This is a genomic window from Streptomyces sp. A012304 (assembly GCF_026008495.1).
Classification (GTDB): domain Bacteria; phylum Actinomycetota; class Actinomycetes; order Streptomycetales; family Streptomycetaceae; genus Streptomyces.
The window spans coordinates 40227-96750 of sequence record NZ_BQUN01000063.1 but is presented as its reverse complement, the minus strand read 5'-3'; the positions used below and the strand labels follow the sequence as shown (position 1 = coordinate 96750).

At 72.9% G+C, this 56524-nt stretch carries 50 protein-coding genes and 1 pseudogene (1 of these 51 running past the window's edge); 27 read left to right on the top strand and 24 right to left on the bottom strand.

All coding sequences use genetic code 11. The features are described from left to right. The 7 genes from ALMP_RS44380 to ALMP_RS14530 all read right to left on the bottom strand — a co-directional run. A protein-coding gene (locus ALMP_RS44380) for a class F sortase (RefSeq protein ID WP_375803483.1) crosses the window boundary here: on the bottom strand, nucleotides 1-1200 show its 5' portion. It extends 24 nt beyond the left edge of the window; only the first 1200 of its 1224 coding nucleotides appear in the window; its start codon is at nucleotides 1198-1200; its stop codon lies beyond the left edge, outside the window. After that, a complete protein-coding gene (locus ALMP_RS14555) occupies nucleotides 1187-1759 on the bottom strand; it encodes a hypothetical protein (RefSeq protein WP_264927732.1) in 573 nt (190 codons plus the stop codon). Before ALMP_RS14555 ends, ALMP_RS44380 begins: the two co-directional genes overlap by 14 nt. Nucleotides 1760-1860: 101 nt before the next feature. Further along, entirely contained in the window at nucleotides 1861-3150 is a 1290-nt protein-coding gene (locus tag ALMP_RS14550) for an MFS transporter (protein WP_264927730.1), read from the bottom strand. 30 nt (nucleotides 3151-3180) lie between these two features. Next, a complete protein-coding gene (locus ALMP_RS14545; RefSeq protein WP_264927728.1) occupies nucleotides 3181-4638 on the bottom strand; it encodes a CitMHS family transporter in 1458 nt (485 codons plus the stop codon). 124 nt (nucleotides 4639-4762) lie between these two features. Beyond that, nucleotides 4763-7027, bottom strand: a complete 2265-nt coding sequence (locus ALMP_RS14540; RefSeq protein ID WP_264927727.1) for a molybdopterin oxidoreductase family protein — start codon at nucleotides 7025-7027, stop codon at nucleotides 4763-4765. Nucleotides 7028-7210: 183 nt separating this feature from the next. After that, nucleotides 7211-7825 (bottom strand): TetR/AcrR family transcriptional regulator, encoded by a 615-nt coding sequence (locus ALMP_RS14535; protein ID WP_264927726.1) that lies wholly within the window; start codon nucleotides 7823-7825, stop codon nucleotides 7211-7213. After that, nucleotides 7822-8478 (bottom strand): hypothetical protein, encoded by a 657-nt coding sequence (locus ALMP_RS14530; RefSeq protein ID WP_264927725.1) that lies wholly within the window; start codon nucleotides 8476-8478, stop codon nucleotides 7822-7824. Before ALMP_RS14530 ends, ALMP_RS14535 begins: the two co-directional genes overlap by 4 nt. Nucleotides 8479-8713: 235 nt before the next feature. Here ALMP_RS14530 and hmgA point away from each other — a divergent pair, with 235 nt between their 5' ends. Genes hmgA through ALMP_RS14515 form a run of 3 tightly spaced genes read left to right on the top strand, consistent with a single transcriptional unit; the run spans nucleotide 8714 to nucleotide 11985 of the window. Then, nucleotides 8714-10042: a homogentisate 1,2-dioxygenase gene (gene hmgA, locus ALMP_RS14525; RefSeq protein WP_264927723.1), complete on the top strand. Its 1329-nt coding sequence runs from the start codon at nucleotides 8714-8716 to the stop codon at nucleotides 10040-10042. A gap of 27 nt (nucleotides 10043-10069) precedes the next feature. Further along, nucleotides 10070-10819, top strand: coding sequence for a GntR family transcriptional regulator (locus ALMP_RS14520; RefSeq protein ID WP_264927722.1), 750 nt, complete (start codon nucleotides 10070-10072; stop codon nucleotides 10817-10819). 26 nt (nucleotides 10820-10845) lie between these two features. Then, a complete protein-coding gene (locus tag ALMP_RS14515) occupies nucleotides 10846-11985 on the top strand; it encodes a type ISP restriction/modification enzyme (protein WP_264927720.1) in 1140 nt (379 codons plus the stop codon). On the opposite strand, the gene ALMP_RS14510 is transcribed toward ALMP_RS14515, so the two are convergent. Then, entirely contained in the window at nucleotides 11982-12695 is a 714-nt protein-coding gene (locus ALMP_RS14510) for a TetR/AcrR family transcriptional regulator (RefSeq protein ID WP_264927718.1), read from the bottom strand. The genes ALMP_RS14515 and ALMP_RS14510 overlap by 4 nt on opposite strands. 62 nt (nucleotides 12696-12757) lie before the next feature. On the opposite strand from ALMP_RS14510, the gene ALMP_RS14505 reads away from it, so the two are divergent. Genes ALMP_RS14505 through ALMP_RS14495 form a run of 3 tightly spaced genes read left to right on the top strand, consistent with a single transcriptional unit; the run spans nucleotide 12758 to nucleotide 15717 of the window. Beyond that, on the top strand, nucleotides 12758-13702 hold the full coding sequence (locus tag ALMP_RS14505) for an ATP-binding cassette domain-containing protein (RefSeq protein ID WP_264927717.1): 945 nt from the start codon (nucleotides 12758-12760) through the stop codon (nucleotides 13700-13702). Further along, complete coding sequence (locus ALMP_RS14500; protein ID WP_264927716.1) at nucleotides 13699-14481, top strand: ABC transporter permease; 783 nt, start codon at nucleotides 13699-13701, stop codon at nucleotides 14479-14481. The genes ALMP_RS14505 and ALMP_RS14500 overlap by 4 nt, the downstream gene beginning before the upstream one ends. A 33-nt stretch (nucleotides 14482-14514) precedes the next feature. Continuing rightward, entirely contained in the window at nucleotides 14515-15717 is a 1203-nt protein-coding gene (locus tag ALMP_RS14495; RefSeq protein ID WP_264927715.1) for a CaiB/BaiF CoA-transferase family protein, read from the top strand. 9 nt (nucleotides 15718-15726) lie between these two features. Here ALMP_RS14495 and ALMP_RS14490 read toward each other — a convergent pair whose 3' ends face one another. The 3 genes from ALMP_RS14490 to ALMP_RS14480 form a co-directional block, all read right to left on the bottom strand. Beyond that, nucleotides 15727-16005: a hypothetical protein gene (locus tag ALMP_RS14490; RefSeq protein WP_264927713.1), complete on the bottom strand. Its 279-nt coding sequence runs from the start codon at nucleotides 16003-16005 to the stop codon at nucleotides 15727-15729. Nucleotides 16006-16131: 126 nt separating this feature from the next. Then, nucleotides 16132-16941 (bottom strand): anti-sigma factor, encoded by an 810-nt coding sequence (locus ALMP_RS14485; protein ID WP_264927711.1) that lies wholly within the window; start codon nucleotides 16939-16941, stop codon nucleotides 16132-16134. Continuing rightward, complete coding sequence (locus ALMP_RS14480; protein ID WP_264927709.1) at nucleotides 16938-17480, bottom strand: sigma-70 family RNA polymerase sigma factor; 543 nt, start codon at nucleotides 17478-17480, stop codon at nucleotides 16938-16940. Before ALMP_RS14480 ends, ALMP_RS14485 begins: the two co-directional genes overlap by 4 nt. 208 nt (nucleotides 17481-17688) lie before the next feature. On the opposite strand from ALMP_RS14480, the gene ALMP_RS14475 reads away from it, so the two are divergent. The 4 genes from ALMP_RS14475 (at nucleotide 17689) to ALMP_RS14460 (ending at nucleotide 24379) form a co-directional block, all read left to right on the top strand. Continuing rightward, complete coding sequence (locus ALMP_RS14475; protein ID WP_264927707.1) at nucleotides 17689-19218, top strand: DUF4331 domain-containing protein; 1530 nt, start codon at nucleotides 17689-17691, stop codon at nucleotides 19216-19218. 145 nt (nucleotides 19219-19363) lie between these two features. Beyond that, nucleotides 19364-21022, top strand: coding sequence for a lipopolysaccharide assembly protein LapB (locus ALMP_RS14470; RefSeq protein WP_264927706.1), 1659 nt, complete (start codon nucleotides 19364-19366; stop codon nucleotides 21020-21022). Then, nucleotides 21019-22707, top strand: coding sequence for a nickel transporter (locus tag ALMP_RS14465; protein WP_264927704.1), 1689 nt, complete (start codon nucleotides 21019-21021; stop codon nucleotides 22705-22707). The genes ALMP_RS14470 and ALMP_RS14465 overlap by 4 nt, the downstream gene beginning before the upstream one ends. Nucleotides 22708-22750: 43 nt before the next feature. Then, the gene (locus ALMP_RS14460) at nucleotides 22751-24379 is read left to right on the top strand and encodes a serine/threonine-protein kinase (RefSeq protein ID WP_264927703.1); all 1629 of its coding nucleotides are present in this window, start codon (nucleotides 22751-22753) and stop codon (nucleotides 24377-24379) included. A gap of 7 nt (nucleotides 24380-24386) precedes the next feature. On the opposite strand, the gene ALMP_RS14455 is transcribed toward ALMP_RS14460, so the two are convergent. Further along, nucleotides 24387-25193 (bottom strand): SGNH/GDSL hydrolase family protein, encoded by an 807-nt coding sequence (locus ALMP_RS14455; RefSeq protein WP_264927701.1) that lies wholly within the window; start codon nucleotides 25191-25193, stop codon nucleotides 24387-24389. Between the two features lie 317 nt (nucleotides 25194-25510). Between ALMP_RS14455 and ALMP_RS14450 the strand changes: the two genes are divergently transcribed. From ALMP_RS14450 to ALMP_RS14425, 6 genes are all read left to right on the top strand, one after another. Beyond that, entirely contained in the window at nucleotides 25511-26719 is a 1209-nt protein-coding gene (locus ALMP_RS14450) for a S8 family peptidase (protein ID WP_264927699.1), read from the top strand. 549 nt (nucleotides 26720-27268) lie between these two features. Then, nucleotides 27269-28108, top strand: coding sequence for a glycosyltransferase family 2 protein (locus ALMP_RS14445; RefSeq protein WP_264927697.1), 840 nt, complete (start codon nucleotides 27269-27271; stop codon nucleotides 28106-28108). Continuing rightward, on the top strand, nucleotides 28105-29148 hold the full coding sequence (locus ALMP_RS14440) for a glycosyltransferase family 2 protein (RefSeq protein ID WP_264927695.1): 1044 nt from the start codon (nucleotides 28105-28107) through the stop codon (nucleotides 29146-29148). The genes ALMP_RS14445 and ALMP_RS14440 overlap by 4 nt, the downstream gene beginning before the upstream one ends. Then, entirely contained in the window at nucleotides 29145-29945 is an 801-nt protein-coding gene (locus ALMP_RS14435) for a polysaccharide deacetylase family protein (RefSeq protein ID WP_264927693.1), read from the top strand. The genes ALMP_RS14440 and ALMP_RS14435 overlap by 4 nt, the downstream gene beginning before the upstream one ends. Before the next feature lie 134 nt (nucleotides 29946-30079). Beyond that, nucleotides 30080-31174 carry a DUF5925 domain-containing protein gene (locus ALMP_RS14430; protein ID WP_264927691.1) on the top strand — a complete coding sequence of 365 codons (1095 nt, stop codon included), beginning with the start codon at nucleotides 30080-30082 and terminating at the stop codon, nucleotides 31172-31174. Nucleotides 31175-31189: 15 nt separating this feature from the next. Then, nucleotides 31190-31951 (top strand): DUF72 domain-containing protein, encoded by a 762-nt coding sequence (locus ALMP_RS14425; RefSeq protein WP_264927690.1) that lies wholly within the window; start codon nucleotides 31190-31192, stop codon nucleotides 31949-31951. A gap of 20 nt (nucleotides 31952-31971) precedes the next feature. Here ALMP_RS14425 and ALMP_RS14420 read toward each other — a convergent pair whose 3' ends face one another. After that, nucleotides 31972-32340 carry a GntR family transcriptional regulator gene (locus ALMP_RS14420; RefSeq protein WP_264927689.1) on the bottom strand — a complete coding sequence of 123 codons (369 nt, stop codon included), beginning with the start codon at nucleotides 32338-32340 and terminating at the stop codon, nucleotides 31972-31974. Between the two features lie 70 nt (nucleotides 32341-32410). Here ALMP_RS14420 and ALMP_RS14415 point away from each other — a divergent pair, with 70 nt between their 5' ends. From ALMP_RS14415 to ALMP_RS14400, 4 genes and pseudogenes are all read left to right on the top strand, one after another. After that, nucleotides 32411-33340 carry a GNAT family N-acetyltransferase gene (locus ALMP_RS14415; RefSeq protein WP_264927687.1) on the top strand — a complete coding sequence of 310 codons (930 nt, stop codon included), beginning with the start codon at nucleotides 32411-32413 and terminating at the stop codon, nucleotides 33338-33340. After that, nucleotides 33321-33821: a DUF402 domain-containing protein gene (locus tag ALMP_RS14410; protein WP_264927686.1), complete on the top strand. Its 501-nt coding sequence runs from the start codon at nucleotides 33321-33323 to the stop codon at nucleotides 33819-33821. Before ALMP_RS14415 ends, ALMP_RS14410 begins: the two co-directional genes overlap by 20 nt. 254 nt (nucleotides 33822-34075) lie before the next feature. Beyond that, nucleotides 34076-34210: a hypothetical protein gene (locus ALMP_RS14405; protein ID WP_264927684.1), complete on the top strand. Its 135-nt coding sequence runs from the start codon at nucleotides 34076-34078 to the stop codon at nucleotides 34208-34210. Between the two features lie 166 nt (nucleotides 34211-34376). Continuing rightward, a pseudogene (locus ALMP_RS14400) lies at nucleotides 34377-34990 on the top strand (lytic polysaccharide monooxygenase); the annotation flags it as partial. A 74-nt stretch (nucleotides 34991-35064) separates the two neighbouring features. On the opposite strand, the gene ALMP_RS14395 reads toward ALMP_RS14400, so the two are convergent. After that, nucleotides 35065-35922, bottom strand: coding sequence for a triacylglycerol lipase (locus tag ALMP_RS14395; RefSeq protein WP_264927682.1), 858 nt, complete (start codon nucleotides 35920-35922; stop codon nucleotides 35065-35067). Nucleotides 35923-36093: 171 nt separating this feature from the next. After that, complete coding sequence (locus ALMP_RS14390; RefSeq protein ID WP_264927681.1) at nucleotides 36094-36537, bottom strand: MarR family winged helix-turn-helix transcriptional regulator; 444 nt, start codon at nucleotides 36535-36537, stop codon at nucleotides 36094-36096. 97 nt (nucleotides 36538-36634) lie between these two features. On the opposite strand from ALMP_RS14390, the gene ALMP_RS14385 reads away from it, so the two are divergent. Beyond that, complete coding sequence (locus tag ALMP_RS14385; protein WP_264927680.1) at nucleotides 36635-37009, top strand: cupin domain-containing protein; 375 nt, start codon at nucleotides 36635-36637, stop codon at nucleotides 37007-37009. Between the two features lie 58 nt (nucleotides 37010-37067). Here ALMP_RS14385 and ALMP_RS14380 read toward each other — a convergent pair whose 3' ends face one another. From ALMP_RS14380 to ALMP_RS14355, 6 genes are all read right to left on the bottom strand, one after another. Beyond that, nucleotides 37068-38036 (bottom strand): hypothetical protein, encoded by a 969-nt coding sequence (locus tag ALMP_RS14380; RefSeq protein WP_264927678.1) that lies wholly within the window; start codon nucleotides 38034-38036, stop codon nucleotides 37068-37070. After that, nucleotides 38033-41518 (bottom strand): DNA polymerase III subunit alpha, encoded by a 3486-nt coding sequence (locus tag ALMP_RS14375; protein ID WP_264927676.1) that lies wholly within the window; start codon nucleotides 41516-41518, stop codon nucleotides 38033-38035. The genes ALMP_RS14380 and ALMP_RS14375 overlap by 4 nt, the downstream gene beginning before the upstream one ends. Nucleotides 41519-41714: 196 nt before the next feature. Further along, nucleotides 41715-42797, bottom strand: a complete 1083-nt coding sequence (locus ALMP_RS14370; RefSeq protein ID WP_264927675.1) for a S1 family peptidase — start codon at nucleotides 42795-42797, stop codon at nucleotides 41715-41717. Between the two features lie 286 nt (nucleotides 42798-43083). Beyond that, nucleotides 43084-43989 (bottom strand): S1 family peptidase, encoded by a 906-nt coding sequence (locus ALMP_RS14365; protein WP_264927673.1) that lies wholly within the window; start codon nucleotides 43987-43989, stop codon nucleotides 43084-43086. A gap of 639 nt (nucleotides 43990-44628) precedes the next feature. Then, the gene (locus tag ALMP_RS14360; RefSeq protein ID WP_264927671.1) at nucleotides 44629-45228 is read right to left on the bottom strand and encodes an ATP/GTP-binding protein; all 600 of its coding nucleotides are present in this window, start codon (nucleotides 45226-45228) and stop codon (nucleotides 44629-44631) included. Between the two features lie 93 nt (nucleotides 45229-45321). Then, nucleotides 45322-46515, bottom strand: coding sequence for a DUF5685 family protein (locus ALMP_RS14355; RefSeq protein ID WP_264927670.1), 1194 nt, complete (start codon nucleotides 46513-46515; stop codon nucleotides 45322-45324). A gap of 314 nt (nucleotides 46516-46829) precedes the next feature. Here ALMP_RS14355 and ALMP_RS14350 point away from each other — a divergent pair, with 314 nt between their 5' ends. After that, nucleotides 46830-47267 (top strand): cell division protein SepF, encoded by a 438-nt coding sequence (locus ALMP_RS14350; RefSeq protein ID WP_264927668.1) that lies wholly within the window; start codon nucleotides 46830-46832, stop codon nucleotides 47265-47267. 50 nt (nucleotides 47268-47317) lie between these two features. Here ALMP_RS14350 and ALMP_RS14345 read toward each other — a convergent pair whose 3' ends face one another. Then, entirely contained in the window at nucleotides 47318-48913 is a 1596-nt protein-coding gene (locus ALMP_RS14345) for an MFS transporter (protein ID WP_264927667.1), read from the bottom strand. 258 nt (nucleotides 48914-49171) lie between these two features. Here ALMP_RS14345 and ALMP_RS14340 point away from each other — a divergent pair, with 258 nt between their 5' ends. After that, nucleotides 49172-50338, top strand: a complete 1167-nt coding sequence (locus ALMP_RS14340; RefSeq protein ID WP_264927666.1) for a mannosyltransferase family protein — start codon at nucleotides 49172-49174, stop codon at nucleotides 50336-50338. Nucleotides 50339-50509: 171 nt separating this feature from the next. Beyond that, nucleotides 50510-51535, top strand: coding sequence for a phosphatase PAP2 family protein (locus ALMP_RS14335; protein ID WP_264927665.1), 1026 nt, complete (start codon nucleotides 50510-50512; stop codon nucleotides 51533-51535). A gap of 116 nt (nucleotides 51536-51651) precedes the next feature. Here ALMP_RS14335 and ALMP_RS14330 read toward each other — a convergent pair whose 3' ends face one another. Continuing rightward, entirely contained in the window at nucleotides 51652-51867 is a 216-nt protein-coding gene (locus ALMP_RS14330) for an I78 family peptidase inhibitor (protein WP_264927664.1), read from the bottom strand. A gap of 419 nt (nucleotides 51868-52286) precedes the next feature. Between ALMP_RS14330 and ctaD the strand changes: the two genes are divergently transcribed. Beyond that, nucleotides 52287-53969, top strand: a complete 1683-nt coding sequence (gene ctaD / locus ALMP_RS14325) for a cytochrome c oxidase subunit I (protein WP_264927663.1) — start codon at nucleotides 52287-52289, stop codon at nucleotides 53967-53969. A gap of 81 nt (nucleotides 53970-54050) precedes the next feature. On the opposite strand, the gene ALMP_RS14320 is transcribed toward ctaD, so the two are convergent. After that, nucleotides 54051-54743, bottom strand: a complete 693-nt coding sequence (locus tag ALMP_RS14320; RefSeq protein WP_264927661.1) for a LysM peptidoglycan-binding domain-containing protein — start codon at nucleotides 54741-54743, stop codon at nucleotides 54051-54053. A 519-nt stretch (nucleotides 54744-55262) separates the two neighbouring features. On the opposite strand from ALMP_RS14320, the gene ALMP_RS14315 reads away from it, so the two are divergent. Next, nucleotides 55263-56045 (top strand): hypothetical protein, encoded by a 783-nt coding sequence (locus tag ALMP_RS14315; protein WP_264927660.1) that lies wholly within the window; start codon nucleotides 55263-55265, stop codon nucleotides 56043-56045. A 68-nt stretch (nucleotides 56046-56113) separates the two neighbouring features. Continuing rightward, nucleotides 56114-56524 (top strand): hypothetical protein (locus ALMP_RS14310; RefSeq protein ID WP_264927659.1); only part of this gene is annotated, 411 nt, incomplete at its 3' end.

The window sequence follows — 56524 nt, the reverse complement described above, 5'->3', positions numbered from 1 at the left end:
GCGGATCTTGGTGAGGTGGGCGAAGACGACGAGGTTGCCCGAGTATCCCTTCCTGCGGTCGTAGGAGCCGCCGCAGGTGATCAGGCGCAGTTCGGGGCGGCCCCGGGCGCCGTACACCTCGCGGTCGGGGAAGTCGGACTTCTTGTAGCTCTTGACGGTGTCGACGATGTAGACGGCGGTCCGTCCGTCGGCGCGGCGGACCTCGACCCTGCGGCCGCGCCCGAGCTCGGACAGGCCCGCGAAGACGGCGGGACCGGTGTCGGTGTCGAGATGACCGACGGCGACGGCGGTGCCCTGCTGACCCGGGGCCGGCCCCTCCGCGTACCAGCCGACCAGCTTCGCCTCGTCCTGCGGCGGTGCGGGCAGCCGGCGCTCACTGTCCAGGCGGAGGTCCATGACCGGGGCGTCGACACCGAGATGCGGGATGAGGAGCCGGGTGGCCCGGGAGCGCGGGAGCGGACGCGGCGCGGCGGGGACACGGGGCCGGGCGGGCTCGGCCTGCCGGCGGGGGGCCGGCGGGCGTTGCGCGGCCCGCGAGGGCGGCGTGGCCGACGGCGGTCGAGCCGCTTTCCGGAGCGGCGCGCCCTGCTTGCCAGGGGGCCGGGGATGGGCGTGCCGCGGACGTACGGAGGGTGACCTCGGGGCCGCCTTCCGCGGCTGCGGGGACGACGGCTCTGAACCCGTCACCGGCGGGCGCACGGAGGGCGGCCGTGGGGTTCCCGGGACCTGTGCGCGCGCGGAGGACGCCCTGGACCGCGACAGCTGCGGACGCGCGGACGGTGGCTGCCCACCCGACACACGCGGACGCGCGGACGGCGGTCGCGCACCCGACGCCTGCGGGCGCGCGGAGGACGGCCGCGCGCCCGATGCCTGCGGGCGTGCGGAGGACGGCCGCGCACCCGACGCCTGCGGACGCCCGGGCGTCGCCCCCGGCGGGCGCGGCGCGGTCGGGCGGGCCGACGGCTCCCTCGTGCCCAGCCCCCACACGTCCGTCCCGCGCGCCGCCTGCTGTGGTCCTCGCGCGTCCGCCACCACACCGGCGGAGCCCACCGGTTCGGCCGCGACCGTCCCGGAGGGCTCCTCGTCCCCGGCCCACCAGACGCCGCCCGTCACCAGCGTGACGGCCAGGACGGCCGTCCGCGTCAGGCGGTAGGCGCGCGTCCGGTACCAGGGCCTGCGGATCCGCCTACGCGGCGCCATGCGAGCGGCGGCGCAGCCGGAACCACGCCGCCCCTCCGACAGCGGCCAGCCCGACGGCCGCGGCGCCCGCGACCGGGGTGAACGCGGCCTCGCGGGCCAGGCCGCCGGCGCCCGCGGGCGGACCGCCATTGGGGCCGCGCGGCGGCAGGTTCGGGCAGTTCATCCTGAAGAGCTTCTGCCTGCCCGCCCCGCTGGCGCCGGCGATCCGCCAGGTCAGCCTGTACTGCCCGGTCGGCAGCATCAGGTTCTCGGTGACGCCCGCCCCGTTGGCGAGGGTGATCACGCCGGAGAGCGTGGCACTGGTACCGGCCTGCGAGGACTGCGGCTCGATGGTCCAGGTGATGCCCTGGACGACGTCGAAGTTGAAGGCGTCCAGGTAGAACTTGCAGATCTTGGGCTGGTTGGCCTGCGCGTTGACGGCGGTGCCCACCGTCTGCACCTTGATGTCTCCGTTGTCCCCGGGGGCCGCGACGGCCTCGGGCGAGCCGAGGAGCACCGCTCCACCGACGGCGAGGGCCGTCAGCGCGGCGGCCCTGCGGGGACGGGACGAGGTCGGCATCAGAGAACCTCCGAGTCAGATGATTTTCATACAAATCCGCTTCCATCTGACTGGATGTCACATACCGGATCCCCGGTCACGCAGGCGGCGCGCGCCGCGCCTCAGATGTCGCCCTTCCGGCCCAGCGGCGGCCTGGAGCGCGGCTCCTCCTCCCCGTTCGGCTCCCCGTTCGTCCCCCCGTCAGCCTCCCCGTTCGGCTCCCCCTCCCGCTCGCCGCGCACGGGCCGCCGCGGGGAGCGCAGCGCCACACCCGACGACAGCAGCAACAGCACCCCCAGCATCAGGAAGGGCGCGGCGACGCCCGCCACCCCGGCGACCAGGCCCGCACCGGCGGGCGCGGCGACCTGGCCGAGGCGGTTGCCGGTCAGGCGCAGGGCGAGCGCCGTGGAGCGGGCGCCCTCGGGGGCGGCCTGGACGACCGTCGTCATGGACAGCGGCTGGCCGACCCCCAGGCAGAAGCCGAGGACGGCGAGGATCGCGGCGAGCGCCCACACCGGCACCGGCAGCGCGATCCCGGCGCACAGCAGGGCCGCGAGCAGACAGGTCACGGTGAGCAGCGCGGTGCGGCCGAGGAGCCGCAGCAGGGGCGTGAGCACCAGCCGGCAGGCGATGGTGGCCGCCGCCCGCAGGCTGAGCAGGACACCGACGACGGACGGCGCGATCCCCCGGTCCTCGCCGATCACCGGCAGGTAGGCGGTGAGGATGTCGGTCGCGGACAGCACCGAGAGGCTGACCAGGATGCCCGCCGGGACGCCCCGGGTGCGCAGGATGCGCACGACGGGCACACGGTCGCCCCGTCCGCCGTGGGACACCGACGCCGGCCGCCGGTGCTCGATGCGCCACAGCGAGGTGAACGCGACCGCGGCGACCGCCCCCGCGACGAGGAGGGCGAGCGCGCTGCTGCGGGCCATGTCGTGGCCACCGATCAGGGCGCCCGCCGCGATCGGGCCGACGAGCTGGCCCAGGGAGGCGCCGATGGTGAAGTGACCGAAGTTGCGGTCCTGTTCGTGCGGCGCGGACTGACGGGCGACGAGCGACTGGGAGCCGATGACGAAGCACAGGTGCCCGAGGCCCATCACCCCGCTCCACAGGGCCATCGCCCACAGGGAGCCGACGACGCCGCTGAGCGCGCAGCCGCCGGATATGAGCACCACCCCGACGGGCAGCAGGGGCGCGGCGCGCCCGTGGTCGGTACGGCGTCCCAGCGGGACGGCGGCGAACAGCGGCAGCAGCGCGTACACTCCGGCGATGACGCCGATCGCCCGCTCGTCGGCGCCCAGCGCCAGGGCCCGGTAGGAGACGGCGGGCCGTGCCATCGACACCGCCCCCTGCGCGAAGCCGAAGGCGATGACGAGGCGGAGCAGCCAGCCGCGGTTCCCACCGGGCCCCATGGTGAGCCTCCTGGAAAGGTCGGTCGGGGATCAGATGATGCCGAACAGGATCCCGGCGCCGAGGATCACCAGCGAGGTGAGCGCCGCCCACTTCACCACGAACCGGGTGTGGTCGCCGAACTCCACCTTCGCCATGCCGACGAGCACGTACACGGCCGGGACCAGCGGGCTGGACATGTGCAGCGGCTGGCCAACGAGCGAGGCGCGGGCGATCTCCAGCGGCGACACCCCGTGCGCGGCGCCGGCCTCGGCGAGCACCGGCAGGACACCGAAGTAGAAGCCGTCGTTGGACATGAAGTAGGTCAGCGGCAGGCTCAGGAAGCCGGTGACCAGCGCCATGTGCGGGCCCATGCCGCCCGGGATGCTGTCGACGATCCACTTGGCCATCGAGTCGACCATGCCGGTGCCCTGGAGGACGCCGGTGAAGACGGCGGCGGCGAAGACCATGCCGGAGACGTTGAGGACGTTGTCCGCGTGGGCGGCGAGCCGCGCCTTCTGGTCGGGGATGTGCGGGAAGTTGACGGTCAGCGCGAGCGCGGCACCGAGGATGAACAGCACCGGGATCGGCAGCCACTCCATGATCATCGCGGTGAGCAGGGCCACCGTGAGCAGCGCGTTGAACCAGTACAGCTTGGGCCGCAGGGTGGGGCGGTCGGGGTCGAGGCCCTGGAGACGGACGTCGTCGTTCTCGTCGTCGGCCGTGCCGGCGTCCGCGTCGGTGCCGGAGCCGGCCCCGCCGGTGCCCTTCGTCAGACGCACCTTGTCCGAGCCGCCGGAGGCACCCGCGCCGACGAGCACCGTCTCGGTCTCCTGCTCCCGGTCCTCCTCGCCCTTGACGGTCTTCTCCCGCTCCAGGACGTCGTCCAGGCTCAGCACGCCCAGCCGCTTGCGCTCGCGCAGACCGAGGAAGTACGACAGGACGATCACGAACAGCAGGCCGACGGCGAGCGCCGGGATCATCGGGACGAAGATGTCGCCCGCGTCGAGCTTGAGCGCGGTCGCGGCGCGAGCGGTCGGGCCGCCCCAGGGCAGCGTGTTCATCACGCCGTTGGCGGTGGCGGCGACACCGGTCATCACGACCAGACTCATCTTCAGGCGCTTGTACAGCGGGTACATCGCCGAGACGGTGATCATGAAGGTGGTCGAGCCGTCGCCGTCCAGCGACACGATCGCCGCGAGGAGGGCCGTGCCGACCACGACGCGCAGCGGGTCGGCCTTGCAGAACTTCAGGATGCCCCGGACGATCGGGTCGAAGAGGCCGACATCGATCATGAGGCCGAAGTAGACGATGGCGAACATCAGCATCGCGGCGGTGGGCGCGAGGTTGCCCACTCCCTCGATGACGTAGTCGCCGAGCTTGGCGCCCTTTCCGACGAAGACGCAGAAGAGTGCGGGGATCAGTACGAGCGCCGCGATCGGCGACATCTTCTTCATCATGATCAGGACCAGGAAGGTCGCGATCATGGCGAAGCCGAGGATGGTCAGCATGTGTGGATACCTAACGTTCGCCCTTGAACATCCCACCTGGGGGTCGGCGGTGCGTTGACGTTAGGACCGTTCAAACGGTGTTAACAAGACGTTGACGTGCGAGCAATAAGCGCAAAAGTCCTGGTCACGGCTTTGCTGAGGTCACGGGCATGAGCTTTTCGGTCACGGGGGCGACCTCCACGGGCACTCCGTTGAGGACCGCGTTGCCGGAGAGGGGGTCGAGCAGGCTGCCGTCGAGGAGCTGGTTGACGTTGACGCCGGGGTCGAGGACGGCGTGGCGCAGCCGGGTCCCGGGCCGGTCGTGGCCCCAGCCGTGCGGCAGGCTGACGACGCCCCGGCGGACGGTGTCGGTGACCTCGGCCGGCGCGGTCACCTCTCCCCCGGCGCCCTTGACCCGCACCGGCTCCCCGTCGCGCACGCCGAGCCGCTCGGCGTCCTCCGGGTGCAGGTGCAGGGTGCAGCGGTTGGTGCCGCCGGTCAGGGCCGGCACGTTGTGCATCCAGCTGTTGTTGGAGCGCAGATGGCGGCGCCCGACGAGGACAAGGCCGTCCGGCCGCTGCCGCAGCCCCTCCCGCAGCCGGGGGAGGTCGTCGGCGATCGGCCCCGGCAGCAGCTCGATCCGCCCGCTGCGCGTCTTCAGCGGCTGCGGCAGCCGTGGCCGCAGCGGCCCGAGATCGATGCCGTGCGGGTGGTCCAGCAGCCGGGCGAGGCTCAGCCCGTCCGGCCGTGCGCCGAAGCCGTCGCCGTAGGGGCCGAGGCGCAGCATCATGTCGAGGCGGCGTTCGGGGCCGTTGTCGCCGGTGAGCTGCGCGGCCAGCTCCTGCGGGTCACGGCCGTGCACGGGCGAGTGCTCCTCCCGCACCGCCTTGCCGAGGGTCTGCCCGATGACCAGGTCGTCGACGGCGGACGGGTCGGCGCCGTGCATGCCGGTCGCGGCCAGGGTCAGCCGGGCGAGGATCTCGGTCTCGGCCATCCGGCCGGGTTCGAGGGGCACGGCGGGGCGGGTGTAGCGGACCTGGTTGCGCACGGCGAGCGTGTTGAAGGCGAAGTCGTGGTGCGGGCTCTGGGAGGGCGGCGGCGGGGGCAGCACGACGTCGGCGTGGCGCGAGGTCTCGTTGAGGTACGGGTCGACGCTGACCATGAAGTCGAGGGAGCCCAGCGCCTTGTCGAGCCGGTCGCCGTCGGGGGCGGAGAGCACGGGGTTGGCGGCGACGACGATCAGCGCCCGGATCGGCTCCCCCTCCTCGGTGGCGGTGTCGATCTCCTCGGCGAGCGCGGACAGCGGCAGCTCGCCCTTGGCCTCCGGGTGCCGGCGCACCCGGGAGTGCCAGCGGCCGAGCGCGAAGCCGCGGCCGGGACCGGCGGGCCGGGGCGTCCGGTCGGTGGCGGCCTGCGGGAAGAGCGCGCCGCCGGGCCGGTCCAGGTTGCCGGTGAGGATGTTGAGGACGTCGACGAGCCAGCTGGCGAGCGTGCCGTAGGGGACCGTGCAGCTGCCGATGCGGCCGTAGACGGCGGCGGTCGGGGCGGCGGCGAGTTCCCGGGCGAGGACCCGGATCGTGCCGGCGTCCACGTCGCAGGCGGGGGCCACCGCCTCCGGGGTGAAGTCCCTTACGGCGGCGGCGAGTTCGTCGAGCCCTTCGACGTGCGGGGTCAGCTCGCCGAGCGCCACGAGGTCCTCCTCGAACAGCACCCGGGCCATCGCCGCGAGCAGCAGGGCGTCGGTGCCGGGGCGGATCGCCAGGTGCCGGTCGGCGAGCCGGGCGGTGCGGGTGCGGCGCGGGTCGACGACGGTGAGGGTGCCGCCGCGGGCCTTGAGCGCCTTCAGCTTGCCGGGGAAGTCGGGGGCGGTGCACAGACTCCCGTTGGACTCCAGCGGGTTGGCGCCGAGGAGGAGCAGGTGGTCGGTGTGGTCGAGGTCGGGCACCGGGATGGCGTTGGCGTCACCGAAGAGCAGTCCGCTGGAGACGTGCTTGGGCATCTGGTCGACGGTGGAGGCGGTGAAGAGGCTGTGCGTGCGCAGCGCGCCGAGCAGCACCGGCGGGTAGAGCGCGCCGGCCATGGTGTGCACGTTGGGGTTGCCGAGGACGACGCCGAGGGCGTGCGGCCCGTGCCGCTCGACGACCGGGCGGAGGCCTGCGGCGACGGCGTCGAAGGCTTCCGTCCAGGTGGCCTCGCGCAGCTCGCCGTCCCGGCGCACCAGAGGGGCGCGCAGCCGGTCCGGGTCGCCGTCGACGGCCCCGAAGGAGGCCCCCTTGGGGCAGATGAACCCCTTGCTGAACACGTCGTCGCGGTCCCCTCGGGCGCCGGTGACCCGCGTCCCCTCGACGGTGAGCGTCAGCCCGCAGGTGGCCTCGCACAGGGGGCAGATTCGCAGGGCGGTGCGGGACACGGGTCCTCCCGGGGGCAGCGGTGCCTGACCCGGTGAGCATACCGATCGGTATGCCGCACGGGGAGGGGTCCCCGCGAATGACCACCGGGGGCGGCCGCCGGGTCACCGAGCACGGCCGCCTGGTCACCGGGCACGGCCGCCGGGGTCACCCGGTACGGCCGCCCGGTCGCCGGGACCGTGGCGTCAGTCCAGCACCCGCCCCAGATACGCCCGCAGCAGCTCGCGCGTCTCCTCGATGACCTTCGCGTCTCCTTCCGGATCGATCCGGAAGGCCAGGTGGACGAGGGTGTCCGCGGTCTCCACGGCGATCAGGAAGGTGCGGTTCAGATCGTCGTCGGGCTCCCGGTCGAGGTAGTCGGCGAGGAGCAGGGTGAGGCGGTCGGCGACGCGGTGGTTGGGTTCGGAGCGGGAGCCGACCGGGATCTGGTTGCCGAAGTCCACGAGCGAGAAGCCGGGCGCGGTGCGCTTCATGGCCAGGTACTCGTCGAGCACGGCGTCCATGGCGGCCCGCCAGTCGCCCCGGCGGGCGTCCTTCAGGCGCTCGGTGACCCGCTCCGAGTAGCGCTCCAGGTTGCGCTGGGCGAGCGCGTCGGCCATCTGCCGCTTGTTGCCGAAGAAGCGGTAGACGGAGCCGATCGGGACGCCGGCGCGCTGGGCGACGGCACGGGTGCTCAGGGCGTCGTAGCCGACCTCGTCGAGGAGGTCGGCGCAGGCGTCCAGGATTCTGGTCAGCCGTTCGGCGCTGCGCCGCTGCACGGGCGCACGGCGTAGCGATGTCGCGTGGGGCACGGGCTTCATGATGCCTTTCCGCCGCGGTCCGGTGAACCTCGCCCCTGGGTACGGAACGAGGCGCCCGGCGCACTCAGCGCCGACGGCGCCGGCGCGGACGGTGACTGCGCGCGCGGCGAGGCCGTGCCCGACGGTGTTCCGGCGGTGGCCTCCGTCTCCGACGCGGTGATGTCCGCGGTGGCCTGCACCGGCTTGCCGTCGACGGCCCAGACCGTGCCGTCGTCGGCGTACAGGCGGGCGGTGACCTGGTGGGTACCGTGCGGCAGGTAGCCGGCCGGGAGGCGGTGGGAGGGAACGCGCAGGTCGGCGACCGGACGGTCGTCCACGAAGAGCCGGGCGACGCCGCGGCCGGTGACCGCGCCCGCCTCGGTCCCGGCCGGCGAGAACCGGAAGTTGCGCACCTTCAGGCGGACGTCCCAGCCGCCGTGGGCGTCGGGCTCCACCTCCAGGCCGACCTGCGGCGCCTCCTTCTCGTCCACCTCGCGGTAGTGCCGGCCCTCGGGGTCCGTGTGCTCGAGGACCTTGCCCGCGGGTGAGGGCGAGGCCGCCGTGCTCCGCCCGTCCCCCGGTGCGGGCACGTCACTGGAGCCGCAGCCCGCGGATCCGGTCAGCAGCAGGACACAGACCGCGAGCGCGGCGAGACTTCCGCGCGTCCACGACATGCCGGGGAGCGTAGAACACCGGTACGACACCGCGAATCCCCCTGGAGTCTGGTTCCGGCGCTCACGTGATCGTCCTTGCGCAGGAGGCCCCCGCACACCCGTCGGCGGCTCCCCCGACACCCCAGACGACCCCCGCGGGCGGCTCCCCCGTCGTCCGCGCCTGCCCGTGCCCCCTTGCGTCCGGGAAAACGCAATCCTACGGTGATGCATAGGAATCGGCGGCGAGGGAGCACGCATGAGCAACGGGGACGCACGCAAGACGGCCGAGGGGCTGGTGTACCTGTCGGGATTCGGCAACGAGCACGCCTCCGAGGCCGTACCCGGAGCCCTGCCCGAGGGCCGCAACTCGCCCCAGCGCGCCCCGCTCGGCCTGTACGCGGAGCAGCTGAGCGGCTCGGCGTTCACCGAGCCGCGCTCCCACAACCGCCGCTCGTGGCTGTACCGGATCCGCCCGTCGGCCGCGCACCCGGCGTTCACGCGCGCGCAGAACGGCGGGCTGCGCACGGCCCCCTTCGCCGAGACCGTCCCCGACCCCAACCGGCTGCGCTGGAACCCGCTGCCCGATCCGCCGGCCGGGACGGACTTCCTCGCGGGCCTGTGGACCCTCGGCGGCAACGGCGACGTCACCCAGCGCACCGGCATGGCCGTGCACCTCTACCGCGCCGACGCCTCGATGGAGCGGGTCTTCGGCAACGCCGACGGGGAGCTGCTGATCGTCCCCGAGCGCGGCGGACTGCTGCTGCGCACGGAGTTCGGCCTGCTGCACGCCGAGCCGGGTGACGTGGCGCTGATCCCGCGCGGGGTCCGCTTCCGCGTCGAGCTGCTCGACAGCACGGCCCGCGGCTACGTCTGCGAGAACTACGGCGCCCCGTTCCGCCTCCCCGACCTCGGCCCGATCGGCGCCAACGGGCTGGCCAACCCGCGCGACTTCCGCGCCCCCGTCGCCGCGTACGAGGACGTCGAAGGCCCGGTGGAGGTGGTCAACAAGTTCTGCGGCAACCTCTGGACGGCCACCTACGACCACTCCCCGCTGGACGTCGTCGCCTGGCACGGCACCCATGTCCCGTACGTCTACGACCTACGGCGCTTCAACGTCATCGGGACGATCTCCTACGACCACCCGGACCCGTCGATCTTCACGGTGCTGACCTCGCCGTCGGACACCCCGGGCCTGGCGGGCGTGGACTTCGTGGTGTTCGCGCCGCGCTGGCTGGTGGGCGAGGACACCTTCCGGCCGCCGTACTTCCACCGGAACGTGATGAGCGAGTACATGGGCCTGATCGAGGGCGCGTACGACGCCAAGACCGCCGGCGAGGGAGGTTTCGTGCCGGGCGGCGGTTCGCTGCACAACATGATGTCGGCGCACGGACCGGACCGGGAGACCTTCGACCGGGCGAGCGCCGCCGAGCTGCGGCCGCAGAAGGTCGACGACGGGCTGGCTTTCATGTTCGAGACGCGGTGGCCGGTGACCCTCACCCGGCAGGCGGCCGAAGCCGAGCACCTGCAACAGCGGTACGACGACGTGTGGTCGGGCCTGGAGCGGCACTTCCGGCCGTTGCACTGACCGTCACGCGACAGGTACGGATAGCCCGTGACCTCCTTCGCCCCGGACTCGATCGTCCTGAACCGCAAGCTGCCGCTCTGGTACCAGGTGTCGCAGTCGCTGCGCGCCTCGATACTCGGCCGTTCGCCACGGGATCCCCTGCGGCTGCCCACCGAGGAACAGCTGGCCGGTCACTACGGGGTGAGTGTGCTGACCATGCGGCAGGCACTGAAGGAGCTGGAGGACGAGGGGCTGATCACCCGGCACCGCCGGCGCGGCACCTTCATCGAGCCGACCGCGCGGCGGGGCGCCCCGGTCCGGCTGCTGGGCTCGGTCGACGCGATCGTGGCCCAGCAGTCCGGCATGGCGACGGAGCTGCTGGACCACGGCAGGGGCGAGGTCCCCGCCGAACTCGCCGAGCACTTCCCGGACGTGGCGCAGGTGGCGACGTACCACCGGCTGCGCGGGGACGGGTCGACGGGCGAGCCGACCAACCACGCCCGCAACTACGTCCGCCCGGAGATCGCCGCCCGGTTCGATCCGCGGGAGCTGGTCCACGCGCCGATGACGAAGGTGCTGCGGGACGTCGTGGGCGCGGACATCGGCCGGATCACGGACACGGTCGAGGCCCGGCTGGCCGACCCGGAGACGGCCCGGCTGCTGCGCGTCCCGCTGCTCAGCCCGATCCTGCACTACACGGGCGTGACCTACGACGTCGACGGCCGTGCGCTGGACGTGGCCGTCATCCACTACCGCGGCGACCGTTTCTCCTTCACGGTGACGCTGGACGCCACCTGACCCGCCGCCCGGGAGGCCGTCGTACGATGCCCAGCGTGACGCACGACGACGCTCCGCCGCTGGCGGACCTCATGCCGTGGTCCGTCGCACCGCCGCGGCTCGGCCGGGGGTGGCCGGCGGCCCCCGACGCCGCTTGTCTGAAGGCCCGTTGGGACGCCCTGATGAAGGCCGAGGGCCCGGACCGCGAGGCCCTGTTCGAGCCGACCCGGGCGCGCACCCCGTACACGGCGGTCGGCCGGCTGCCCGGCCGGGCCGCCGGCACGGAGAAGCTGATCCGCGCCTCCGGCCCCTGCCCGGAGCCGGTCCGTGTCCTCGCCGCCCCCTTCGACGAGCAGTGGCTCCTGCCCGACCATCGTCTGATCGACGCGGCCCGCCCCGAGCTGTGGCGGGTGGCGGACGAGCACCAGGTCTTCGTGGTGGAGACACCGGACGCGCCCTTCCTGCTGGCGACCTCGCTCTTCCCGCTGCTGCGCACCGGCCGGGTCCGCCCGCTCCACCGCCGCCCGGGCGCCATGGAACCCAACCTGGCCCCCGGCCTGCTGGCCCACCTGGGCCATTCGGCCGACCCGCTGGACTTCCTGGCCTGGACCCTCGCCGCCGTCCGCCCCGACCTGACGGTCCCCCTCCCCCGTGATCCCGGCCTCTGGACCGAAGGCGTCGAGCTGGGCCACCGCGTCCTCTGGCTCCAGCGCCGCGACGGCGACCGCCCCAAACTCCCGGGCGGCCGCCGCCCCTACGTCCGCGCCCCGCTCCCGGCCCGCCCCCTGACCCTCCGCTACGACCGCGAGGAGGAGACCCTCCACCTCGACGACGGCCGCATCTCCCCGGTGCCGCCCGAGGCCTGGGACTTCCAGGCGGGAGGAGCGCGGGTCCTGGAGCAGTGGTTCACGACGCGGACGGCGGAGCCCGAGCCGGGCACCCTGGCGGCGATCCGCCCGACGACCTGGCCGCAGACGTGGACCTCGGAGCTCCTGGAGCTGATCACGGTGCTGGCCCTGCTGGCGGAAGTGCGCCCGTGGCAGGAGGAGCTGGAGGTGGCGGACCCGGTCACGACGGCGGAACTGCGCGAGGCGGGCGTCCTGCCGGTCCCGGACCGGGTCCGCCGCCCGGCGTCGATCCTGGACCACGACGAGGAGGGCCCGGAGGGCCAGCTCGCCCTCCTCTAGCCTCTCGGGGTGAAGGCGTCCAGGACCCTGTTGAGCGCCAGCTCGAACACCGCTTCCAGGTCGATCGGCCCCGGGTCCTCCGTGAACGCCGCAGCCATCCGGGGGAATGCCCCGCTCGCCAGCTGCCCTCCGAGGTAGGCGATCCGCACCGCGTTCTCCTCCTCCTCCGACCAGGGCAGTGACCGCGAACGCTCGGCCGTGGCCAGCTCGTTGGCCACATACGTCGTCACGGTCCCGTTGAGCATCCCGACGAGCTGGAGCTTCATGCCGTACGTCATGTCCAGCGGGTCCAGGCAGGCCAGGCAGTGCTCCAGGTACCGCAGGGCGTTCGGGCTGAAGCCGTACACGGGGGACATCAGCCGGGGCAGCCACGGGTGGCGCCGCATCAGGGCGCGGGTCTGCCGGCCCACCCGCAGCATGTCGGCGCGCCAGTCACCGCTCGGCTCCCACAGCTCGTGCTCGCCGCTGATCGCGTCCACCATCAGCTCGAACAGGTCCTCCTTGCGGGGGACGTAGTTGTACAGCGACATGGTGCCGCAGCCCAGCTCGGCGGCCACATGCCGCATGGACACCGCGTCGAGCCCGTCCGCGTCGGCGATCCGCACGGCCGCCGCCGCGATGTCGGCCCGTGTGTAGGCCGGCCTGGGCCCTCGTCCCGTCCGCTCGGGACGGGCCCAGATCACTTCGGGTACGGCCGCTCGGCCCACCATCGATCATCACCTCGCCACCATCGTAGTTACGTACGCCGTACGTAGTGCGTTATGGTCGACGCATGACAACTACGTACGCTGTACTTAGTGAAGGCCTGGAGAAGCGTTTCGGCGAGGTGGCGGCCCTGCGCGGTCTCGACCTGGCCGTCGAGCGCGGAACCGTGTGCGGGATCCTCGGCCCGAACGGGGCGGGCAAGACCACGGCGGTACGGCTGCTGACGACCCTGCTGCGGCCGGACGCCGGCTCGGCCCGGGTGGCGGGGCACGACCTGGTCCGCGAGGCGACCGCGGTACGCCGGGCGATCGGTGTCACCGGGCAGTACGCCTCGGTCGACGGCGACCTGACCGGCCGGCAGAACCTGCGCCTGTTCGCGCGGCTGCACCGCGTGCGGGGCCCCGCGGGACGCGCCGAGGAGCTGCTGGAGCGCTTCGGGCTCACCGAGGCCGCCGACCGCCCCGCGTCGACCTGGTCGGGCGGTATGCGCCGCCGTCTCGACCTCGCGGCGAGCCTGGTCCGCCGCCCGGAGGTCCTCTTCCTCGACGAGCCGACCACCGGCCTCGACCCGGCCAGCCGGAACAGCGTCTGGGACGCCGTGCGGGAGCTGAAGCGGGACGGCACGACGGTCCTGCTGACCACCCAGTACCTGGAGGAGGCGGACCAGCTCGCCGACGACATCGCCCTGGTGGACCGGGGCCGCGTCGCCCACACCGGTTCCCCGCGCCACCTCAAGGCGCTCATCGGCTCCTACGCGGAAGTGGTCGTCACCGACCCGGACGCGCTGACGAAGGCGGCGGGCGTGCTGGATCACCTCACGGGCGGACAGCCGTCGTTCGACCACGCCCGCGGCGCCGTCGGCGCGGTCACCCGCGACACCACGCTCACGCTGCCCCGCCTGGTGCGCGAACTCGACGCGGCGGGCGTGCCGTTGCTCGACGCGAGCCTGCGCCCGCCCACCCTCGACGAGGTGTTCCTGCACCTCACCGACGACAAGGAGGTCGCGGCATGAGCACGCTGGCCCACGACGGCACGGCCATGCTGGGCCGGCAGCTGCTGCGCGTCCGCAACAACCCGGCCCTGGTGGTCCTGACCCAGACGATGCCGATCACCATGCTGCTGTTCTTCGGCTACGTCTTCGGCAGCGCGCTGGCCATGCCGGGCGCGGAGTACCGCTCCTTCCTGGTGCCGGGCCTGCTGGTGGCGACCGCCGCCAACGGGATCATGACCGGCATGTTCCAGGCGGCGCAGGACGTGCACCGGGGCGTGACCGACCGGCTGCGCACCCTGCCGGTGAGCCGGGCCGCGGTGCCGCTCGGACAGGCGGTCGCCGACCTCGTCGTCACGGCGGCGGGCACCGTGCCGTTCCTGCTGGTGGGGCTCGCGGTGGGCTGGCGCGTGGAGGGCTCGGCGCTCGCGGCCGCCGGCGCGGTGGCGCTCCTGCTGCTGTTCCGGTTCGCCTGCACCTGGGCCGGGATCTTCCTCGGGCTGGCCTCCCGCAGCGAGGAGGCCGCCGGCCAGCTCGGCAGCGCGACCTTCATGCTGCCGCTGCTGTCCAACGCCTACATCCCCGCCGACGGCCTGCCGGGCTGGCTGCGCACGCTCGCCGAGTGGAACCCGATCAGCGCGGTCACCACGGCCCTGCGGGACCTGTTCGGCAACGCGCCGGTCCCGGAGGGCGCCGCCTGGCCGGTGGCGCATCCGGTCGCCGGGTCGCTGGCCTGGTGCGCGCTGCTGATCGCGGTATTCGCTCCGCTGGCCGTGAACCGGTACGCGCACCCCCGCGCATGACAAACCGGCGGGGCGGGGGCCATGATCCACCCCATGGACCAGCTCCCCGCTCCCCTGCCCCTTGAGGGCCTCACCGTCGTCGCCGTCGAGCAGGCCGTCGCGGCCCCGTTCGCCACCCGGCAGCTCGCCGACCTGGGCGCCCGGGTGATCAAGGTGGAGCGGGTCGACGGCGGCGACTTCGCGCGCGGCTACGACACCGCCGCCCGCGGCCTCGCCTCGCACTTCGTGTGGTGCAACCGCGGCAAGGAGTCCGTCGCCCTGGACCTGAAGGACCCCCGCGGCCTGGACGTCGTACGCCGGCTGGTGGCGGACGCCGACGTGTTCGTGCAGAACCTCGCGCAGGGGGCGGCGGCCCGGCTCGGCCTGGACGCGGCCACCCTGTGCGCGGCACACCCGCGGCTGATCGCCGTCGACATCTCCGGCTATGGGGCGAGCGGCCCCTACGCGGACAAGCGGGCCTACGACATGCTCGTGCAGTGCGAGGCGGGGCTGGTCTCGGTGACCGGGACGCCCGGGCAGCCGGTGAAGGCGGGGATCCCGGCCGCGGACATCGCGGCGGCCATGTACGCCTTCTCGGGTGTGCTGGCGGCGCTGGTGCGGCGGGGCACGACCGGGCGGGGCGGACCGGTGGAGGTGTCGATGCTGGAGGCGCTCGCGGAGTGGATGGGCCACCCCCTGCACCACACCCTGCACGGCGGGGACGCCCCCGCCCGTACCGGCCTCGCGCACGCCGTGATCGCGCCCTACGACGCGTACGCCACCGCCGACGGTGGACGGGTGCTGCTGTCGGTGCAGAACGACCGGGAGTGGCGGCGGCTGGCCGAAAAGGTGTTGGGCCGACCGGAGTTGGGGACCGATCCGGCGTATGCGACGAACGCGGCGCGGGTCGCGCGCCGGGAGCGCACGGACGCGCTGGTGGCGAAGGCGCTGGGGATGATGAGCACCGACGAGGCGCTGTCGCGGCTGGACGGCGCGGGCATCGCGTGCGCGCGCCTGAGGGATCTGCGCGCGCTGGCGGAGCATCCGCAGCTGGCGGCCCGTGAGCGGTGGCGGGAGGTGGACTCGCCGGTCGGGCCGTTGCGGGCGCTGCTGCCCCCGATCACCTTGCCGGGCGGGGCGGAGGCACGGATGGGGGCCGTGCCCGCGCTCGGGGAGCACACCGAGGCGGTGCTGCGTGCCGTGGGGATGACGGACGACGAGATCGCAGCGTTGTGCCGGGACGGTGTGGCCGCCTGAGCGCGGGCCTCAGTGCTTGTTGTTGCCGCCGAACAGCGAACGGCGCAGTCGGCGTAGTGGCGCGAAGAGCGACACCCGGCGTACGCGCGCGCCCCTCGAGTTGCGGTCCTGGGTGGGCTCACGCGCCGTCAGTTCCCGCATGAGCGAGGTCGCCTCGACGGTCTCCCGCTGCGGTATGGCGGGACCCGCAAGCACCGAGAGATGGCGGTCGAGACGCGAACTGCTCGCGCTGCTCCCGCAGGTGATCGCAGGGACCCTCGCCCTGCTGCGCATCGTTATCTGTTCCATGTCACTCCCCACCCGTACGAGTCCACCCGGCCCGGGCAGGGTAACCCTATCGCCCCGCCGGGGCACGCGTGTATCGCGGTCACAGGATTCACCTTCCCCATAAGGGGGTTGACAATGCCCCTTCGATCACTCTCCGAATCCGACCGATTTCAGGGTGAGTTGGACAATGGGCTGGGTGGTGGGCTGAGGTGATCCCCCGTCGGGCTCGACGGTCACAGCCAGTGATGTCGCGGCGGGTTCGAGGCCGGTCGCGACCAAGGGCGTGTCGCCGTCGAAGAGACCGAGGGAGCGTGGTTGCGCGCCGGGGCGCATGAGCCACAGCTGGTGCACCTGTCCGGCGGGCAGCCCCGCGTATCCGTTCAGGGTGACGATCGCTTGGCCCTCGGAGGCGGAAGCGATTACTCCGATACTGCGTCCCTGGGCGTCCCTTCCGCTGCTCGCCCGGGCATCGGGAGCTGCGAGAACGTGGGCGATCTCACGTGCCTGGGCCCGCTCGGCGTCCAGCTGCTCCCGGGTGCGGTCGGCCTGAACGGCGAAGAGGGAGGCGACGACGAGGGCGGCGGCGGCCGTGGCGGTGGCGAACGGCACGAACAGCGGGCGGCGCGCGCGGGGCGCACGGGTGCGTCGGGGCGGCGGCTGGGTGCCCCAGACGTGCGGCGGCAGTTGAGGCGTGCGCTCCCGCACCGGCGCGGGTCCCGGCTCCTGCGGAGTGGTCCGTACGGCGGCCAGGACCCGGTCGCGCATCGCGGGCGGCGGCGGGGCGGCCGTCGACCAGGCGAGCCGGACGGCGTCCTCGGACAGCTCCCGCACCTCGGCGGCGCAGCGGTCGCAGCCCTTGAGGTGCTTCTCGAAGCGGCGGCGCTCGTCGGGGTCGAGGGCGTCGAGCGCGTAGGGCGCGGCGAGCGAGTGCAGGTCCTCGCGGCGGAACAGGCTCATGCGGCCCCTCCCAGGCAGTCGCGCAGCCGCGAGAGTCCGTCGCGCATCCGCGTCTTGACGGTGCCCAGCGGCAGGGAGAGCCGCTCGGCCACCTCTCGGTAGGTGTAGCCGTCGTAGTAGGCCAGGGTGACGGACTGGCGTTGCAGCGCCGTCAGCCGGTCCAGGCAGCGGCGCACCAACTGGCGCTCCAGGCCTGCCTCGACCTCCTCGGACACCTGGTCGAAGGCGGGGTGGTGGGCGCGCTGGGCCTCGCGCTGCTCGCGTTCGCCGGCCGCGCGGGCGCTGCGCACCCGGTCGACGGCGCGGCGGTGGGCGAGGGTGAGGATCCACGACAGGGCGCTGCCACGGCCGGGGTCGAAGCGGGCGGCGGAACGCCAGGCCTCCAGCAGCACTTCCTGCGCCACCTCCTCCGACTGGGCGGGATCCCGCACCACGCGTCGCACGAGACCGAACACCGGCCCGGACACCAGTGCGTAGAGCTGCTCGAAGGCCCTCTGGTCGCCGCCCGCCACGAGTACCAGCAGCTCGTCCGCCTCCATACGGTCCCCCTCCCGACGGCCGCACCAGGACCGTCCCGTCATACCAGGCATTCGCAACGCACACACCTCCGGAGGAGGTAGTACGGATCAGAGGGCGGGAAACGCGGGTGGGCGGACAGAAAAAAGTTTTTCTGTTTCGACCAATCCGAATCGGCCCTCCGCTCCGTATCCCTGTCCGTCAGGCAAGTTGGCACGGAGGACGGACGGCATGGAAGCAATCTCCAGCAGCGGTGCGGGACGCAGGAGCGTCGCGACTCTCATATGCGGTGCGCTGGCCGCCGGGGGGCTCGCGGCCGCCGGCGCGGCCGCGCTGGAACCGGGGACGGCATCGGCGTCCAGCCACCGGGAGGCCCCGCTGATCTCGGGAACCCCGCAGTACGACAACACCGATGTGTACGCCTTCGTCAGCCCGGACAAGCCGGACTCGACGACGATCATCGCGAACTGGATCCCCTTCGAGGAGCCGGCGGGCGGCCCCAACTTCTTCCCGTTCGCCGAGGACGCCCAGTACGACCTGCACGTCGACCAGGACGGTGACGCGCGGGAGGACCTGACGTTCCGGTACACCTTCAAGACGCACGTCAAGAACAAGAAGACGTTCCTGTACAACACCGGGGCGGTCGAGAGCCTGGACGATCCCGACCTGAACGTGACGCAGACGTACGACCTGGAGCTGCTGAAGCTGAAGAAGGGCAAGGTCGAGCACCGGACCAAGCTCGCGGACGACGTGCCGGTGGCGCCGTCGAACGTCGGCAAGGCGTCGATGCCGGACTACGCCAAGCTGCGCGAACAGGCGGTCTACAAGCTCTCCAACGGCGCGCAGACCTTCGCCGGGCAGGCGGACGACCCGTTCTTCCTCGACCTGCGCGTCTTCGACCTGCTGTACGGCGGGAACCTCTCCGAGGTCGGCAACGACACGCTCAAGGGCTACAACGTCAACTCCATCGCCCTTCAGATCCCGAACGACCTGATCGCCGAGTCGCACCAGCCGATCGTGGGCATCTGGTCGACGACGCAGCGCGAGAACGCGGAGGGCTACTACACGCAGGTCTCGCGGCTGGGCAGCCCGCTGGTCAACGAGGTCGTCAACCCCATCAAGGACAAGGACAAGTTCAACGCGTCCGAGCCGAAGGACGACGCCCAGTTCCTGAAGAACGTCACCAACCCCGAGCTGCCCAAGCTCATCGAGGCGATCTACAAGATCCCGGCGCCCAAGGAGCCGCGCAACGACCTCGTCGACGTGTTCCTGAAGGGCGTCAAGGACCTCAACCAGCCGCCGCACGTGACGCCGTCGGAGCAGCTGCGCCTCAACACCTCCGTCAAGCCGGCCGCCGAGCCGAAGCGGCTGGGCGTGCTGGACGGCGACACGGCGGGCTTCCCGAACGGGCGCCGGCTCACCGACGACGTGATCGACGCCTCGCTCCAGGTCGTCGAGGGTGAACTGCTCGGCGCGAAGAACGACCTGGGCGACGCCGTCGACAAGAACGACAAGGAGTTCGAGAAGGCGTTCCCGTACGTCGCGCTGCCCACCGAGGGTTCGCGCGGCCCGCTCGCCAAGGGCACCGGCGACGGCAACGACGTCCGCAGCCAGCTCGGCGACGCCCTCCAGCCGGCCTCCTCCTGGACCGACGGCGACCCCGCGCTGATCGCCGCCTCCGCCGGCGCCGGCGCGGCCGGGATCCTGCTCATCGGCGGCGGCCTGATGTGGTGGCGCCGGATGCGGGGCCGGGCCTACTAGGCCCTCCAAGCAGGGCCGGGGAGAAACCTGCGCTCCCCGGCCCCACCGACCGGCGCGGCCCGCGTACTCATTCCCCCACGACGCGGGCCGCGCCACCCCCACCCCACCCGCAGGCCGATCCACCACAGGCGACCAAGGAGAGGGCATGTCCCCGCGCACGACGAACGCCGAGCCGGACCCCGAGTCCCCGGCCCCGGAACCGACCCCGGACTCCGGGGCGCGGGTGACGGCCGCCGCGGACCCGACCGGCCCGACGGAACCCGAGGCCGAGGACGACGCCGGCACCGCCACCGGCACCACGGGGCAACGAACCGCCCTCGCACCCGATCCCACCGCCCCGCAGACCGCGGAGGAACCCCGAAGCGAGGACGAGACCGACGCCACCGCCGGCCCGCGGGTCGCGGAGGGGAGCCGGCGTGCGGACGAGGTCGCTGTTCGGGTCGCCGCTGTGCGGCGCGTCGCCGCTGCCGGGCGGCGGTGGCGGGCGGTTCAGCTGGGGGCCTGTGCGGCGATGCTGGCGGTGGGGCTCACCGCCGGGGCGATCGCGTTCGGGTCCGTCCAGGACGGCCGGGGCAGGCCGGCGGCGGCTGCCGCGGTCCTGTCGCCGGGGGCGCTCACCGGGGGCGACCTGGACACCGGCATCACCTCGTTGCAGGCCCATCTGCGCGACCAGCCACGGGACTTCGCCGGCTGGGCGACCCTGGGGCTGGCCTACGTCGAGCAGGCGCGGACCAAGGGCGACCCCTCCCGTTACCCGCAGGCCGAACAGGCACTGCGGCACTCGCTCGACCTCCGCCCCGGCAACGACCAGGCGCTGTCCGGCAGGGCCGCCCTCGCCGCCGCCCGCCACGACTTCACCGGCGCCCTGAAGTACGCCGACCAGGCCCTCGCGCAGAACCCGTACAACGAACGCGCCCTCTGCTCCCGTATCGACGCCCTCGTCGAGCTGGGCCGCTACGAGGACGCGGAGCGGGCCGCGCGCACCGCCGACGCGCGGCGGCCCGGCGTCCCGGTGTTCACCCGCTACGCGTACGTCCACGAGCTGCGCGGCGATGTCGCCACCGCCCGCCGGGTCCTGGAACAGGCCCTCGCCGCGTCCGTCACCCCGGGCGACATCGCCTTCGTCGCCACCCAGCTCGGCCAGCTCGCCTGGAGCCAGGGACAGTACGCGGACGCCCTCACCCACTACGCCCGCGCCCTCGCCGCCGACGACGGCTACCTCCCGGCGTTGGAGGGCCGCGCCCGCGCCCAGGCGGCGAGCGGTCGGCAGGCCGAGGCCGTCGAAGGGCTGGAGGCGGTCGTCGCCCGCTTCCCGCTGCCCGGTCCGCTCGTGGAGCTCGGTGAGCTGTACGAGGCCCGGGGCGGCGCGGGCGACGCGGCGAAGGCCGAGGAGCAGTACACGCTCGTCGACGCGTGGACGGCCCTCGCCCGCGCGGGCGGCGTCAACGTCGACCTGGACACCGCCCTCGCCGCCGCCGACCACGGCGACAAGGCGGCGGCGCTGCGCGCGGCCCGCGCCGAGTGGAACCGCCGGCAGACCGTGCACACCGCGGACGCCCTCGCGTGGGCCCTGCACGTCAACGGCAAGGACGAGGAGGCCCTCCCCTACGCCCGGCGGGCCACGGCCACCGGCTACCGCAACGCGGTACTCCTCTACCACCGCGGGGTGATCGAGGCCGCCACGGGCCACTCGAAGGACGCCCGCGGCCACCTCACGGCGGCCCTGAAGCTGAACCCCGGCTTCTCCGCGCTCGGCGCGCGCGAGGCCCGTACCGCACTGAAGACGCTGGAGGCGGACAAGTGAAGACCCGTCGTGTGTTCGCCTCCTGCGCGGCCGTCCTGACGGCCGGCTGCGCGCTCGCGCTGATCCCTTCCGCCAGCGCGAGCGCGCACCCCCTCGGCAACTTCACCGTCAACCGCTACGACGGCCTCGTCGCCGCCCCCGGGCAGCTGCGCGTCGACCATGTCGAGGACCTCGCCGAGATCCCGGCGACCCAGGCGAAGCCGGACGTGGAACGGCTCGGCATGACCGAATGGGCGCGGCGGCGGTGCGCGACGGCCGCCGAGGACAGCCGGCTCACCGTGGACGGTCGTACGGTCGCCCTCACGGCCGCCGCCGCCAAGGCGGTCGTACGGCCCGGTCAGGCCGGGCTGGACACCCTGCGCGTGGAGTGCCGGCTGACGGCCCCGCTGCCCGAGGACGAGACGGTCTCCCTCACCTTCCACGGCGCCGGCGCCTCCGCCGGGCCCGGCTGGCGGGAGATCACCGCGCGCGGCGACCGTACGACCCTCACCGACTCCGATGTGCCGAGCGAGTCGCTGTCGGGCGAACTCACCGACTACCCGGAGGAGTTGCTCTCCTCCCCCGCCGACACCGCGACCGCGTCCCTGCGGGTGCGGCCCGGTGGCGCGGCCCTCGCCGAGCAGGACGGGGACGCGCCCGCCGCGTCCGTCCTGCCCCGGGGGGTCGACCGCTGGACGCGGGCCCTGGACAGCCTCGTCGCCCGGCAGGACCTCACCGTCGGCTTCGCCGCCCTCGCCCTGGTCATCGCCGTCGGCCTCGGGGCCATGCACGCGGTCGCCCCGGGGCACGGCAAGACCCTCATGGCCGCGACGGCCGCCGCCCGGGGCGGCCGGGCCCGGTTCAAGGACGTGCTGCCGCTGGCCGCGTCGGTCACCGTCACCCACACCCTCGGCGTCATCGCCCTAGGTCTCCTGGTCACCGCGGGTTCGGCCGCGGCGCCCTCGGTGATCGCCTGGCTGGGCCTGGCCAGCGGCGCCCTGGTCCTGTTCGCGGGCGCGACCCTCGTACGCCGCGCCTGGCACAACCGCCGGCACGGGCATGGGCACGGGCATGGGCATGGGCATGGGCACAGCCACTCCCACGGCGGCCACACCCACACGCACACCCACGCCGAGACGCCCGCCCGTCAACTGGCCCTCGTCGGCGCCCCCACCGAACACACGCACCACGGCCACGGCCACGGCCACGACCATGAAGACCACCACGGTCACGACCACGGTCACAGCCACGACCACAGCCACGACCACGATCACGGTCACGATCACGATCACGGTCACGGTCACGACCACGGCACCCTCACCCACTCCCACGGTGGCCACACCCACACCCACTCCACCGCCCCCACCCTCCGCGGCACGATCCTGCTGGGCTTCGCCGGGGGTCTGGTCCCCAGTCCCTCCGCCGTCGTCGTGCTGGTCGGCGCGGCGGCGCTCGGGCACGCCTGGTTCGGGCTGCTGCTCGTCGTCGCGTACGGCGTCGGTCTGGCGCTGACCCTGGCCGCCGCCGGGTTCGCCGTCGTCCGGCTGGGCACGGGCGCCGCCCGCTTCGTGGACCGCAGCCCGCGCTGGACGACACACCCGGTGGCCGCCCTGGTGCGCCGGAACGTGCCCCTGTGGTCGGCGCTCACGGTCGTGGCCCTGGGGGTCGGACTGCTGCTCAAGGGGGCCGCATCCGTCGTCGCCTGAGCTACGTTTGTGGAGGTATTCGCCGGGATGCGAAGGGGGCGCGGTGTCCGAGGAACCGGGCAGTGAACGTCTGATCGCGGGCCGCTACCGCCTGCTGTCCCCGCTCGGCGAGGGCGGCATGGGCACGGTGTGGCGGGCCCGGGACGAGGTGCTGCACCGTGAGGTCGCCGTCAAGGAGGTGCGCGCCCCGGCCGGGCTGCCGACGAGCGACGTCGAACGGCTGTACGCCCGGCTGGAGCGCGAGGCGTGGGCGGCGGCCCGGGTCGCGAACCGCAACGTGGTGACGGTGTACGACGTGGCCACCGAGGACGGCCGGCCGTGGATCGTGATGGAGCTGGTGCGCGGGATCTCCCTGGCCGAGCTGCTGGACGCCGAGGGCCCGCTGGAGCCGGCCCGGGCCGCGTACATCGGGGCCGAGGTGCTGGCCGCGCTGCGGGCGGCGCACGAGGCCGGGGTGCTGCACCGGGACGTGAAGCCGGCCAACGTGCTGCTGTCGAACGACGGCCGGGTGGTGCTCACCGACTTCGGCATCGCCACCGTCGAGGGCACCTCGGCGCTGACCATGACCGGCGAGGTCATCGGATCGCCCGAGTTCCTCGCGCCGGAGCGCGCGCTGGGGCGTACGCCGGGTCCCGAGTCGGACCTGTGGTCGCTGGGCGTGCTGCTGTACGCGGCCGTCGAGGGCTACTCCCCGTTCCGGCACGACACCCCGCTGAGCACCCTGCGCGCCATCGTCGACGAGGAGCTGCCGGCGCCGCGCCGGGCGGGCCCGCTGGCCCCCGTCGTCGAGGCGCTGCTGCGCAAGGACCCGGCCGAGCGGCTGCCGGCCGAGGTGGCGGAGCGGGACCTGCGGGTCGTCGCCGCCGGGGGTACCCCCTCCGGGCCCGGCGGGGTCGTGCCGACGCCGGCGCCGACGGTCGCGGCCTTCCCGCAGCCACCGGGGCGGGGGGACACCGCGCCCTTCCCGCAGCAGCCGCCGCCCGCCCGGACCGGGCCGGAGCCCGCCACCGCCCGGACCGAGCCGGACCGGGGCCGTCGCACCGCCGGCGTGCTGATCGCCGGTGTCACGGCGCTGGCGCTGGCGGTCGCGGGGCTGACGTACGCGCTGCTGACCCGGGACGACGGGAACGACGGGGGTTCCGGAGGGAACCCCACCAGCCAGTCGCAGGGCGTGACGCCGTCCGTGTCGGCCGAGGAGAGCGGGACACCGAGCGCCGAGCCCTCGCCGAGCCCGAGCGTGCGTCCGAGCGAGCGTCCGAGCGAGAGCGCCACGAGCGAGGCTCCGGCGCAGTCCGTCTCGGTCACCGTGACCGGGTCGCGCACGGACTACTCGGGCGCGTGCCCGCCGCCGCGGGAGGAGGCGCCCACCTTCACGGCGACCATCACGGTCGGCCGGCTGCCCGCGCAGGTGTCCTACCGGTGGGTGGCACAGGAAGGGCAGCTCGCCGACTCGGGCTGGAAGACGCTCGACTTCCCGGCGGGCGGCGGCACGTCCCAGCAGGCGCGGGTGACCGTGACGACGTACGCCGAGAGCGGGACGCTCCGCGACGCGATCGGGGTCGAGGTGCGCGAGCCGCGGCGGGTGACCTCGAACTCGGTGCCGTTCTCGGTCACCTGTGAGACGGAGGCCCCGTCGGACGAGGCCTCCCCCTCCGTGTCGCCTTCGGAGTGACGGCGGCTCAGGCCGCGTTGTTCAGCACCGGCAGGTAGCCGCCCGACTGGCCGGAGGCGGTCGGGTGGTAGGACTCGCCGATGTTCAGCCAGTTGACGCTGTGCAGCCAGGAACTGCCGGAGCAGATCTCGTGACCGGTGAAGGTGGTGCGGACGTCGCCGAAGGTGAACCCATGGGCGGCGGCACGCTTGGCGATGGCGGTGTTGAGGTGGTCGGAGGCGTTGTTGATGGCGGTGCGCTTGGTCTCGGACAGGCCGAGGCAGGTGGTGCCGAGCCGGTAGAAGCGGGGGTAGCCGATGACGACGACATGGGCGCCCGGCGCCTTGGAGCGGATGGCGGAGTAGACGCTGTCGAGCTTGCCGGGGAGCGTGGAGTCGACGTACGCGCGGGCGGTGTTGATGCGGTTGACGCAGGTGCTGTCGGAGCTGGTCACGCAGGTGGTCATGACGTCGGCGAAGCCCGCGTCGTTGCCGCCGACGGTGATGGAGACCAGCGCGGTGGAGGAGTTGAGCGGGCCGAGCTGACCTGACAGGACGTCACCCGTTCGGGCACCCGAGCAGGCGGTGAACGCGAAGGACGAGGGGGCGTGGGCGGCGTTCCACAGGTACGGGTACGCCTTGGTGCTGCGCTTGCAGTCGCCGCTGGAGCTGATGTAGCCGCCCGCGCCGACACCGGAGGAGTAGGAGTCGCCGAGCGCCACGTACCCGCCGGATACGGCGAGTTGGGAGCTGTGTGCCGGCGCCGCCCCGGTGAGGGCGGCGCCGGCGGCGAGGAGGACCGAGCTGACGAAGACGGCAATTCGGGAACGTCTCATGGAACCTCCCTTTAGCAGGATCTCTGCCCCGACCGTCGTACCAACTACGCGTGTTGACGGGAAGTGTTCATGCCAAGTCTTTTCGTGCTCTACCCGGATTGATCACCCCCCTTTTCCGCCTCGTTTGTTACGAGGACATGTCAAATTTGTTGACACTCTTTCAACTCTCTTGTTCTACCCATGTAGATGACACAAGCTTTGCGCAGCCGAGAGCGCAACGCCGCGACGCTCGACGCCGTGTGCGCGACGACGCGCGCACCCCCCACATGCGCATGCCCCACCCGGGCGCGCGCCGCCTAGAGGAGGACACCCTCGTAATGGCACAACTTCGCAGCACCAAGCTCCGTGTCACCGCCGCCGCCACCGTGGCGGCCGCCGCGCTCGTCGGCGGGCTCACCGCGCTCCCCGCCCAGGCCGCCCCGGCCGAGGGCAGGGTCCTCGCGGCCGGCTCCCCCACCGCCGTCAAGGACAGCTACATCGTCACCCTCAAGCAGGACGCGGGCTTCGCGGCGTCCTCCACGACGGGCAAGGACCTCATCAAGGAGTACGGCGGCACGGTGAAGAAGACGTTCGGCGCCGCGCTGAACGGCTACACCGCCACCCTCTCCGCCACCGAGGCGAGGAGACTCGCCGCGGACCCGGCGGTGGCCACCGTGGAGCAGGACCAGACCGTCCGGCTGGCCGACACCACACAGAGCAGCGCCCCGTGGGGCCTGGACCGCGTCGACCAGACCTCGCTCCCGCTCTCCGGCACGTACACCTACCCGGACTCGGCCGGCGGCGGTGTCACGGCGTACGTGATCGACACCGGTGTGCGCATCACGCACTCCCAGCTCAGCGGCCGGGCCGTCAACGGCTACGACGCCGTCGACGGCGACAACGTCGCCCAGGACGGCAACGGCCACGGCACCCACGTCGCCACCACCATCGCCGGCACCACGTACGGCGTGGCCAAGAAGGCGAAGATCGTGGCGGTCCGGGTGCTGAACAACGCCGGCTCCGGCACCACGGCCGGCGTCATCGCGGGCATCGACTGGGTGACGGCGAACCACTCCGGCCCCTCGGTCGCCAACATGTCCCTCGGCGGCGGCGCCTCCACCACCCTGGACGCGGCCGTGCGCCGTTCCATAGCCAGCGGCGTCACCTACGCCGTCGCGGCGGGCAACAGCAGCACCACCGCCTCCTCGTCCTCCCCGGCCCGGGTCGGCGAGGCCATCACCGTCGGCGCCACCACCAGCACCGACGCCAAGGCCAGCTACTCCAACTACGGTTCGGCCCTGGACATCTTCGCCCCGGGCTCCTCCATCACGGCCGGCTGGCACACCAGCGACACCGCCACCAACACCATCTCCGGTACGTCGATGGCGACCCCGCACGTCGCGGGCGCGGCCGCGATCTACCTGGCGAACCACACCTCGGCCACCCCGGCCCAGGTCGCCACGGCGCTGATCAACGGCGCGACCACCGGCAAGGTCACCAGCGCGGGCAGCGGCTCCCCGAACCGTCTGCTGAAGATCGTCCCGTGAATCCCCTCGCTCCGACGCCGTTGACGCGGCGCTGATCCACCCCGTTCCCCGGAGGCGCCCGGCCGCCTCCGGGGAACATTTGTGTCAGATTCCCGATCGCCCGGGCGTCACCTGCGGACCGGACGACTCGTCCGTAACGGTCAAACGAACAAAAAGGTGAGGTCTGATTCCAGGTCTTGCCATACGGGCGCAATCATCAATACCGTCATACATCTCACTCGCATCGGACCGTCGGCATGTGGCTCAAGGGGAGGGCTCAAGGGCCGCGACGGGTCCGGCGCGGGAGCGCGGTAGGGGGGTGCCGTGCTCGGTGACCGCACCTGGGTGACCGGGCCGTGCCGCGCGGTCGGCTGCCGTTTTCCGGGCCGTCCAGCTTTGCCAGCTCACCCGGCGTGCGCGGAGAGGTCCTCCGCCATGCCGTGTCGCCGGTCGGCGGAGAGGTCTTCCGTCCTGCCGTGCGGCCGTGGGTGAGAAACCCCCCTTTCGAACCGGACGTGGATCCGGGCCGCCCAGGGGCGGGCGGTCCACCGGACGAGAGGGACCAGACTCATGAGTTCCGTTCTGCAGCCGGCGACTTCGAGCGAGGATCTGCCGGATCCCTCGGCGCCCTCGACCGTCGGCAAGTACCGGCCGATCTCCTCCCACCTGGCCATCGCGCCGCCGGTGAGCGTGGTCATCCCCGCGATGAACGAGGCCGAGAACCTTCCGTACGTCTTCAAGACCCTGCCGGACTGGATCCACGAGGTGGTCCTGGTCGACGGCAACTCCACCGACAACACCGTCGAGGTCGCGCGCGAGCTGTGGCCCGGCGTCAAGGTCGTCGGGCAGCGGGGCCGGGGCAAGGGCGACGCCCTGATCACCGGATTCGAGGCGTGCAGCGGCGACATCATCGTGATGGTCGACGCGGACGGTTCGGCCGACGGCAACGAGATCGTCTCGTACGTCTCCGCCCTCGTCTCCGGCGCCGACTTCGCCAAGGGCTCCCGCTTCGCCAACGGCGGCGGCACCGACGACATGACCTTCGTCCGCCGGCTGGGCAACCGGGTCCTGTGCGCCGTCGTCAACCGCAAGTTCGGCGCCCGGTACACCGACCTGTGCTACGGCTACAACGCGTTCTGGCGGCACTGCCTGGACAAGATCGACCTGGACTGCACCGGCTTCGAGGTCGAGACCCTGATGAACATCCGGGTCGTCAAGGCGGGGCTGAAGGTGCAGGAGATACCCAGCCACGAGTACCTGCGCATCCACGGCGTGAGCAATCTGCGCGCCGTGCGCGACGGGCTGCGCGTGCTGCGGGTGATCCTCAAGGAGCGCTCCAACCGGCGGGCGCTGCGCCACCGCGGCCACCACACCCGGATGCTCGACACGGTCCCGGGAGAGGTGTCTTGAGCACGAACGGCACCTCGGGCGACGTCCCCACCGGCGACCGCGTCGTCATCTCCGTCGTCGTCTGCGTCTACACCGAGGACCGCTGGGAGGACATCCTCGCGGCGGTCTCCTCGGTGCGGGCGCAGTCCCACCCGGCGCTGGAGACCCTGCTGGTCGTCGACCACAACCCGGCCCTGCTGGACCGGCTGGAGCGGGAGTACAAGGAGGACGGCACGGTCCGGGTGCTGGCCAACGCGGGCCCGCGCGGACTGTCCGCCGGCCGCAACACCGGGGTCGCGGCCGCGCGCGGCGAGGTCGTCGCCTTCCTCGACGACGACGCCGTCGCCGAACGGGACTGGCTGCGCTGGTTCGCCCTCGGCTACGACGACCCGCGGGTGCTGGCCGTCGGCGGACGCACGGTGCCGGTGTGGGCGTCCGGCCGGCGGCCCGTGTGGTTCCCCGAGGAGTTCGACTGGGTGGTGGGCTGCTCCTACCGGGGCCTGCCGCCCGGCCTGGTCCGGGTGCGCAACGTCCTCGGCGGCAACGCCTCGTTCCGGCGTACGGCGTTCGACCTGGCGGGCGGCTTCGCCACCGGCATCGGCCGCGACGGCGACAAGCGGCCCCTCGGCGGCGAGGAGACCGAGCTGTGCATCCGGATCGCCCGGGCCCGCCCCGACGCGGTCCTGCTCGTCGACGACCGCGCGGTGATCCACCACAAGGTGCCCGAGGCGCGCGAGCGCTTCGCGTACTTCCGCACCCGCGCCTTCGCCGAGGGCCTGTCCAAGGCGCTCGTCGCCCGCAGCGTCGGCGCGGGCAAGGGCCTGGAGTCCGAACGCCGGTACACCACCCGGGTGCTGCCGGCCGGCGTGGCGCGCGGCCTGCGCGACCAGCTGCTGGCCCGGCCCGGCGGCGCCCGCCGGGCGGGCGCCATCGTCGCCGGGGTGCTCACGGCCGCCGGCGGCTACCTGGTGGGCGGTGTGCGGGCGCGGCGCGAGGGCACCACCTTCTCGGTGGTGCGGATCGACACCGCGGGAGCCGGGGAACACAAGGAGGCCGCATGACGCGGGCGCGGGTTCCGATCCTCATGTACCACGCGGTCGCGGCCGAGCCCAACGACGCCACCCGCGCCCTGTCGGTCACGCCCGAGGCGTTCGCCGAGCAGATGGCGCTGATCGCGGAGCGCGGGCTGACCCCGCTCACCACCGCCGACCTGGCGGCCCGTTGGCGCTCCGGCCGGCCGCTGCCCGCCCGGCCCGTCCTGATCACCTTCGACGACGGCTACGAGGGCGTGCACCGCCACGCCCTCCCGGCGCTGGCCGCGCACGGCTTCCCGGCCACGCTGTTCGTGTCCACCGGCTGGCTGCGCGGCGCGTACGACACCGGCGGCGGCCTCGACACCATGCTGGACTGGCGGCAGGTGCGCGAACTGGCGGACGCGGGCGTCGAGATCGGCGGTCACAGCCACACCCATCCGCAGCTCGACCAGCTCGACGACGCCGCGCTGCGCGCCGAGCTGATCCGCTGCCGGGACATCGTCGCCGGTGAACTGGGCGCCCTGCCCCTGTCGTTCGCCTACCCGTACGGCTACTCCAGCCGGCGGGTGCGCGCGGCGGTGCGCGAGCACGGGTTCGCCCAGGCGCTCGCCGTGGGCAACGCGCTGGCCCGGCGCGCGCAGGGGCCGTACGCCCTGCTGCGGGTGACCGTGCGGCGCGGCACGGACGCCGAGGAGTTCGGGCGGCTCCTCGACGGCCGGGCGATCGGCCGCACCTTCGCGTGCGACCGGGCCCTGACGAAGGGGTACGCCGTGGTCCGCAGGACCCGGCGGATCCACCGCAGGACGGTCGAGGCCCTCGTCTGAGCGAGGCGGGCGGCCGGGGCGACCGGGCCCCGGCCGCCTCCCCGGCGTATCGCGCCGGGCGGACACCTCCGACACATCGGCGCGCAGTGCGGAAAGCGGGTGCGGACGGCGGCCCCGTGCCGGATCATGGCGGCATGTCCGCGCACCCACACGACGCCCTGCCGATCCGGCTCACCGTCGACGACTCCGACTCCCCGTCCGATGTCGTCGACGCGCTGTTCCTCGGCCGTTTCGCGACGGGCGAGCAGCCGTACTCGCACGCGGTGAACATCGACCGCGTGCGCTCCGGCGCGAACCTGCTGCCGGCGCAGGCGCGCGTGCTGCGCGTCGCCCGCGACGACGACCGCAGCGCGACGCTCGCCGAGGGCGACGGCTGGACGCTGCTGGTCTCCCGCTGGAACCGCGGCGCCGACGTCACCGTCACCGCGACCAGCGCCGAACTGGCCGCGAAGGTGCTGAACGAGGCCACGGACGGCGCGGCGGACGAGCCCGAGCCCCAGCCGGAGAACGTCACCATGGGCTTCTGGTACGTCTCCCCGCGGCGCGGCCCGCACCGCACCACCCGTCAGATCTCCGCCGGCACCTGGGACGAGATCCGCCCGAACTACACGGCCCCCGTGGCCGAGGCGTTGGACCGTCTGATGGGGACGACCCCGGACGACATCGCCGGCCGGCTGCTGCTGCTGCACGGCCCGCCCGGCACGGGCAAGACGTCGGCGCTGCGCACGCTCGCCCGGTCCTGGCGGGAATGGTGCCAGGTGGACTGCGTCCTGGACCCCGAGCGGCTCTTCTCCGACGTCGGCTATCTGATGGACATCGCGATCGGCGAGGAGGACGGCACGGGCAAGGGCCGCTGGCGGCTGCTGCTCCTGGAGGACTGCGACGAGCTGATCCGCGGGGAGGCCCGGCACACGGCCGGCCAGGCGCTGTCGCGGCTGCTGAACCTGACCGACGGTCTGCTCGGCCAGGGCCGCAACGTGCTGGTGGGGGTGACGACCAACGAGGACCTGGAGCGTCTCCACCCGGCCGTCGTCCGCCCCGGCCGCTGCCTGGCCCGGATCGAGGTCGGGCCGCTGACCCGCCGGGAGTCGGTGGACTGGCTGGGCACCGAGGAGGGAGTCGGCCGTGAGGGGGCGACCCTGGCGGAGCTGTACGCGCTGCGGCGGGGCACCTCGCCGACGTCGCTGCCGGAGCCGCGGGGCGGGGCGGACGCGGGACTGTACCTGTAGTGCTTTGATGGGGTTATGACCCTGTTCGTCGGCACCTCGGGGTGGCAGTACAAGGACTGGAAGGGCGTCCTGTACCCGGCCGACGTGCCCGTGCGGCGGTGGCTGGAGGAGTACGCGGAGCACTTCGCCACCGTCGAGATCAACAACGCGTTCTACCGGCTGCCGTCGCGGGAGACCTTCACCTCCTGGGGCGAGCGGGTGCCGGAGGACTTCGTGGTCGCGGTCAAGGCGAGCCGGTACCTCACGCACATCAAGCGGCTGCGTGATCCCGAGGAGCCCGTGCACCGCCTGATGAGCCACGCGGCCGGTCTCGGCGCCCGGCTCGGCCCGGTCCTGCTGCAACTCCCGCCCAACCTGCGCGCCGACCCCGGGCTGCTGGACGCCTGTCTGGCCCGCTTCCCGTCCGGCACCCGGGTCGCGGTCGAGCCCCGCCACCCCTCCTGGTGGACCCCGGCGGTCCGCGAGGTCCTGGGCGCGCGGGGCGCGGCGCTGTGCTGGGCCGACGTCCTCTCCCGCCCGGCCACCCCGCTGTGGCGGACCGCCGGCTGGGGGTACGTCCGCTTCCACCAGGGCCGCGCCCAGCCCTGGCCCCACTACGGGCGACGCGCCCTGGAGACCTGGCTCGACCGCATCGCGACGACCTGGCCGGCCGACGCCGACGTCTACGCCTACTTCAACAACGACCCCGGCGGCGCGGCCGTGCGCAACGCGGCACTGTTCGCGAGCACGGCCGAACGGGCGGGACTGCGGGCGACTCGCGCGGTGCTGCCGGCCTGAGCCCGCCCGCCCGTGGCCCGTCAGCCGGCGTACGCGGCGCGGAGCGCCTCCCGGACGGTGGCCAGGGCCTCGTCCTGGGTGAGGCCGAGGCGTCGTGCCCGCTCCGCGTAGGTCTGGGCCGCCGTCGCGGACTCCCGCTGCGCCGCCGATCCCGCGGCGGCGACGAACGTGCCGTTGCGGCCCCGCGTCTCGATCACCCCGTCCGCCTCCAGCGCGCGGTACGCCTTGGCGACCGTGTTCGCCGCCAGGCCCAGCGCCTCGGCCAGCCCGCGCACGGTGGGCAGCCGGTAGCCCACGGGCAGCTCACCGGACCGTGCCTGCTCGGCGATCTGCGCCCGGACCTGCTCGTACGGGGCGCCGCCCTCATGGATCTGGATCTTCAAGGTCACGGGCCGATTGTCCCGCACCCACCGGAAAATGGGAGGCACCCCCCGGGAGGCTCCCCTAGCGTGCACTCATATGACCATGATCGTGCGTGAGTTGCGCCCCGACGTACCGGCCGACGTCGAGGGGTTCATCCGGGTCCGGGACCTGGCACTGCCCTACATGCTGTTCACCCCCGAGTCGGTGGCCCACGACCTGGCCAACGCCCATCCCGACGCCCACGTCCACAAGCTCGTCGCCGAGGAGGACGGCGAGATCGTCGGGACGGCCCAGGTCGGCATCGCCCACGACAGCCCGGAGCCCGGCCAGGGCTCCCTCAACGTGTACGTGGACCCGGCGCGCACCGGGCGGGGCGCGGGCTCGCTGCTGGTCCGCGCCGCCGAGGCGCACCTGGTGGCCCACGGGGCGACCCGGCTGCTCAGCTGGGTGCTGGACGAGCCCGGCAACCGCGCCTACGCCGAGCGGCGCGGCTACCGGCCGAGCCGCTCCGCGCACTTCCTCGTGCTGGACCTGGCGGACGCCGAGCTGCCGCCGCTGCGGAATGCCCCGCCGGGCGTGGAACTGCGCACCGCGGCCGACTTCGCGGACGACCCGCGCCCGCTGTTCGACCTGGACGCGGAGGTCGTCTCGGACGAACCGAGCGACGTGCCCGCGGAGTTCACCGACTACGAGGCCTGGCTCCGGGAGACCTGGCGGCACCCGCTCCTCGACCGGGAGCTGACCTCGGTCGCGGTGGTGGACGGCCGCCCCGTCGCCTTCAGCGCGGCCCACACCGACGGCGCCACCCGCTACCGCACGGCCATGACCGGCACCAGCCGCGCCTTCCGCGGCCGGGGCCTGGCCAAGCTCGCCAAGAACCACTCCCTGCACCGCGCCCGCGCCGCGGGGTACACGGTGGCCCTGACCGGAAACGACGCGGACAACGGCCCGATGCTGGCCGTGAACAAGTGGTTCGGGTACGCGATCCACGCGACGGAGGTGCGGTATGTCCGTGAACTCGACTGACGCCCGGGGCACGGTGGACGTCGTCCTCGTCAAGGGCGGCCGGACGAAGATCCGCTATCCGGCGCGGCTGCTGTCGGACAACGGCACCCGGCTCGCCGTGCGCGCCCCCTGGGCCGGCGAGGCGGTGCGCGACTTCGGCTTCGTGCGGTTCGAGGCCGGTGACGTCTTCACCGAGTACTACTGGCGCGACCGCTGGTACGCCGTGAAGGAGGTCCGGGACGCGGCGGGCGCCCTCAAGGGCTGGTACTGCGACATCACCCGCCCCGCCGTGTACACCGGCGGCGAGCTGGTCGTCGAGGATCTCGACCTGGACCTGTGGCGCTCCGCCGACGGCACGGACGTACGCCGGCTGGACGAGGACGAGTTCGCACTGAGCGGTCTCCCGGAACGGGATCCGGAGGCCGCGGCCGCCGCCCTGGCCGCCCTCGACGAGCTGGAGGCGCTGGCCCGCGAGGGCGGCTTCGAGCACCTGGTGCGCTAGGCCCGTGACGCGATGCCGCTTCTCGGCCACGCGGAGCGACCGGCTGCCGGCGCCGCAGTCGAGGCCGGACGCCACTCGACACTGCCCGAAATCATCCCGTCACTCCCGTTTGCCCTACCGCAAGGGTGACACCCGCCACTGACACTCGAATCGTGACAGCCGCCACTGACAGAACGGGCGGCGATGAGGAACTCTCCCCGAAAGGGTCTACCTCCGTGAGAGCGCGGAACCCGGGGACCCTGAAGGAGGCAGCCATGCGCCGTACGACCGTGCAGAAGCCCCTGAAGAAGACGGACTCCCGCCGGATCCGCGACGAGGCGGACGAACGGCCCGCCGGGCGGCCCGAGGTGCGCAAGGACATCGCACGCACCTGGTGGCCCGACGGCTGACGCCGTCGTGCGGCACGTACCTGATCCCAGTCTCAGCACTTCCTTAAGGCGACCCTAAAGATCGTCTCCGGCCGTCCACGGCGGGCGATTTCACGGTTTCTTGGTTCCGGCACCCATCACCGCCCGGTTCCGAGGAGACCCCATGCCCGCACGCCGCAAGGCCGCGTTCAAGGGCCTCGACCTGGCCCGCGCCGACTGGCCGGCGACGAACGTGCGCGGCGGCCCGTACACCTTCCGGTACCGGGTGACCGCCCCGCACAAGGGCACCCCGCCGAACCGCCGGCCTGGTCCGGCACCCTGCCCGAGCGTTCGGGCCGGCATCTGCTGTACACGGTCTGGCAGCGCTCGGACAGCCCGGAGGCGTTCTACTCCTGCTCGGACGTCACGTTCGGCGGCGGGGGTACGTCCGACCGGCCCGCCCCGGCCGCCTCGGCGCCGTCCGAGCAGCAGATCGAGGAGGGTGCCGGCCGGTCGACGATCGAGCACGGCGGTCACGGCGAGCACGGCGAGCACGGCGACGACGGTGCCGGCTCGTCGGCGAGGCCTGTCGCCCAGACCCGTTCGACCACCGCGAGCGACGCACCCGAGACGGCCGAGACGGCCGCAGTTCCCGAGGCGGACGAGGCGGCCGGTGGGAGCCCGAGGCTCGCCGCGACCGGTGGGGACGGCGGCACGCCGTCTGTCGTGGTGGGCGGCGCGGGCGCGCTGGCGCTGGGTGCGGCGGTGCTGTGCGCGTCGGTACGGCGGCGTGCGACGGGCGACGGCCGGCACGGCCGTTGACGGCTCCACCCCGAAGAGCTCCGGGGCCCGACCGGCGGCTCAGGCCGGTCGGGCCCCGGCGGGTCGACCGTGCGTCAGCTGAACACGGACGCGCAGGTCGTGGGGGTCGCGTGCGCCGGGTCGAGGGCGTTCGCCACCTCGTGGAAGGCGATGCGGTCGGTCAGCCCGAGCAGGGCGTGCTCGGACAGGTCGAGCGGACACAGGTCCTGGATGAGCACGTTCCGGACGCCGGGGCCGTTCAGGAACTGGCTCCGGTAGGGCGTGACCACCTCGTCGTACTTGGTGGCGATGACCGTGTAGCGGACGCCGGGCACGGTGTCGCCGCCGGCGTTGAGCCGGGTCATGAAGTCGGATCCGGCGATCTGCTGGGCGAGGGCGGGGGTGGCGGCGGTGAGCAGGTCCTCGGCGCCGGGGAAGTAGGGCAGCAGGTTGGTGAGTCCGCTGAGGGTGGTGCCGTGGTTGTTGGGCGCGATGCCGACGAGGGCGTTCACCTTGGCGGCTCCGCCGAGGAACTTCAGGTAGTAGCGGGGCATCATGCCGCCCTGCGAGTGCCCGACGAGATCGGCCTTCGCGGCGCCGGTGGCGGCGAGCACCTTGTCGACATGGGCGGAGAGCTGCTCGGCCGACTTGTCGATGGGACCGAGGGCGTGGAAGAAGGGGACGCCCTCCAGCTGGCCGTAGTCGAGGGAGAAGACACAGTAGCCGCGGTCCTCGAGGTACGGCGCGAGGCCCAGCCAGTTGTCGACGGAGTTGGCGAGAGTGCCGTGGACGAGGACGACGGGGCGGGGGTGGGCGGCGGACGGCTTGCACGTGTAGTCGTTCCAGCCGCTGGTCGGCGCGGCGGCCTGGGCGGCGGTGGCGGGGACGACGGCGACGGCGGCGGTCAGCAGCAGCGCGATCAGGGGTCTGAGCACTCGCTTCCAGGGCAGCATCGGGTGATCTCCTTGCGGCTCAGGGGAGGTGCGACGGCCTAACGCCCTGTGATCCGGATCACGGGATGCTGTTCACTCGTCAAGTTACGGGCGAGTAGGTGAAGTGTGAAGTTACGCGTCAGTAAAAACTTCCCGTGTCACCCGCAAGCCGCGATATAGGAGGACACTCCCTCACCAGGCGGGCCGGACGGGCCCCTTGGGGGCGATACGCGCCAGACGGTCGCCCAGCGCCCGCACCTCCCCCTCGCCGAGCACGTCGACCCATGCCCGCAGGGCGTCGGCGGCCGCCTCCTCCGCGGCCCGGGTGCAGGCCCACCCGCGGTCGGTGAGCACGACCAGCCGGGCCCGCGCGTCCTCGGGGTGCGACCGGCGCTCCGCGTATCCCTTGCGCACCAGCTCGTCGACGAGCTGGCTGGCCGCCTGCTTGGTGAACCCGAGGTGGGCGGCGAGTTCGGTGACGGTCGCCCCGTCCGGCGCGAGCCGCGCGAAGGCGAAGCCGTACGCGGGACGCCCCTCGAAGCCGCGGGCCACGACCCCTTCGTTGACGCGCTGGGTCAGATCGGCCGCGGCGGCGAGCAGCGCGGCGGTCAGGGCGAGGGCCTCGGAGTTCTGCACAGGGGCATTGAAACACCCTTGACGAGATGGTCAAGCAGCTTGACCATCCTGATACAGTCAAGCTGCTTGACCATTTCTTCGCACCCGGAGGCCGCTCATGCCCGTCGTCCGTCCGTCCGAGGCCGTGACCCACGAGATCCACGGCGCCCGTTTCGTCTCCTACGCCACTCCCCGCACCGGCAGCAAGGAGCTGTGCGCCTGGCGCGGTGAGATCCCGGCGGGCACGAAGGCGCCCGCCCACACGGTGAACCGGGAGGAGATCTTCCATCTGCTCGTCGGCGAACTGGTCGTCACGCTCGACGGCCGTGCCGAGCGGATCTCGGCGGGCGACACGGTGATCGTCAACGCCGGCACGACGTTGGCCGTCGAGAACCCGACCGCCCACACCGCGCTCTCCTGGGTCACCACGTCCATCGGCCTGGAGGCGGAACTGGCCGACGGGACGCGGATCACTCCCCCGTGGGCCAACTGACCCGGGCGGCCGACGGTCCGGAGCGGACCGGTTCCGGCCGCCGGCGCCGGCGGCTGCCTCACGCCGCCAGCGACCCCGGCATCACCGCCCGAGGCCCGAACCTCGCCCGCGCGCGGTCCGCGACCTCCTCGATACGGCGGGCCTTCTCGTCGGCCGGGTCGAAGGTGAGCTGGTGGCAGGCCTGGTCGGCGGGGTCGAGGCCCTCGACGCGGAGCACGAGGACACGGACCCGGGCGCGTTGCAGGCCGAGCGCCTCGTACAGGCCGTACGCCGCCCTCGTCAGGGCCGCCGAGTGCGCGGTGGGCTCCGCGAGGGTGCGGCTGCGGGTGGTGGCGGAGCGGTCGGCGTAGCGGACGGTCAGGGTCAGGGTGCGGCAGACCTTCTCCAGGGCGCGCAGCCGGGCGCCCAGTTCCTCGGCGGCCGACAGCAGGGCCCTGCGATGGCGGTCGGGGTCCAACTCGTCGCGGTCGAAGGGACGTTCGGCGGCCAGTGACCGGGCGACGGCGTTGGGGACGACCCGGCCGCGGTCGACGCCGTTCGCCTTCTCGTGCAGCTCCCGGCCCGCCCTCGCGCCGACCAGGCGCTGGAGCGTGGACAGGGGTGTGGCGGCGACCCGGCCGAGGGTGTCGAGGCCGTACTCGCACAGGGTGCGGGCGGTGGCGGGGCCGACGCCGGGGAGCGCGCCGACGGGCTTCTCGGCGAGGAACTCCCGTACCGCGTCCTCGGCGACCGCGTGGGTCATCCCGGGCCGGGCGTCCCGCAGCGCCATGCGGGCGAGCATCGTGCCCGGCCCGGCGCCGATCACGCAGTCGACGCCGTGCAGCGCGAGCGAGCGCACCCGGATCACGGAGGCCAGTTCGACCGCGCCGCGCCCGAAGTACCGTTCGGCGCCCCGCAGATCGGCCAGCGCCGTGTCCGGCGGCAGCGCCTCCACGACCGGCGTGAACTCCTCGAGGAGTCGGAGCAGCTCGGGAAAGGCCGCCTCGCCCATCGGAGGCAGCTGGAAACGTACGCAGAGGATGGTCATCCCGCACTCCCCGGACTCTGGTGCCACAACTTCCTCGTCTTGGCGGGGCCCTGTGAGGCCTCCTCGCCCGCGGGCCGCAGGTCGGCCCACGGATGCATCTCGTATCCGGTGGACAGGCGGATGCGCCGGCCGTGGGTCGGGTCGGCGCCCGTCCGCTCCGGCGCGGGCCGCGCCAGCCGCGCCGCGACCTCGTCCAGGCCTCCCTCGGCACGCAGTTCGACCAGTTCGGCGAGGTTCCAGGCGGCGGCGCCCACCACGCTGAGGCTGCGCGGGCCGCGTCGCTGCACCACCCCGCGCACCAGCAGCAGCCAGGAGTGGAAGACGGTGTGGGCGCAGGCGTCGTGGGAGTCGTCGAAGAAGGCGAGGTCGACCAGGCCGGTGCCGTCGTCCAGGGTGGTGAAGATGACCCGTTTGCCGGAGCGGATCGGCGGGGTCTGGGTCGCCGCCTTGGCGCCCGCGACCAGCACCGTCTCCCCGTGCCGCGCCTCACGCAGCCGGCGCGCCGAGACCACGCCCAGCTCGCGCAGGAACTCGCGGTGATCGTCCATCAGGTTGCGCGAGGCGTCCATGGACAGCACGCCCAGCTCGGCGCTGAGCCGCTCCGCCGAGGTGAGGTCGGGCAGCCCGGCCGGGGCCGTCTTCCGCCCGCCCGCCGGGGCCGCCTGCCACGCGTCGAGCAGTGAGGGAGGGAGTTGGCCGCCGCCCGCGCCCCGGCTCCCCCGGTGCAGTTCGGTCAGGTGCAGTTGCAGATCACGCCGGTTGGCGCCGAAGTCGTCCAACGCGCCGACCTGGGCGAGCCGTTGGGCCAGCGGACGACTGGGCCGCGCCCGTTCCCAGAAGTCCGGCAGGGAGGCGTACGGCTGCCCGTCCGCGATCCGCCGCGCCTCGGCCTCACTGATGCCGTGCACGTCGGAGAGGGCTAGCCGCAGTCCCCAACGCCCGCGAGAACCAGGGGAATCAGACACCAGTTCGATACGATGGGCGACCCCCGACCGGTTCACGTCCAACGGCAGGATCGGCACCCCGCGCCGCCGCGCGTCCGCCAGCAGCAGCCGCTTCGGGTACATCCCCGGATCGTGCGTGAGCAGCCCGGCGTAGAAGGCGGCCGGGTGGTGCGCCTTCAGCCACGCCGACTGGTAGGTCGGGACGGCGAAGGCGACCGCGTGCGCCTTGCAGAAGCCGTAGGACCCGAAGGCCTCGACGATCTCCCAGGTCCGCCGAATCGTTTCCGCGTCGTATCCCTGCGCCACCGCGCGCTGCGCGAACCACACCTTGATCCGCCCCTGCGACTCCGGGTCGGACAGCCCGCGCCGCACCTGGTCCGCCTCGCCGCGCCCGCAGCCGGTCATGGCGGCCACGATGTCGATGACCTGCTCGTGGAAGACGACGACCCCGTACGTCTCCCTCAGCGGCCGCTCCAGATCCGGGTGCGGGTAGCGGACCGGCGCCCGCCCGTGCCGGGCCTCGATGAACGGCCGCACCATGTCGGCGGCGACCGGCCCGGGCCGGAACAGGGAGATGTCGACGACGAGATCGTGGAAGGTCGCCGGCTGGAGCCGCCCGACCAGGTCCCGCTGCCCCGGCGACTCGATCTGGAAGCAGCCGAGCGTCTCGGTGGACCGGATGAGGTGGTACGTCGCCGGGTCGCCCGGCGGCAGCGCGTCCAGGTCGATCCTGTCCCCCGTCGCCCGCTCCACCTCCGCGACCGCGTGCGCCATCGCCGACTGCATCCGCACGCCCAGCACGTCCAGCTTGAGCAGCCCGAGGTCCTCGACGTCGTCCTTGTCGAACTGCGACATGGGAAAGCCCTCGCCGCTGGTCGGCATCACCGGTGTACGGGTCAGGAGGGAGGCGTCGGAGAGCAGGACCCCGCAGGGGTGCATGGCGACGCCGCGCGGCAGGGCGTCGAGCGCCTCGACCAGTTCCCACAGCCTTCCGTGGCTCTCCCGCTCCTCGGCGAGCGCCTTGAGCTCGGGCAGTTCGTCCAGGGCCGCCCGGGCGTCCCGCGCCCGGATGTGCGGGAAGGACTTGGCGAGGCGGTCGATGTCGGCGGGGTCCATGGACAGGGCCGCGCCGACGTCCCGGATGGCGTGCCGTACCCGGTACGTCTCCGGCATGGCGACCGTCGCGACCCGCTCGGCGCCGAACCGGTCGATGATCGCGCGGTAGACCTCCAGCCGGCGCGCGGACTCCACGTCGATGTCGATGTCGGGCAGCGCGACCCGCTCCTTGGACAGGAACCGCTCCATGAGCAGCCCGTGCTCGATCGGGTCGGCGTGCGCGATGCCGAGGAGGTGGTTGACGAGGGAGCCCGCGCCGGAGCCGCGCGCGGCGACCCGGATGCCCATCCCCCGTACGTCGTCGACGACCTGGGCGACCGTCAGGAAATAGGAGGCGAAGCCGTGGTGGGCGATGATGTCCAGCTCGCGGTGCATCCGCTCCCAGTACTCCCGGCGGCCCGTGTAGCCGCGCAGCACCATCCCGGCCGCCGCCCGCGAGGCCAGCGTCCGCTGGGCGGTGCGGCGGCCGGCGCCGACGAGGTGCGGCTCGGGGAAGTGGACGGTGCCGATGCCGAGGTCGTCCTCGGGGTCGACCAGACAGGCGGCGGCCGTCGCCCGGGTCTGCTCCAGCAGCCGGTGGGCGGTGTCCCGCCGGAAGCCCGCGGCCTCCACGATCCGCTCGGCCGCCTCGGCCATGGCGTCCGCACCCTTCAGCCAGGCCTCGCCCGAGTCCAGCTCCTTGGTCGGGTCGATCGGCACCAGTCGGCGGGCGGCGTCCAGGACGTCGGCGACCGGGCCCTGGCCGGGGTCGGCGTAGCGGACGTCGTTGCTGAGCACCGGGCGGATCCGCTGTTCGGCGGCGAAGCCGACGGTGCGGGCGGCCAGCCGCAGGGAGCCGGGCCCGGTGCCGTCGCGGCCGTGCCACACGGCCTCCAGGCGCAGGGCGTCGCCGTAGGTCTCCCGCCAGGGGGCCAGCAGCCTGGCCGCGCGGTCCGGGCGTCCCTCGGCGAGGGCGCGGCCGACGTCGGAGCCGGGTCCGAGCAGGACGGTCAGACCGTCGCCGTGGTCGTCGGCCCAGGGCAGCACCGGGGTGCCCTCGGCCGTGTGGGCGGCGGTGACGAGGCGGCACAGGTCGGCCCAGCCCCGGGCGCCGTCGCGGGCGAGGAAGGTGACGCGGGGGGCGGACTCGTCGACGAAGGCGCCTCCGCGCACGGGGGTGCGGCGTCTCTCCCGCCGTACGGCCGCGTCCTGGCGCGGGGGCTCCGCCGGGGCCACCGCCAGGTCCACCCCGAACAGCGGACGCACGCCCGCCTTCGCGCAGGCCTTGGCGAAGCGGACGGTACCGGCGAGGGTGTCGCGGTCGGTGAGCGCGAGGGCGTCCATGCCCCGCTCGCAGGCACGCCCGGCCAGCCGCTCCGGGTGCGAGGCGCCGTAGCGCAGGGAGAACCCGGAGACGGTGTGCAGATGCGTGAACCCCGGCATCCACACCTCCCGCTTTCGAACATCAGTTCCCGACTCCCTCACCCCCACCATAAACCAATTCCCGAACATCTGTACGACAACCGTTCGAGCACTCCTCACCTGCACAAACGCCCGCGGCCGGCTCCACGGGGGCAGACGTGCGACCGGGCCGGTTCCCGTGGGATCCGGCCCGGTCGTGGGCTGAGCGGGGCCGGCGTCAGCCGATCCGCGCCCCCGTGGCCGACAGCGCCTCCGTCACCGGCTGGAAGAACGTCTCGCCGCCCGAGGTGCAGTCGCCGCTGCCGCCGGAGGTGAGGCCGATCGCGTCGGCGCCCGAGAAGAGGGAGCCGCCGCTGTCGCCGGGCTCGGCGCAGACGTCGGTCTGGATGAGGCCGGTGACGATCTCGCCGTTGCCGTAGTTGACGGTGGCGTCCAGGCCGGTGACCGTGCCGGAGTGCACCTGGGTCGTGGAGCCGCTGCGGGTGACCCGCATGCCGACGGTGGCCTCGGCGGCGCCGGTGATCGCCTGCGTGGAGCCGTCGTAGAGGTTCACCTCGCTCGGGTGGTCCACGTCGGCCGTGTACTTCACCAGGCCGTAGTCGTCACCGGGGAAGCTGGAGGTCTCGTTCGCGCCGATCCGGGTGCCGGAGGCGTCCGACCAGGTGGAGACGGCCTCGGTGCAGTGACCGGCGGTCAGGAAGTACGGCTCGCCGCCCTTGACCACGTTGAAGCCGAGCGAGCAGCGCCCGCCGCCCCCGGTGATGGCGTCGCCGCCCGCGATGAAGGGCTTGAACTCCCCCTTGGTGCGCTGGAGTCGCGCCGTGGCGCCAAGGCCCTGGACGACCTTGCCGAGCCTCGCCCACTCGACGTCGGAGACCGTGCGGTCGGCGGTGACGACGACCTTGTTGGTGCGCGGGTCGGTCACCCAGGCGGTGCCGGGGATCGCCGCGTCCTTCTTCAGCGTCGCGCGGGCGCCGGTCAGTTCGGCGAGGGAGTTCTCGACGAGTCTGGCCCTGGCGCCGGCCGCCTCGACGGTCCGTGCGGCGGTCTCGTCGAGCACGTTCACCACGAGGCTCTTGCTCCGGGCGTCGTAGTAGGTGCCCGCCGCGTCGCCGCCCAGCCGCGCGCCGAGGGTCGAGGCGAGCTTCCCGGCCGCCAGGGCCGTCAGCAGCCGGGGCTGCGGGGTCTTCGGGGATTCGCTGGCGTTCGCGGTCTGGAAAGTGACGCCCGCGGCGACGAGGGCGACGACGCCCGCTCCCGCCACGACGGCCCGCCTACGGGCTATGCGCCGGTGCTTCAACTCACGTCCTCCTGTGGGGGGTCGGACCGGACGGTAGTGGGGACCGTCCGGGCCGGAAGGCTGGTTGACGGGCGCCCACTCTTCCGAACCGCACAGAGAGCACACAAGGTCGCCCTGCGGACGCGCACACGGTGAGCACCGCGCGCCCTCCGCACCTTCACCACCCCCTTCGCTCCCTGGCGACCCGCACTGCAAACGTGCGGCGTGTGCAAAAGGGACGAGCCCCCGCACGCCGGTCGCGTGCGGGGGCTCGGACCACCGCTGAGGGGCGGACCGTTCCGGCCGGTCAGAAGACGCTGACGCCGTAGGCGTTCAGGGCCTCCACCACGGGCTGGAAGAAGGTCGTGCCACCGGAGCTGCAGTTGCCGCTGCCGCCGGAGGTCAGGCCGTAGGCCACGCCGTTGGTGCCGTAGAGCGAACCGCCGGAGTCGCCCGGCTCGGCGCAGACGTTGGTCTGGATCATGCCGTAGACGATGTCGCCGCCGCCGTAGTTGACGGTCGCGTTCAGGGCGGTGACACGGCCGGTGTGGATGCCGGTGGTCGAGCCGTCACGGGTGACCGCGGTGCCCACGCTCGGGGTGCCGGCGCTGGTGATGTCCGTGTTCCCGGCGGTCCCCGACTTGGTGATCGAGGTGTTGGAGTAGCGGACGATGCCGTAGTCGTTCGTCGGGAAGCTGGAGCCCGAGGTCGGCCCGAGGACCGTGGTGCGCGCCGAGTTGGCGTACCAGGTGCTCGCGATGTCGGTGCAGTGACCGGCCGTCAGGAAGTAGTAGTTGCCCGCGCTGTCGCGGACGTTGAAGCCGAGGGAGCAGCGCCCGCCACTCGCGTAGATGGCGTCACCGCCGGCGATGTACTTCTGGAACTTGCCCTCGGTGCGCTTGATCGTCAGGGCGTCGGCGTCGGCGCCCGCCTGCTGCTTGATCTTGGCGATCTCGGCCTCGGACACCGTGCTGTCGACGGTGACGACGACCCGGTTGGTCTTGCTGTCGACGGCCCAGGCGGTGCCCGGGACGTCGGCCTTCAGCACCGAGCTGCTCGCGCTCTTCAGCTCGGCGGCGCTGAAGGGGGTGGTGTCGGCCGCGCTCGCGTGGGGGACGGCGACGGCGGCCGCGGCGACGAGGCCGGTGGCCACGGCGGTCAGCCGGGTCCGTCTCGTGATGCCGCTGGTGGGGGTGGTGCGCTTGATCCTCACTTTTCGTTCCCTCCCAGGGGAAGTCGGGGGCCCGCGTGGGGTCGGGGCCCGTGAGGCGCAGTCAAAGCCGGGGAGTGCGTCCGGATTTCGAACACGTCGTGACCCTGACAAGCGCTGAGGGGAGTATTCGGCCGAACGGACGGTCGGCACAAGGGCACCTTTCGGCCGTCGCCCGCCTCCCGCCCCGCCCGTCAGCCGGGCCGGCACCCGCGGGCCGCTCCGCCTGCCGCCCGGCGACCCCGCCGACCGCACCCGGCCCGCCGGCCCCCTCGTACACCCGGCCCTCCGGCCCTCTCGTACCGCGACCGGCAGCCGACCCGGCAGGTCTCGTGCCGCGTACCGGCAGCCCGGACCAGCGGCCGCTCACGTCGGCAGGGGGCGGGCGACCGCCCTGGTCGAAGCGTGCCCGGCGCACCCCTCCACCCCCTTCGATCACGCCAGCCCCAGGAGTGTCCGGAATTCGCCCCTCCGGATGGCCTTTCCGCCAGGAGGTGCCACCCCCTCGCCGGCACCTCCTCCAGGGAAAGCCGACGGCGCACCACCGCACCGCGCCGCGCAGTGCTATGTCACACCGCCGCCACCCGCTGCTCAGTGCTCTACCGCACCGCCGACGCCACCCGGCCTCCACCGCGTGGCGCTCTACCGCACCGCCGCCGCCACCCGCCGCGTGGTGGGCGGCCGCTCCTCCATCACCCGGTCCATCAGCGCGCCGAGCACATCCCGCACGGAGCCCCGTTCCCGGGCGTCGCACTCCAGCACGGGCACGGCGGCGTCGAGGCCGAGCGCCGCGCGCACCTCCTCCGGCGGGAACCGCTCGGCGCCGTCGAAGCGGTTGACGGCGAGGACGAAGGGCGCCCCGTGCGCCTCGAAGTAGTCGAGGGCCGGGAAGCAGTCCTCGATGCGCCGGGTGTCCGCGAGGACGACCGTGCCCAGCGCGCCCTCGACCAGCTCGTCCCACAGGAAGGAGAACCGGCGCTGCCCGGGCGTGCCGAACAGGTACAGCGCGAGGGTCGGGCCGAGGCTGATCCGCCCGAAGTCGAGCGCGACGGTGGTCGTCGTCTTGGACTCCACGCCCTCGAGCGAGTCGACCCCCACCGACACCTGGGTGATCGGGGCGTCCGTGTCGAGGGGCTCGATCTCGGAGACGGCCGAGATGAAGGTCGTCTTCCCCACCCCCAGCCCGCCGCTCACCACGATCTTCACGGCGAGTGGCACGGCCCTGTCAGAACGCGCGGGCATGATCCCTGATCCCTTCGAGCGGCGGGGGGCGGCTACAACGGGTCCTCGACAGGAGATACGGACGCGGACCGGGTTCCGCTCAGTGACGCCGTGTCAGCACGAGCAGTCGCAGGAGCAGCACTCACAGCATTCGCAGCACTGGCAGGCCTCGCAGCAGGAGCAGTCGCAGTTGCCGCAGTCGCTGCACCAGCCCTCGCGCTTCCTGCGCGACCAGGGCCCCTCGAACTCGTCGGCGCAGCACACCTTGCAGGTGCAGCACAGCCCGAGCGCGACCGCGCACCCGGCCAGCAGACCCCGGTTGCCGGGGCGCGGCGGCTCACCGCCGAAGGGGTTGTTCGGGTCGACCGGTCCCTGAGGCGCCCAGGGTCCGCCGGGCCGCACCGGGGCGCCGAAGGAACCGTCCGGCCCGGCCGTGGCGGGGTGCCCGCACGACTCGGTGCCGAACGCCCGGTCCACCGAGCGGCGCAGCTCGTGCGCCAGCAGCAGATGGGCGAGCTTGCCGTCGGAGAACTCCACGTCGCGCAGGGCGAGCCGGATGCCGTGCAGCGCGTCGTCCGCGAGCCGTCGGGCCTCGGTGAGGGAGGTGCCGGTCGCCGTCAGCGGGTTCCAGGCGCCGGCGGCGGCGTCCGCCTCCCGGTCCTCGACGGCGTCCAGCAGGTGGGCGAGGCGCCCGAAGTAACGTCCGGCCTCGGCGAGCGGCTCGGCGTTGCCCGGCCGGCCCGCCAGCACCGCGGTGTGCGCGAAGGCCGCGGCGGTGGCCGTCTCGGTCGGCTCGGTGACCGTCAGCAGGGACGTGCCGGGCCCGGCGAGCGCCTCTATGCCGGTCTGCCGGTCCACGGCGTCCAGCAGGACCGCCGTGTCGAACCCGACGGAGGAGCCGGTGCGCGCGCCGGCCCGCCCCCAGCTCGTGGCGACCCGGCGTGCCGCGAGGGCGACCGGGCGGCGCGCCAGCAGCCCGTCGCCGTCGGCGACGTGGTCGCGCACCTTGGCGGCGGCGAGCACCAGCGACACGGCGGCGGCCAGCCGGGCGCCCTCGCCCTGGGCGACGGACGCGGTGCGCATGCCGCGCAACGGACAGGGCCCGGCGGTGCGCCGCCCCCCGTCGGCGCGCTCGGCCTGAGCCTCCGTCAGGACGGAGATCAGCAGGCCGTCGTAGTTGGTGACGATCCGCGCGAGCTGCCCGTGGTCACCGCGCAGGGCGAGACAGAGCCCGCACAGATGCGCCATCCACTGGGCCTTGAGCCCTTCGCCGAGCCGGTGACGGCACGGCCTGACGATTCCGAACACGACGATCCCCCGTGATCCGTACGACGGTTGAGCTGCCGCATCGTATCGACCGAAGGTCACATCGCAACGGCGCGCCCGTTTCACCCGTACGGACGGGCTCTCACCCGTACGCCGTGAAGAATCATATTTCACTCACAGTCAGCAGCCGTGTACCTCAGGAGCCTTGGGGCATACGGACTCTCGACGGATCGGCTGTGCACCAGTACCGTCACAAACCCCCCGCGCGGCGTCTATCCACTTGGCGCGACATCCGCATCATGGACGACCATGGGGAATGCGGAAAGCAAAAAAGACCGCTGTGAGAGGAGGCGTCCATGGGATCGGTACGCAAGGCGAGTGCCTGGCTTGGCCTCGTCGACGACAACGATGACGAGCGTTACTACGACGACGACTATTCCGAGGGGACCGACTCCGGGGACGCCTGGGTCACCGACCCCCGCGTGAAGGTCGCCAGCGACACGGCCGAGGAGAAGGGCCGCCGGATCGGCACGGTGACCCCGGACAGCTTCCGGGACGCGCGGCTGATCGGTGAGCTGTTCCGCGAGGGCGTCCCGGTCATCGTGAACCTCACGGCCATGGAGGCCGCCGACGCCAAGCGCGTCGTGGACTTCGCGGCCGGACTCATCTTCGGGCTGCGCGGTTCGATCGAGCGGGTCTCCACCCGCGTGTTCCTGCTGACCCCCGCCAACACGGAGATCGTGAACGGCGACCCGGCCGCGCACCGCGCGGACGGCTTCTTCAACCAGAGCTGAGGCAGGGCCGCTCACCGGCCCTGCCCCCTCGGGGGAGCACGACGCACCGGTCAGGCGGAGACGCGGGACTGCGCGGCCTCCCTCGGCGCGGGCAGCTCCACCGCGGGCGCCTCGCACTGCATCGCCCGTGGCAGCCGTGCCGCCATCACCGCCCCGAGCAGCAACAGCGCCGCGCTCACCAGCAGCGTGACGTGCAGCCCGCGCACGAAGCAGTCGCGCGCGGCCTCCCGCAGGGCGACCCCGGCCGGCCCGCCGAGCCGTCCGGCCACCTCGTAGGCCTCCCCCAGCGAATGCCCCGCCGCGGCCGACGCCGAAGCCGGCACCCCGGGGACGGACGACAGCCCGGGCGCGTACGCCGCGTTCATCACGCTGCCCAGCAGCGCGATCCCGATCCCCGCCCCCAACTGGTACGACGTCTCCCCGATCGCCGCCGCCCCGCCCGCCTGCTCCGGCGGAGCCTCGCTCAGCATCGACTCGTACGCCGCGAACAGCGTCGTCTCCAGTCCGAAGCCGAGCAGCACGAACCCGAAGAGCAGCAGGCCCGCGTTGTCCTCCCCGCCCATCGCGGTCAAGGTCAGCACGGCCGCCGCCGTGAGGCAGAAGCCCCCGCACACCATCCGCCGCGGCCCGAACCGCCGCAGCAGCCGTGCCCCGGCGAGGCCCGCCGCCATCGCCGCGAAGGTCAGCGGCAGCAGCCGCAGCCCCGTCTCCAGCGGCGACAGCCCCAGCACCAGTTGCAGGTACTGCGCCGCGATCAGTTCCAGGCCCACCAGTGCCAGCATCGCCAGCACGATGCACCCCACCGAGGTGCTGAACGCCGGCCGGGCGAACATCCTCAGGTCCACCAGCGGATGCCTGCGCCGCCGCTGACGCCGTACGAACGACGTGAGCAGCGCCGCGCCCGCCATCAGCGGCACCACGGTGAGGGCGCCCAGTTCCCCGCCGCCCAGCCGTTTCACGCCCAGGACGACGCCGAACAGCCCGGCCGCCGCCATCAGCGCGCCCACGACGTCCCACGGTCCGTCGCCCGTGCCCCGCGACTCGGGCAGCAGCAGGCGGCCCACCGGCAGGCTGATCAGCATCAACGGAATGTTGACGAGGAAGACGGAGCCCCACCAGAAGTGCTCCAGCAGGAAGCCGCCGAGCAGCGGTCCCACCGCGGCGCCGACCGCGGCCACCGCGCTCCAGATGCCTATCGCGAGCGCCCGTTCCCGCCGGTCGGGGAAGACCTGCCGCAGGATCGACAGGGTCGCCGGCATGATCATCGCGCCGCCCACACCCAGCAGCGCCCGCGCGACGATGAGCAGCTGCGCGGTTTCGGCGAACGCCGCCAGCGCGGAGGCGACGCCGAACAGCGCGTATCCGAGCAGCAGAACCTTTCTGCGGCCCACCTTGTCGCCGAGCGTGCCGAAGAGGATCAGCAGCGAGGCGCAGACCAGTGGATAGGTGTCGACGATCCAGAGCAGTTCGATGGCGCCGGGCCTGAGGTCCTCGGTGACGGCGGGCACCGCGACGTGCAGCACGGTCGCGTCGACGGCGACCAGGAGCAGGCTGACGCACAGCACCAGGAGCACGACCCAGCGGTTGGCACCGGCCCCGGCCGCCCGACGGCGCAGCCGAACGGCAGCCGTGGTCGTCCCGGACATGTACGTACCTCCCAGGTGTTTCCTCGGGTTCGGCGGGCTCGCGGGGCGGGGACTCCCCGTGACTCGGCCGGAGAGGAGCGGTGGTCTCCGGCCCGCGCAACGAACGACGAGTGACACGCAGCGTACGCGAGTCCGAGGCTCGGCCACGTGGCGGACCTCTCAGAGCCAGGGGGAACCCGTGTGGCGTACACCACTGTGCTCACGGCCCGTGCACCCCGGCGCACCCTGCGCTGGTGTGCCCGGCCGATAATCGAGCCCGTGACCGATCTTGAGACGCGTGTGGCGCCCACCGGCTCCGCGGCCCCGCGCCGGGCGGCCCCGGCCCTGCTGGGGTACGCGGCCGTCCGTGTCCTGGGGCTGCTCGCCCTCGCCGGGTGGAGCGCGGCGCGCGACAAGAGCGCGTTCACCTTGCTGACGGCCCGCTGGGACTCCCTCTGGTACACGCGGGTCGCGGAGCTGGGCTACGGCTACGAGGTGCGCCTGCCGAACGGCGACGTCCACTCCAACCTGGCCTTCTTCCCGCTGCTGCCGTGGCTGGAGCGGCTGCTGCACGCGGTGACCCCGCTGTCGTACGCGGCCGCCGGCTTCGTGGTCTCGCTGGTCGCCTCGCTCGCCGCGGCCTGGGGGATCTTCGCGGTCGCCGACCATGTGTACGGGCGCCGGGCCGGGGTGTGCGCGGTGCTGCTGTGGGCGGTGCTGCCGGTCGGGATCGTGCAGTCGATGGCGTACAGCGAGTCGCTGTTCACCGCGCTGGCCGCCTGGTCGCTGTACGCGGTGCTCACCGGCCGGTGGGTGACCGCGGGGGTGCTGGCGTCGCTGGCCGGTCTGACCCGGCCGGTGGGGATCGCCGTGGTGGCGGCGGTGTGGGCGGCCGGCGCCGTCTCGTTCGCGCGCGAGCGCGGCCCGTCACCCGTGCGGGAGGCGCCCGTCGCGGTACGCGCCCTCGGTCTGTTCCTCGCACCCCTCGGTACCGCCGGTTACGTCCTGTGGGTGGGCCACCGCACCGGGCAGGGTCCGCTCGGCTACCTCGACGTCCAGGCGGGCTGGCGCAACGGCCTCGACGGCGGCTACGCGTTCGCCCGTTTCGTCCTCGAGAAGTTCACGTCGTTCCCGTCGGTGCTCGCCGGCCTCGCCCTGGTCGTCGGCGTCGCCCTGCTGATCCGGCTGTACGCCGCCGGTGTCCGCGCCCGCCAGCCGCTCCCGCTGCTGGTGTACACCGGTGTGGTCCTCGCGCTCGCCCTGTGCGCGTCGAGCTACTTCGGCTCGAAGCCGCGCCTGCTGCTGCCCTCCTTCCCGCTGCTGCTGCCCCTCGCCGTGGCCCTGGCGCGCCTGCGGACCGCCAGGTCGGCGGCGGTGGTGGCCGCGGTCGCGGTCGCGTCGGCCGTATACGGGGCGTGGTGGCTGAACGGTTCCGGTCCGCCGTAATTCACTAAAAGGATCCCCCAGAATGATCAAAGGAATTGAAGGGAACGGTGCGGCCGTATTGCGTAATGGCGAGGAATAAGCGCCGTCCTGAGAGCAATCCCACATCACATCGTCATCACAAACCCGTGGATTCGCCCGGGAACTGCGCTCACTCGCTGTAACGTCGATTGGGTGCGTACCGAACGAAACCTCACCCGTCTGGACCGGGTGTTCGCGAGGCTCGACCGTGAGCCGGAACGGCCCACCCACATCGATGTGCCGAAGATGAGCAGGCACCGGGTGGCGCTGTTCGCCTCGACGCTGGCCTTCTACGCGGCGATCGTGTGGCTCGTGGTGATCACCTCGTGGCTGGTCCGCCTCGACTGGCAGGTCATGTTCTTCCGGCCGTACCAGCAGTGGTCGGAGATCCACTGGTTCGTCGACTACTACGTCGTCCTCGGCCAGCGCGGCCCGACCGCCGTGATGGTCGCCGCCTGGCTCGGCTGGAGATCCTGGCGCCAGCACACCCTGCGCCCGCTGCTCGCGCTCGGCGTCTCGCTGCTGCTGCTGAACATCACCGTCGGCGCCGCGAAGATCGGCATGGGCCGTCTCGGACCGCACTACGCCACCACCATCGGCTCGAACGAGATGTGGCTGGGCGGCGATATATTTCCCAGCGGCCACACCGCCAACGCCGTCGTGACCTGGGGAATCCTGGCGTATCTGGCCTCCACCCCGAGAGCGCGCCGCTGGCTGTCCGCGCTCTCCGCGGTGACCTCGCTCGGAGTCGGGCTGGCCACCGTCTACCTCGGTACGCACTGGCTGAGCGACGTGCTGCTGGGCTGGGCCGCGGGGCTGCTGATCCTGCTGGCGCTGCCGTGGTTCGAGCCGCTGATCGCCCGCGCCGAGGTCTATATCCTCGACCGGCGTGACCGCTGGCGCGACCACCGCGCCGGCGCGGTTCCCACGCCCACCCCGGTCGCCGTACCGGTGGCGCTCACCACGCGCCCCACGGCCCACGACGAGACCACCGCGGCCCGCGAGTCGGCGGCGGCGAGCCGTCCGCCCAGGTCACCGGTGTACCTGGCCCCTGGCCCGCACTGCGTCCACACGGAGCGCACCCCGGTCACCCCGGGCGGCACCCGCCGCCCACCGCACTCCGACCGCCTCCCGCGCGGTTCGGCCACCCCGGCGGCCCGCCCCCTGACAGGCGGCTGACCGGCGGCGGGGCCGCCGGTACGCACACACCCGGCCCCCGCGCGAAGGCCCCGGTCCCTGGTCCCAGGAGCCGGGGCCTTCGCCGTCGACCGGAGTCTTCTTCGTCGCCGGGTGTCTCAGCCCTTCCAGGCCTTCGCCACGCGGCCGTCGCTCACCTCGAAGTTCAGTCGGCCCACGCGGTACTCCATGGTGATGATCGTCCCGGGCGCCAGCGAGCGCACCGTCGACCACCCCCGTTCGCGGGCGAGTCGCTCGGCCCGGTCGGCGTCGAGGCCGACATAACCGTCCGGACTGTCCTGGGGCTCCGCAGGCGGAGTGGGAATCGGTGCCATACCGCCACGCTAGGCCGAGGGCCGTCCTTCCGGGAACCCCGGACCGGAGATGTGGATCACTCCGGTCACACTTCTGTCACAGGATCACGACACGCGTTTCGGCCGAACTCCGTCACACGTACGAGCGGTTTCGTACGCCTTCCGCGCGCATTCGAACGTAATTCCCGCGTGTCGTCCCGGGTTCCCGAAAAGCCCGGCGGAAAGTTCCCGGAGAACCGCCCCCGGACCGCGTTCCATTCCGATTCCGAAGGGGATGAGCGGGAGCCGGCTCCCATGGGAAATGCACGGCTTCCCCACATGACCTCCGCACTCACCCGGCCGGGGCGGGCGGTGGCGCGAGCATCAAGGCGTCGGCTCGCGGGCATCCGTGCGGCGCGGGCGACGGCGGGCCCGGGGGGCGACGAGCGAAGGGGCGAGCGATGGGGACGCAGACCGTGACGGTGACGGCGCCGTCCGCGCGGGCCAGGCGCTACGGCCGTCTGGTGGTCGACTGGCTGACCACCACCGACCACAAGAAGATCGGGCACCTCTATCTGATCACGTCGTTCGGGTTTTTCCTGGTCGGCGGGGTCATGGCGCTGATCATGCGCGCCGAGCTCGCCCGGCCCGGTCTTCAGCTCGTGGACAACCAGCAGTTCAATCAGTTGTTCACCATGCACGGCACGATCATGCTGCTGCTGTTCGCGACCCCGACGTTCGCCGGGTTCGCCAACGAGATCATGCCGTTGCAGATCGGCGCCCCCGACGTGGCCTTCCCTCGGCTGAACATGCTCTCGTACTGGCTGTTCCTGTTCGGCGGTCTGATTGTGCTGGGCTCGCTGCTGATCCCCACGGGACCGGCGGCCTTCGGCTGGTTCGCCTACGCGCCGCTCAACGACTCCACGTTCTCCCCCGGCATCGGCCCCGACCTGTGGATCATGGGGCTGGCGCTGGCCGGGTTCGGCACGATTCTCGGCGCGGTCAACTTCGTCACCACGATCATCGGCATGCGCGCGCCCGGCATGACCATGTTCCGGATGCCGATCTTCACCTGGAACACGCTGTTCACGTCGATCCTGATCCTGATGGCGTTCCCGGTGCTCGCCGCGGCCCTGCTGGTCCTGGAGGCGGACCGCCGGTTCGGCTCCCACGTCTTCGAGGCGGCCAACGGCGGGGCGCTGCTGTGGCAGCACCTGTTCTGGTTCTTCGGGCATCCGGAGGTGTACATCATCGCGCTGCCGTTCTTCGGCATCATCACGGAGATCGTCCCGGTGTTCAGCCGCAAGCCGATCTTCGGGTATCTGACGCTGGTGGGCGCGACGATGGCGATCACGGGCCTGTCGGTGGTGGTGTGGGCGCACCACATGTTCGCCACCGGCGCGGTGCTGCTGCCGTTCTTCTCCTTCATGTCGTTCCTGATCGCCGTGCCGACGGGCGTGAAGTTCTTCAACTGGACCGGGACGATGCTGAAGGGCTCGGTGTCCTTCGAGACGCCGATGCTGTGGGCGCTGGGCTTCCTGGTGACGTTCCTGTTCGGCGGTCTGACCGGGGTGATCCTGGCGTCGCCGCCGATGGACTTCCATGTCACCGACACCTACTTCGTGGTGGCGCACTTCCATTACGTCGTCTTCGGCACGGTGGTCTTCGCGATCTTCGCCGGGTTCTTCTTCTGGTGGCCCAAGTTCACCGGCAAGCTGCTCGACGAGCGGCTGGGGAAGGTGCAGTTCTGGACGCTGTTCGTCGGCTTCCACACCACATTTCTGGTGCAGCACTGGCTGGGCGCGGAGGGCATGCCGCGCCGCTACGCCGACTATCTGGCCGCGGACGGCTTCACCGCCCTGAACACCGTCTCGACGATCGGCTCCTTCCTGCTGGGCCTGTCGACGCTGCCGTTCCTCCACAACGTCTGGAAGACCACCAAGTACGGCGTGCGGGTCGAGGTCGACGACCCGTGGGGGTTCGGCCGCTCCCTGGAGTGGGCGACCTCCTGCCCGCCGCCCCGTCACAACTTCACCGCGCTGCCACGGATCCGCTCGGAGTCCCCGGCGTTCGATCTGCACCATCCGGAGTACGCGGCGGAGATCCCGCAGCCGGAGCCGAAGAAGCACCAGGCCGAACGGTAGGCGAGAGGCCCTGGCCGCGGTCGCCGGGCAGCGGACGGCCCCGTCCCGGTCGGTGCACCGGGCGGGGCCGTGCGGCGCGGCTCAGAAGGACAGGCGCAGGCCGGGCTTGATCAGGTCGGGGTCGCCGCCGATGGCGGCCTTGTTGGCGGTGTAGATCCGCTGCCAGGTGGTGCCGTACCGGGCGGCGATCGTGCTGAGCGTGTCGCCCTCGCGGACGGTGTGGTCGCCGCGGGAGGCGCCGCGCGAGCCGTGCCCCGCCGGGCGCTCCGAGACCTCGGAGGCGTTCGACGACGTCGAGTTCCGTGGGGTCTGGGAGGTCTTGGAGGTCTTCGACCGGGAGGTGTCCGGCTTGCTGGCCGCGCCGGCCGCGGAGGCGTCGGGTGCGCTGCCGGACGCGCCGGCACGCGCCGAGCAGGTCGGCCACGCGCCCCAGCCCTGGGACCGCTGGACCTTGGTGGCGACGGAGATCTGCTGTGCCTTGGTGGCCTGGTCGGCGGTGGGCGCGTAGGCGGTTCCGCCGAAGGCGCGCCAGGTGGAGGCGGAGAACTGGAGTCCGCCGTAGTAGCCGTTGCCGGTGTTGATGTGCCAGTTGCCGCCGCTCTCGCACTGGGCGATGCGGTCCCACACTCCGCTGTCCGCCGCGGCGGCGTTGCCGGTGGCGGCCAGCAGTCCGAGGGGGGCGAGCAGCGCCGCCCCGGCGAGGACCGCCGTCGTGCGTGCCTTGCCGGCGCCGTCGCGGGCGTCGAAGCGGGTGTCATCGGCACATTCGGACATGTAGATCCCTCTCTACGGACCCGGGCTCCCCCTGAGCGGGGCGCGCCGTCCGCGCGGGAACGCGGTCGTCACGCTCCGCCCCGTCCGTCGGCGTCGGTGCTGCGCGAAGGTCTGGCTCTGCGCGGCCGGCGGACGTACCCGAGCGGTGCTCGTTGCACACGGCGGAGGAATGTACGGACCCTGACGAGCCGTCATCAACCAACTCCGCGTCTCCGCAGGTCAGTTGCCCGTTACCGCAGGTAATGGCCAGTTCCTGCCAGCCACTTCATGCGCTGATTTCCGCATTTGTCGACCAGCGCCCCGCCCGCGCTGTGGCCCACTTCACGAGACCAACCTCCGTGACCTCCCCGTTACTTGACCAAGAGTGTCCGATCCCGCGCACATCGTGACCGTCCGCGTCGGGTGCTTCGAATCCCTTCGCGATGCAGCGTGACTCCCGCCACAGATCGCCCGTTGTCTTCTGCATGAGCCGGGGAGTCACCCGGCCACGCCAACGCACCGCATCCGAGGGAGTCACCCGTGCCGCGCATGCTCGACGTCAGCGACGAGGTACGCGCCGAGATCGGCGACGAAGAAGCCGACCGGCTGCTCACCGGAGACAACGCCCCCGGCAGTTACGACTGCACGTCCTGCCGCACTCCGGGCGACTCCGAGCAGGAGCGCACCAGCACCGTCCTGTTCATCGGGGACGAGACCGCCGTCCTCGCCTTCGCCCACGCCACCTGCCTGCCCTCGCAGGTCGTGCAGGTCACCGAGGAGCAGCTCAAGGGCGCGGTCCGCTCCATCAGCGGCGACACCGTCGACCTGGACACCGAGAAGGTCGTGCCCGAGCAGGCCGTGCTCGGCGTGACCAGCGGACTCGTCCTGATCGCCGGGGAGTTGCACCCGGCCCTGGTGGTCGAGCCGACCGCGCCCATCGTGCAGCCCGGCACGACCGGCGTCGGCGACGACTTCCTGCCGCTCCTCATCGAGCAGGGCTTCATGCCGGTGACCGAACTCTCCGAGGTCCCGCCGGTCCAGCACGGCTGGTCGGTGCTGCTGGCCATGGGTCAGCTGCACGCCGTGCTCCAGCCGTCGGCCAACGGCGGCCAGCCGGTGGCCTGGTGGCAGGCGCACCAGCCGCTCCAGGTGACGGATGGCTGGCGGGCCGCCGCCAACAAGCACCAGCAGGTGCTGATGTTCGCGGCGCCGGTCGGCTCCATCGGCCGTCAGCCCCGCGAGGACCTGCTGAGGGACGCGCTGGACAAGGCGGCGGCCAACGGCAAGCTGGTCGCGGCCGCGCTCCCGCTCGCGGGCACCTGAGCCGCCCGGGCCGCGCGGCCCGCACCGCGTAGCCGCATCCCTTCCCGCCCGGGGTCGTTTGGACATACGTGCACACCTACGACGTTCCCCGCCGCCAGAGCTACCCGCCGCTCCCGTCCGCGCGACCGGCACCGGAACCTCAGGGCGGCCCATCGGCCACGCCGATCTACGACGCGCTCTACGCCGAGTACGTCAAGTCGTTCCGTTCCCTGCCGGGCGACCGCAGCGGCGAGGAGGAACTGGCGTTCACCGCCTTCGGCAGTGGCCCGCACGGCACGGGGTCGTTCAGCAGCTCGCTCAGCGGCTCCTACGGCTCGTACGGCGGCTCCTACAGCGCCTACAGCGCGGGCGCGCAGAGTGCGCGGCACGGGCTCGGCCAGCAGTCGCAGTGGCAGCGCGTCGGGCCGCTGGGCCAGGTCGGCCAGCAGGACACGAACACGGGGATGCACCACATCCCGGCGCCGCTTCCCCCGGTGGCC

What these genes read in the sequence shown, in the direction of transcription:
- ALMP_RS14490 (WP_264927713.1), bottom strand. Translation starts at nt 16,005, where the DNA reads ATGGAACAGATAACGATGCGCAGCAGGGCGAGGGTCCCTGCGATCACC.
- ctaD (WP_264927663.1), top strand. Translation starts at nt 52,287, where the DNA reads ATGGGGACGCAGACCGTGACGGTGACGGCGCCGTCCGCGCGGGCCAGG.
- ALMP_RS14510 (WP_264927718.1), bottom strand. Translation starts at nt 12,695, where the DNA reads ATGGTGGGCCGAGCGGCCGTACCCGAAGTGATCTGGGCCCGTCCCGAG.
- ALMP_RS14410 (WP_264927686.1), top strand. Translation starts at nt 33,321, where the DNA reads ATGTCCGTGAACTCGACTGACGCCCGGGGCACGGTGGACGTCGTCCTC.
- ALMP_RS14505 (WP_264927717.1), top strand. Translation starts at nt 12,758, where the DNA reads ATGACAACTACGTACGCTGTACTTAGTGAAGGCCTGGAGAAGCGTTTC.
- ALMP_RS14320 (WP_264927661.1), bottom strand. Translation starts at nt 54,743, where the DNA reads ATGTCCGAATGTGCCGATGACACCCGCTTCGACGCCCGCGACGGCGCC.
- ALMP_RS14435 (WP_264927693.1), top strand. Translation starts at nt 29,145, where the DNA reads ATGACGCGGGCGCGGGTTCCGATCCTCATGTACCACGCGGTCGCGGCC.
- ALMP_RS14475 (WP_264927707.1), top strand. Translation starts at nt 17,689, where the DNA reads ATGGAAGCAATCTCCAGCAGCGGTGCGGGACGCAGGAGCGTCGCGACT.
- ALMP_RS14470 (WP_264927706.1), top strand. Translation starts at nt 19,364, where the DNA reads ATGTCCCCGCGCACGACGAACGCCGAGCCGGACCCCGAGTCCCCGGCC.
- hmgA (WP_264927723.1), top strand. Translation starts at nt 8,714, where the DNA reads ATGAGCAACGGGGACGCACGCAAGACGGCCGAGGGGCTGGTGTACCTG.
- ALMP_RS14430 (WP_264927691.1), top strand. Translation starts at nt 30,080, where the DNA reads ATGTCCGCGCACCCACACGACGCCCTGCCGATCCGGCTCACCGTCGAC.
- ALMP_RS14375 (WP_264927676.1), bottom strand. Translation starts at nt 41,518, where the DNA reads ATGCCGGGGTTCACGCATCTGCACACCGTCTCCGGGTTCTCCCTGCGC.
- ALMP_RS14485 (WP_264927711.1), bottom strand. Translation starts at nt 16,941, where the DNA reads ATGAGCCTGTTCCGCCGCGAGGACCTGCACTCGCTCGCCGCGCCCTAC.
- ALMP_RS14455 (WP_264927701.1), bottom strand. Translation starts at nt 25,193, where the DNA reads ATGAGACGTTCCCGAATTGCCGTCTTCGTCAGCTCGGTCCTCCTCGCC.
- ALMP_RS14345 (WP_264927667.1), bottom strand. Translation starts at nt 48,913, where the DNA reads ATGTCCGGGACGACCACGGCTGCCGTTCGGCTGCGCCGTCGGGCGGCC.
- ALMP_RS14405 (WP_264927684.1), top strand. Translation starts at nt 34,076, where the DNA reads ATGCGCCGTACGACCGTGCAGAAGCCCCTGAAGAAGACGGACTCCCGC.
- ALMP_RS14360 (WP_264927671.1), bottom strand. Translation starts at nt 45,228, where the DNA reads ATGCCCGCGCGTTCTGACAGGGCCGTGCCACTCGCCGTGAAGATCGTG.
- ALMP_RS14445 (WP_264927697.1), top strand. Translation starts at nt 27,269, where the DNA reads ATGAGTTCCGTTCTGCAGCCGGCGACTTCGAGCGAGGATCTGCCGGAT.
- ALMP_RS14395 (WP_264927682.1), bottom strand. Translation starts at nt 35,922, where the DNA reads ATGCTGCCCTGGAAGCGAGTGCTCAGACCCCTGATCGCGCTGCTGCTG.
- ALMP_RS14535 (WP_264927726.1), bottom strand. Translation starts at nt 7,825, where the DNA reads ATGAAGCCCGTGCCCCACGCGACATCGCTACGCCGTGCGCCCGTGCAG.
- ALMP_RS14330 (WP_264927664.1), bottom strand. Translation starts at nt 51,867, where the DNA reads ATGGCACCGATTCCCACTCCGCCTGCGGAGCCCCAGGACAGTCCGGAC.
- ALMP_RS14515 (WP_264927720.1), top strand. Translation starts at nt 10,846, where the DNA reads ATGCCCAGCGTGACGCACGACGACGCTCCGCCGCTGGCGGACCTCATG.
- ALMP_RS14415 (WP_264927687.1), top strand. Translation starts at nt 32,411, where the DNA reads ATGACCATGATCGTGCGTGAGTTGCGCCCCGACGTACCGGCCGACGTC.
- ALMP_RS14480 (WP_264927709.1), bottom strand. Translation starts at nt 17,480, where the DNA reads ATGGAGGCGGACGAGCTGCTGGTACTCGTGGCGGGCGGCGACCAGAGG.
- ALMP_RS14530 (WP_264927725.1), bottom strand. Translation starts at nt 8,478, where the DNA reads ATGTCGTGGACGCGCGGAAGTCTCGCCGCGCTCGCGGTCTGTGTCCTG.
- ALMP_RS14495 (WP_264927715.1), top strand. Translation starts at nt 14,515, where the DNA reads ATGGACCAGCTCCCCGCTCCCCTGCCCCTTGAGGGCCTCACCGTCGTC.
- ALMP_RS14380 (WP_264927678.1), bottom strand. Translation starts at nt 38,036, where the DNA reads ATGACCATCCTCTGCGTACGTTTCCAGCTGCCTCCGATGGGCGAGGCG.
- ALMP_RS14550 (WP_264927730.1), bottom strand. Translation starts at nt 3,150, where the DNA reads ATGGGGCCCGGTGGGAACCGCGGCTGGCTGCTCCGCCTCGTCATCGCC.
- ALMP_RS14385 (WP_264927680.1), top strand. Translation starts at nt 36,635, where the DNA reads ATGCCCGTCGTCCGTCCGTCCGAGGCCGTGACCCACGAGATCCACGGC.
- ALMP_RS14350 (WP_264927668.1), top strand. Translation starts at nt 46,830, where the DNA reads ATGGGATCGGTACGCAAGGCGAGTGCCTGGCTTGGCCTCGTCGACGAC.
- ALMP_RS14425 (WP_264927690.1), top strand. Translation starts at nt 31,190, where the DNA reads ATGACCCTGTTCGTCGGCACCTCGGGGTGGCAGTACAAGGACTGGAAG.
- ALMP_RS14545 (WP_264927728.1), bottom strand. Translation starts at nt 4,638, where the DNA reads ATGCTGACCATCCTCGGCTTCGCCATGATCGCGACCTTCCTGGTCCTG.
- ALMP_RS14450 (WP_264927699.1), top strand. Translation starts at nt 25,511, where the DNA reads ATGGCACAACTTCGCAGCACCAAGCTCCGTGTCACCGCCGCCGCCACC.
- ALMP_RS14500 (WP_264927716.1), top strand. Translation starts at nt 13,699, where the DNA reads ATGAGCACGCTGGCCCACGACGGCACGGCCATGCTGGGCCGGCAGCTG.
- ALMP_RS14555 (WP_264927732.1), bottom strand. Translation starts at nt 1,759, where the DNA reads ATGCCGACCTCGTCCCGTCCCCGCAGGGCCGCCGCGCTGACGGCCCTC.